This is a genomic window from Novosphingobium sp. (assembly GCF_965214355.1).
Lineage (GTDB): Bacteria > Pseudomonadota > Alphaproteobacteria > Sphingomonadales > Sphingomonadaceae > Novosphingobium.
In genome coordinates, this window is sequence record NZ_CBDCBI010000001.1 from 57,672 (window position 1) to 115,342 (window position 57,671).

Here is a 57,671-nt window from a genome sequence, read left to right on the forward strand (position 1 = left end):
TCGGCAGTACGCCGACATATTCGGACGGCGCCCGCGCGCTTTGCGTCATGGGCTCTGTCAGGAACTTCGATGGCACGTTTGACCAAGATTCTCGCGGCAGCCGGGATGGCGCTGGCCGCGTGCGGCGGGCTGGGACTCGGGCAGGGGCTCGCGCTGGGCGCAACGCCCGCCCATGCCGACGCTGCGTCGCCGCCTGCATTGCCCTCGCGAGCGCCATGGCCGCTGGCCATGCCCGTGCCGGCCAGGATCGTGCTCTGGCCTGCTGGCGCGCCCAACACGCCGGCCAAACGCCGCAGCGAAGCGGTGCAGGCGCAGGATTACTGGCTGAAAAATATCCACGAACCATCGCTGACCGTCTATCCTGCCGACCCCCGTCATAATTCGGGCGCCGCGATCATCGTGATCCCCGGCGGCGGGCATCGCCTGCTGGTATGGACGACGGAAGGCATCGATGTCGCCCCCCGGCTCAACCAGATGGGCGTCAACGTGTTCGTGCTGCAATACCGGCTCGCGCGCGAACCTGGGTCACCCTATTCGATCGAGGGCGATGCCGCTGCCGATGCGCGCCGGGCCATCCGGACGGTGCGCGCCAATGCGGCGCGGCTTGGCATCGATCCCCACCGCTTGGGCGTCATGGGCTTTTCGGCCGGTGGCGAACTGGTGGCGCTGGTGGCCGACAATCCGGAACCCGCGCGCACATGGCCGCTGGACGCCATCGACCGCCTCGATGCGCGTCCGGATTTCCAGGTCGCGATCTTTCCCGGGCCGCTCGGCATTCCGGGTACCGCTGCGCGCGAGGCGCCGCCCGCGTTCATCGCGGCAGGGTCGCTGGACCAATGCTGTGCCAAACCGGCGTTGCAACTGTACGAGCAATTGCAGGGGTTGGGCGTGCCGGCCGAACTGCACCTTTATGCGCAGGCCGATCACGCGTTCAATCTGGGCGAACGGTCAAGCCTGCTGTCGATCATTCACTGGCCCGACCGGTTGGCCGACTGGCTGGCCGATGGGGGGTGGCTGGATGGCAAGGGCGGTCCGCTGCAGACCGAGGTGCGCCCGCGTCCCTGACGGGGTCGCGGTGGTGCGCTTATCTGTCCAGCGCCGCCTCGCCCCAGGCGACAGGATCGGGATAGCGCGGATCGGCCGCGCCGCGTGCAACCAGTTCGATGATCGCCACGCCGGTCACGTCGGCATCGATGGCCACCGGCACCGCGCCATAGGGCACAGGCTCGGTCTGCGTTAGCAGACGCCCGTCGCCATAGACCGCAAAGCGCACCGGCATGCGGCGATCGCGGGCGGAATCGTCGATCCCGACCTGGGCCGAAAACCGGCGATACCCAGCGTTTTTGACCTCGATCCGCGAATTGGCGAGAACACCGATGCCGTTGGCCAACGATACGCCGTGCAGTTTCAGAGCCTGGCCATAGGGCGTTGCATCCGCTCTTGCGCCACCCCAGCCGCCATAGGCGGGATGTTCGCCATCGCCGCGCGTACTGCGCCAGGGCAGAACTCCGCGATGGACCAGGGGATCCGCTTCGGGTTCGACAATGCCGTCGACCGCGGGGTTGACCCGCCCGGTCTGTTCGGAAAGATACAGGCCCTGCGCCCGCGCGGCCACGCCCCGCACCCGGAACACGCGCGTTTCGTGCCCGGCCAGATGCAGCGGCTGCTCTTCGCGAAAACGACTGATCGTCCCGCTCCACAAATCGGTCAGCGCGATGTCGGTATCCGGGCGCAATTTCATGTGCCGCGCGGTCAGCACCGCATCGGCCGGCGCGGCGGTGCGATTGACAATCGCGACGGCCTTGTCGCCATCGGCCAGGGTCTTGACCAGGATCTGCACGGTATCGCTGTCAAAGGCCAGCACCGCCTGGTTCCCCGCCGGATCCTGATCGAGCGCGATGATCGCGCGATTGCCGAGAATGTCGAGCAGGGCCGGGGTCAGCTTGCGCAGATCATACCCGATCATCAGCGGCGCGCTCAGCATCGCCCACAAGGTCAGGTGCGTGCGAGCCTCCACCGGGTGATCGGCAGCGAAGGCGCCGGTGCCGATATACAGCATGTCCGGATCATTCCACGACCCGGGGTGCGCATACAGTTCGCGGCGCACCGCGGAATCGAAATTGTGCAGCATCCGCTCCCAGTCGGGCGAGATATCCTGGCTGGTGCGCGACATCTGGCCCACGAACCGCGCCCAGCTGCGCACATCTGCGCCGCCCCACAGGCATAGCGAAAACACGTAGTCGTGTGCCGGGCGCGTCCGTGCCATCGCCACCGCCACCGCTTCGTACAGCTTGCGGACGCCGGCAATATCGGTGTCGGGCAGGGTGTCGTAATCGATCAGCGGCCCCAGCGCGCGATAGTCGCCCGATGCCACGTGGGGATTGGCCGGCGTCATGGCGCGGATGCCGCAACCATCCACTTTCAGCAGATCAAATCCCCACGCGCCCATGAACAAAGCGATATCCTGGTCGACATGGCCGTACAGTCCCACTTCGCGCTCGTCGATGCGCCCTTGCGGCTGGTTGGCAAAGTTCGACGTGTACGCCTGGCCGCAGGTGTTGCGGCCGATGTCGGAATAAATGCCGGCCTTCAGCCCCATGGCATGCAACCGGTCGGTCAGCGGCCGAAAGCTGGTCGCGCCATCGGGCGTTGCTGCCGACGGAAAATTGGCGGCGCGGATGATCAGGCGGCCATCGGGCATGCGCCGTTTCAGCCACCAGCCATCGTCGATATCGACATAGCGATAGCCTTTGGCAGCCAGGCCGGTCGTGACCAGCGCCGTCGCCGATGCCAGCAATTTGGTCTCGTCGATATCGCTGTTGAACGCGTTCCAGCTGTTCCAGCCCATCGGGGGCACCGGGGCGCTGCCGCGCGCATCGATGCTCCATTGCCCGGTTGGCGCCAGCGGATCGGTCTGGCCGATCGCGGCGCCGGCGGTCGTGGCCAGCATCGCGGCACCCATCAAAGTTCCGAGGCGGTTCATCCCTGTGCTCCCAGCCGGCGCGCCATGTGACAAGATGCTGCGCGCGATCACGCCCGGCATATTGCCCGGCGGTGCGCGGACAATTCGTTTGATAGCGCTACCTATTTGAATTAGCTATGCACCAAGTTGGTCGAAACCAGCGTCGCCCGGACACCACGGGCCGGGAAGAGTGAGGGGCATCGCGATGCCGGCACACCGCACGGTCGGGATATGTCCTGTGAGATGGCAAGCAGCGCGCCTGACGCTGATCGTTGAAGGAAGATTTCGGATGCGTCCTGCGTTTTTCGCCCTGCCGCCACGCGCTCTGGCCTGGTCGCTGGTTCTGGCGCTGGCATGGCCGGGCACGGTCGCGTCCGTGCAGGCCAAGCCCGTCCTCAACCCGCGCGAACAGGCCGATCAACTGGCCACGGCGGTTGTTGCGCGCATGACGACGGATGAAAAGATTGCGCAACTGGTCAATGTTGCGCCGGCAATCCCGCGTCTGGGCATTCCGGCCTACAACTGGTGGACAGAATCGCTGCATGGCGCGATCGGCGCGATCGCCACGACCAATTTTCCGGAACCCATCGGGCTGGCCGCAACGTTCGATGCGCCGCTGGTGCACGATGTCGCCGGGACGATCAGCATCGAAAACCGCGCCCTGCATACCCTGGGCCGGCAGACCGGGCATCTTGGCGTGATCGGCACCGGGCTCGACACGTGGTCGCCGAATATCAATATCTTTCGCGATCCCCGCTGGGGCCGCGGGCAGGAGACCTATGGCGAGGATCCGTTCCTGACGGCGCATCTGGGCGTTGCCTTTGTGACCGGGATGCAGGGGCCCGATCCCGATCTGCCGCTGGTCATTGCCACGCCCAAGCATTTTGCGGTGCACTCGGGACCCGAATCGACGCGCCACGGGGCCAATGTGTTCGTCACGCCTCACGATCTTGAGGACACATACCTGCCTGCGTTTCGTGCGGCCATTGTCGAGGGCAGGGCCGGCTCGATCATGTGCGCGTACAATCGCATCGATGGCCAACCCGCGTGCGGCAGCGAGCCCTTGCTGACCGACCATTTGCGCAACGCCTGGGGATTTACCGGCTATGTCGTATCCGATTGCGATGCGGTCGTCGATATTGCCGACCATCACAAATATGCCCCGGACCCGGCAGCGGCCGTCGCGGTCGCGTTGAAAGCCGGGGTGGACAATGAATGCAACACCCAGACGATGTCGGCGGCGACCGGCCTTGGCGCGCGGTATGCCGAAGCGCTGCAGCGCGGATTGATCACGACCAACGACCTCGATCGGGCGCTGGCCCGGCTGTTCTCGGCACGGTTTCGCACAGGCGATCTGCCCGGCCTTGCCGAGCGGCGCGATCCTCCGGTACCGGTCAGCGCGATCGGCACGCCGGAGCATCAGGCGCTGGCCCTGCGCGCGGCGATCGAAAGCGTTGTCATGCTGAAAAACGATGGCACGCTGCCGCTTCGTCCCGGGGCCAAAGTCGTCGTGATCGGTCCGCTGGGCGATGCCACGCGTGTGTTGCGCGGCAATTATTCGTCGGCGCAATCGGGCAAGCCGGTTTCCGTCATCGATGGCCTGCGCCAGGTGATGCCCGCCGCGCAGATCAGCCTGGTGCCATTCGGCGCATCGATCACCGATGGCGACCTGGTTCCCGACGGGCTGTTTCAGACACCTGATGGCAAGCCGGGGCTGCAGGCGGCGTATTTCAACGCCGTGGGCACGACCGCGGCATTCGGCCAGCGGACATTTGCGGCAACCCCGGTTGCGCGGCGGATCGAGCCCAATCTGATTGCGCACACCGAAGGGCTGCCCCAGATCGGCGACATCTACAAAGTGCAATGGTCAGGATATTTCGTCGCACCGGAATCCGGGACCTATCGCTTGGGCGTGACCGGAGTCAAAGGCACGCTTGACCACGATGGCACGCCGATCCTGGTCGCCAAACAGTATTCGCAATGGTCAGAGCCGGTGAAGCTGAGCCAGGTCACATTGCGCAAGGGCGAACGCTATGCCCTGCATTTCGAATCCGAAAGCAAGCTTGCAGCCGCACCCGGCCTGATCTGGAAACGCATCGCGCCCGATGCCGATGCCGCGCTGGCGGCAGGTATTGCCGATGCCGATGTGATCGTGGCGGCAGTCGGGCTGACCTCCGATCTCGAAGGCGAAGAAATGCCGGTAAAGATCGACGGGTTTACAGGCGGCGACAAAACCTCGCTGGACCTGCCGGCGGACCAGCGCGCGATGCTGGAAAGAGCGCGCGCATCGGGCAAACCGGTCGTGGTCGTGGCGCTCAACGGCAGCGCGATCGACCTGACCTGGGCACGCGACCACGCCGCCGCCATTGTCGAGGCCTGGTATCCGGGGCAGGCGGGCGGCCTTGCGCTCGCCAAGGTCCTGACAGGCCAGGAAAATCCTGCCGGACGCCTGCCTTTGACGTTTTATCGCGACATTGCCGATCTGCCCGCGTTCGACGATTACCGGATGCAGGGGCGCACGTATCGCTATTTCACCGGAAAGCCGGTGTACGGATTTGGCTATGGGCTAAGCTATACGCACTTTGCCTATGGCAACCCGGTGGTGTCACCGGTTGACGGCGATGCGGCCAAAGGCATCCGGGTCAGTGCCGAAGTGCGCAACACCGGGCCGCGCGACGGCAACGAAGTGGTGCAGCTGTATTTGCGCGTGCCCCAGAAACCGGGGGCGCCCCGCCTAGCCCTGCGCGGGTTTCAACGCATTGCGCTCAAGGCCGGCGAAGCGCGTACGGTCACGCTCAGGCTTGACCCACGCGACCTGTCGGCGGTCACGCCGGGCGGGGCGCGGCAGGTATGGCCGGGGCACTATGTCCTCAGCCTGGGCGGGGGCCAGCCCGACAGCGGATTACCGACCGTATCGGCGCAATTCGACATCGATCACACGGTTGATCTACCGCGCTGAGCTAGAGCTGCTGCGTTAAATCCGGTGCGGATTTAACGCAGCGCACGCGCTCAGGTGTATCTGTCAGCGCGCGACCATCGGATCGATGGTCTGGATCGTGCCGTCCGGATTGAAGGTCAGCTGCGTGACTTTGACATTGCGCAGGTGGTTCTTGTTCGACAGTTGCGTGTCGGCATAAAACAGCCACCATTGATGATCCGCCTGGATGATCGAGTGATGCGTTGTCCAGCCTTGCACAGGCTTCAGGATATGCCCCGCATACGTGAACGGGCCATAGGGGCTCGTTCCGGTCGCATAATTGATGAAATGCGTGTCCCCGGTTGAATACGTGTAATAATATGTGCCGTTGCGCTTGAACATCCACGAGGCTTCAAAAAACCGCCGTTCGTGATCACCGCCCAGGATTGGCTTGTGATTCTGGTCCAGGATGACCGCATCGCGCGGCTTTTCGGCAAAACTTTTCAGATCCGCGCCCATCTGCACGACTTTCCCGGTCAGCGCGGGCGCGCTGTCGTCATGCAAGTCGGTGTCGGAGCCGGCGGGATCGAAATGGCCTTTGGCCCAGCGCTGCAATTGCCCGCCCCAGATGCCGCCGAAATACATGTAAGTCTTGCCATCGGTGTCGGTGAACACGGCCGGGTCCATCGAAAAGCTGCCCGGGATCGGTTTGGGCTCGGCAGTGAACGGCCCCATCGGATTTCTGGACGTGGCAACGCCGATGCGAAACGTGCCGAGGCCGTTCTTGTCGAGCGACCGGTCGCGCGCCGGAAAATAAAGATAATAGATGCCGTTGCGATAGGCCGCATCCGGTGCCCACATCTGTTTGGAGGCCCATGGCACATTCCTGACATCGAGCGCCACGCCGCCGACAGTAACCGGGGCGCCGACATGGTCGAGACGCAGAACGCGATAATCGCGCATCGCGTATTCGTTGCCCAGATCGTCATCGGGTGCGGCCGTCGGGACGTCGTGCGATGGATAGACATAAATCTTGCCGCCGAAAACATGCGCGGATGGATCGGCTGTGTACAAGCTGCGGACCAAAGGTTGATCCCGAAACGCGCTGTCCGGCGCGCCACCGCTTTTGCTTGTTTCTACCGCCGGAATCCGGGCCGGCTCCTGCGCCGACGCATGGACCGATCCGAGCGCCCCAAACACGCCGACCATGCGAATTGCAAACAACGCTGCTTTCATATCTGACATCCTGTGAATGACCCAAGCGCGCTTTTTTTAGCGCTGCCTGCGCCCTTGATTGCCACCAATTGTCCCCACTTGGTAGCGCTATCTACAAGGCGACACTGCACGTTGGCTTGATGGATTTACGACACGCCAATGACTGGCGGTCAGCATGACTGTGTCCGTTAACTCTGGACCCACGATGGCGATTCGGACAAGACTGCAAATCGATGGGAAAACGGACAGATCGGGACCGGCCGTGGCGCTGATCGGCTATGCGCGGTTCGAGCGCGACCTGATCGTAAAGGAAAACTCGTGCACCACGTCGATGTCGTTACGCTCGGGCTATTGCTATTTGTGGCCTGTCTCGTTGCTATCGTCACACGGCGGGTGGGATTGCCTTATGCAATAGGGCTCGTGGTTGCCGGCATAGCCCTTAGCCTGTTCGGCTACGAGAGCCGGCTCGTTCTGACCCCGGAAATCATCTTCACGTTCCTGCTGCCGCCTCTGATCTTCGAGGCTGCGTTGCATCTCGGCTGGGGCCAATTCAAACGCGAGACACCGTTGGTCCTGAGTATGGCGTTCGTCGGCACGCTGTTGTCGGCGGTTGTCGTCGCGGGAGGTATGCATTGGCTGATCGGCTGGGGCTGGCAGGCTTCGCTGCTGTTCGGATCGTTGATCGCCGCGACCGATCCAGTGTCGGTCATCGCCATGATGAAGGAGCAGAATGCGGAGAAACGGCTCCGTTTCCTGATGGAAGCGGAAAGCATCGTTAACGACGGTGCGGCTGCAGTCCTGTTCACACTCGTCGTGGCCTGGATCGCAGGAGGAGACATGAGTGCGGGCGGCGTTACCCTCTCGCTCGTGGTGACGGCGGGCGGCGGCGTCCTGTGCGGTCTACTCGTCGCAGGACTGGTTCTGATCATTGCCGGCGGATCGGACGATCATCTTGTCGAGATCACGCTGACGATGCTCGCGGCCTACGGATCCTTTCTGATCGCAGAGAAGCTGCACGTGTCGGGCGTGTTGGCAACGCTTGCCGCCGGCATGCTGGTCGGCAACTGGGGGCGCGGACGCAGGCTTAGCGATGCCGGCGGAGAAGCCATGATCCGCTTTTGGGCTTTCGCCGCTTTCCTCGCCAACTCGGTTGTATTCCTGCTGATCGGGAGCCGGGAGGCGACCCAACCGCTCGTCGGCTATCTGCTACCGGCCGCAGTTGGAACTGCCCTTGTGCTGGCTGGACGTGCAATTGCCGTCTATCCGATAACCTGGCTTTTTCGTCGTTCGGCGCTCGCGACGGATCGCCTTACCCAGCACATCTTGTTCTGGGGTGGGTTGCGAGGCGCTCTTGCCCTGGCACTCGCGCTCGCTGCTCCAACAGCGTTGCCGGAGCATGATGCGCTGATCGGCGTCGCCTTCGCTGTGGTCGCCTTTTCCATCTTCGTTCAAGGCTTGACCGTGCCAGCACTGCTTAGGCGATCCCGCGCGTCCCAGGACGATGTTGCATGACGGGCAAGCCTGTCGCCACCCGTAATTCGACAAGGACAAAATCACCGGTCGCAGCCGTTCGTGATCCGTTTACGCTTAGCGTCCACAAAACTCACTTTCGTGTAGTGAACCTTCGAATCCTCAAAGTGTGCACTTCCTGTTAGCGTCCGCCCGGGAACATCATTGTTCCTGCCATTTAGAAAAGACACAAATTCCGCCAGATAGAAATGTCACACGCCGGGGTCAGCAGGGGCTGCGCGGAACCCTCCAAATTGTGCAGCGTAGCCCCTGCTGATGCACTGGGCTGGCATGGATGCGCCTCGGACCCGCTGCTCTGCAGTGGGCCCGCTTAATCTGCGGAACCGTTTAGTTGGCGGACAGTCTCCTCGTGCTCTGCTAACGGAGGTGTTTGACTGGACCAAAGCGCGAGGGGTAAAATGGATCGCCAGGAACTTCACGATCGCTTGATTGCCGCAAACGTCGATCCGAGAGTATTCGACGTTCTCGGATCTGATCCGGATCCTTTCCCCGGAGACATCTTTGTTCTCCGCCATGTTCAAATACGTGACGCCGGCACACCGAATTATTGGACCACTTATTATTGTGAAAGAGGTGGGCGCTACTTTGCCAGCCGATTTGCGTCGGAAGATGAGGCGTGCAGGCATTTGTTTCTGCAGATTACCAAATCTCCCATAATCACGCCGTAATCATTGCCTGAAGTCGGCGTTACTCCTTTTCCGCGAGCGTGAGTTGGCGCAGGGGAGGGCGTCCACGCTTGCGTTTAGCCGGCGCTAATGCGTCAGGCTCCGGCACCGCAAACATATGTGCCCCCTGCGATCGGCGCTTGGGTTCGTTGTTGTTGCGCTTCCGCACCGGCAGTTGCTCCTGCATCAGCTTGGCCATCATCAGCGCGGCATCGAGATGCTTGTTTTCGACAATCGCTGCCTGGTTCACTTTCCAGATCTTGTCGAACACGCGATAGGGCAGCACATGATCGCCGTGCCTGATTTCCAGGCTGCCATCAGGATATTCGCACACATCCACACGCTTGCCCGCCAACGGCCGGGTGATCTCTGTCGGTTCGAGGATGAACAGCACCTTGTTGTAATGCAACGCCAAGGCCCGGGTTACCGCGCGCTCTTCGCGCCAGACCATCACGACGCGCATATCATCATCCGAGGCGAGGGGGCGGTGAAGGTCGCGCGCATCGAACGCGGGCTTGGCAAACCGCGCATTATGCTGCGCCATGTAGGCCGGCAGAAACGCGTTAGCCTCAGCGATCGTTGCAATACCTTCGAGCCGCATCGCCTTGACCAACCGGTCCTGCAAAGTCGCATTCGCGCGCTCGACCCGACCCTTGGCTTGCGGAGAATTGGCGCAGATAATCTCGATGTTCAGTGTTTCCATCGCACGACCAAAATGCGTCATGCCGTCACCTTTGGCAGACGCTGTGTTGTTGCGGAAAACCGAGTGTTTGTCTGAATATAGCGCCACAGGCTTGCCGTGACGTTCGATATATTCGCGCGTCGCATCCATGTAGGAAAACGTGCTCTCGCTCTCGACCATCTTCAGCTGCATCAGTTCGCTGGTTGCGTCGTCGATATAGACCAGCAAGGTGCATTGCGGCCCGCGATCCTCGAACCACCAGTGCTTCGAGCCATCGACCTGGATCAGTTCACCACGGCAATCACGCCGGTAGCGCGGTTGGTAAGGGCGAGGGCGCCGCGCCGCACGGTCTTGCCACAATCCGGCCCCCATCATCAACTGCCGCAAAGTCTCGCGCGCTATCGTGATCTTGTGCCGTTCGGCCAAATACTCGGTCGCCAAAGTCGGCCCGAAATCAGCATAATGCTCACGAACCAGCGTCATGATCCGCTCGCAAAAAGTATCGCTATGCCGCCTGTTGCTGGGCTTGCCGCGTTTGCGGGAAACAAGGCCTTCGGCACCATCCGCGCGCAAACGGATCAGCAATCGACCGACCTGACGACGCGACAACCCCAAAAGTGTCGCAGCGTCCTCAACTCGCAGTTCGCGCCGCGTAACCCGAAGCAGTGTGTCGTATCGCGAGAGCTCGCTCTGGCTCATTGCCACCACCGTCATAGACACATCCTTCAGACACTGAAGGATGACTATGCCACCACAGACCCGCGAGCGCCCATCAGCATGGGACATTTCTAAAATAGCGGGATGGGACATTTCTATCTGGCGCTTACAATTATCTGGTTCGATAATATTAATTATGTTAATAGCGACACCACGAGTGTCCATGTAATCTGTGTCCAGTGTGATGGGAATCGCTTGCGGTATCCGGTTTCCTTCAACAGTATCTGCGACCGTGTCCACTTCGTTCGCCACAACGCCTTGGCAGGCTGCACGCATCGAAATGCCCGGCGGTCGCAGGGCGTGGACGGTTGTGAATGACGATGGCGATGTCGTCGAAAGCCTTCGTAACTGGATCGTGCATCTCGAACAAACCAGCACTTCGCCGAACACGATCCGTGCGTATGTTCGCCACGTTGTCGACTTCGCGAACTTCATCGTCGCCAATGGCGCCGGCATCGGTGAAGCCACGGTAGCGTTGTATGACAGTTTCCTGGCCTGGCGGCTTGCGCGGCGAAAAGATGCATTGCCGAGCCCGCGGCTGATCCTGCTGAACAAGCAGAAAACGCGAATTCTGGCGCCATCGACGCGCAATCAGATCCAGCTCGCGGTCAAATCGTTTTATCGCTTCTACAATGGCACCGACGACTTCGCGGTCGACACCCGTGATGTTGCCAGGGCTTATGACGGGCACCGACTTTACAAGCCGTTCCTGGAACATATCAGCCAGCGCCGCACGACGCGGCGCAAGGACCGCTATCTGTCAGGCGATCCCGGCAAGGTTCAGCAGCAGGTGCTCAAGAAGCGATTGACGCCAGGCGAGGTGTTGCGGCTAATCGAGGCTTGCGGGCTCGCGCGCGACGCGTTCCTGATTGTGCTGCTCTACAACACCGGCCTCAGGATCGGTGAAGCGCTGGGCTTGCGCCACGTTGACATCGATCTTGCCGAAAGGGTCATCTGGGTCGTTCCGCGCGAAGACAATGCCAATGAGGCCCGCGCGAAATCCGGGCGCACGCGCGGTGTGCCGGTGCACGAATACGTGCTGAACATGTACGTCGATTACCTCACCAGCAACGAATATCTGCCGGCGTTCGAGGCCGGCGCGGAATATGTCTTTGCCAATGTCAAAGCCGGCGCCATCGGCCATGCCATGGGCCTGTCTTACGCGCAGAAGCTCGCGGGTATGCTGAGGCAGCGCACCCATATCGCCTTCAGCTGGCACATGTTCCGCCACAGCCATGCATCCGAAGCGATCGCGGCGGGATACAGCCTGCTCGAAGTGGCTGATCGCCTTGGGCATGCCAGCCCGCAGACGACCGCAGCGTTCTACCAGCACCTGTTCGCCTCGGAAATCCGCAGACTTTATCTCACAGGTCCCAACGAGGTGCATGAAAGACTTGGGAAACTTCGTGAGGCGGAACTGCTCGGGAAGGATTTGCGATGGGCATGACGCCGCTGGCGGTAGTCGGCGGCACACCGCACGATACCGATCGCTACAGCAACTGGCTTGAAGGGCGTCTTGCTGAAATATCCCCCCTCCTCGTCACCAATACCATCTGGTCGGACGCCGTAATGCGAGAGGTGTTCGGCCATCCCTGGTTGAGCCAGACATATGCAAGCCTGCCGCTTGGCGCTGCGGTTCCGGTCCTGACCAACGAGATCAAGACGTACCTGGCGGCATCCGTGCTCGACGATCGCAAGGCGGACGCCCACTGGTTCCAGCGCCGCATCCCGGTGATCCGCTATCTCGTCGAGGAAGGTGCGGACCTGCTTCGCCACTTTGAGGCGACCTGCCTTGCCGACATCCCTCACCCGGGCTTCGCGCCATCCGATAACGCGGGAGCGCGCAAATCGAACCAGCACAGCGATGCAGTGCTGGCGCTTTACGCCGCCTGGTATGGCACGAACTATGGGCAGCGCAGGCAAAGCCAGACCCGCCAGTGGATCCGGGATGGCGAAATCGTCACCACCCAGTACCGCTCACCGGAAATACAGCTGTTCGGCGATATCCATCGCTTCGCGATCATCAACCGGGCGCAGATGGCGCCGATGCATGACCGTGACATCATCCTGCTCAACGATCTCTACAGCGAAGACGACACGCGCTTCCGTGATCGGCAGCGGTTGAACGACACCTATATCAGCTTGCTGAACTTCGAGCCGTGGCTTCGCCCGCTGATGCGCGGCTTCCTGCTCGACAAGGTCGCGCATGGCGAATTGGCGCCGGCCACCATGGTGACGTTGATCTCGCGCTTGCGTCTGTTCGCGCGGTTCCTGTGCGAACAGGAAATTGCCGCCGCCGGACAAATCAACGAGCCGCTGATGGAGCGCTACCTGGCCTGGGGGAACACGCGGCACACCGCCGGCAAAAACTGGTACACCGATATCGTCCAACTCCTGCGCGCGGCGCCGGTATTGCTGCCGGGGCAGTGGCCTCGGATTGCGCTCGACAAGCGCGCGGCACGGCGCATCCGCTACAAGCAGGCGCCAGATGACCCCCGCAACCGGCTCTACGCTTCGCGTGAAGGCGCCAACCGGGCGGCGCCTCCCGAGGCCCTGGCCGCCATGGTGGCCAGGCTCGATGAACTGCCCGCGCCCATCCCTGCGATCTTCATGATCGGGATCACAACCGGGGCACGAGCGGAAGACCTGCATGCCCTGCTCTTCGACTGCCTGCGGCCCGATCCGCACGACAAGCGATTCATGCTGTTCACGTTCTGGCAGAACAAGGTCAGTCGCTGGAACACCAAGCCTTTGCTGGCAACCGATCCAGCGCACCGGACCATGATCGAGCTGATCGAAGCCCAGCAACATCGTATCCGGGCGCGGTATGGTCACGCCACCAAGTACCTGTTCCCGGTCTTTTATGGGAAACGGGAATCGTTCCTCGGCAACAACTGGACTTTGCAGGAGCTCAGAATGCTGAGCCTCAGGCACGGGATCGTCGATGGCGAAGGCAATCCGTTCGACTTCTCGTGGCATCCGCTGCGCCACCATCGCGGGACACAGATGGCAGCCGAAGGGCACGACATCCTGAGCATCATGTTCGAGCTCGGCCATGCTTCGCCCGACATGGCCTCGATGTACGTCAACAAGCGCCTCGACCTCAAAAAGAACACCTTGCTGCGCAAAGGCGGCGGGCAGTTCTTCACGATTGCCGGCAAGGTCGACGAGGCCGTCGGCGATCTCCTGCTGCGCAAGGAAACCATGCTGGCCACACGGGTTTGCGGCGGTGCCTGCACCCTGCCGGGCCAGCTTGGCGAATGGTGCGAGCATGCCCATGCCTGTCTGACCTGCCGGTTCTTCCGCGCCGATGGTGACGACCTCGAGCACTTCCGCGGCGAACGCGCCGGACTTTACGTCGCGATCGCAGGGCTCGAGCAGGAAGCCCAGAATTACGAGGAGGGCGGCCAAACCCGCTTGGCAGACATCGCTCGCAAGCGGTTGCAGCGGAACAAAGACGCTGTCCACAACACCGACACCATCGTCCGTTCCATCGAGGAGCACGGCCACTACAAGGGCGAAAAGCAGCGCTACAAGCCAGCCTCTGCTCGGGAAGACGCGAAATCATGACCATGGGACCCGATCTGCGGATCGCAACACTCAACGATGCCCGCAGCCGCCGCAGTGCAGAAAAGCGCGCCGCGGTCGAGGATGCCATCATGCGCCTGCGCGAAACGAAGCAGGTCGTGACGTTCGTGTCGGTGGCCCGCGAGGCCAAGGTCAGCCGCCAATACCTCTATAACAACTTCGTCGACGAGATCGGAGAGGAACGCGTCGAAACCCGTGCGGAAACCGAAGTAATTAACGGCAAGAAGGTCCCGCTGCGAACGCCCGAGGAATACCGGCACATCGAAGCCGCGCTTCGCAACAAGATCGATCGCCTTGAAACCGAGCTCCGCGACGCGCGCGCCGAAAAAGCCAAGGCGGACCGAACAGCCGAACGCGAGCGCGGCAAGGCTGAGCATTGGCACCAGCTCTACACAGTCGTCCTGACGCGCGTATCGGCGGGAAATGCGCCTGCTCCGCCGCCGCCGGCCGAAGATTAAACCGTCGCGCATCGATCGAGTTACGCTCAAGGGAGTTTGAAGTGAGCCGCCTGCGGCGTCTTGCACTTCCAACTCCCTTGGGCGTCCAAATTATGGGCGAAACACAGTTGACACACGTTCTGCTATCAACCGATTGAAATTACTATAAAAGACGCGACCTGGTGCTGATATATGTTAAATGACCGCGGGGTTTGGCGGCCCTGGAACTCGTTGTGCCGCCGGCAGCGTGCTGGCTCACAGGCGTCCCGTCGATCAGGATCACACGGTCCTCGTCAATAATCTTGCGAAAAGCTTCACTGGTGGTCGCCCAATCGAGCAGATCCACTTTCCACGGCAAGTCAGACTCGTCAAAGGCGTCTGCAAGGTCACTCAGCAGCGCCGCAGGCAACGGATGTTTACCGGCCAAGGCCAGATCGAGATCGGAATAGCGCTGCGCATTGCCCTTGGTTCGGCTACCGAACGCCCAGACAGCGATGCCCGTTGGCACATGCCTCGCGAGCGTCTCGAGCAGGATCGCCTCATGTTCCGGGCTCAGGTCCAGCAACCCCGTCATTCCGTGCCCGCGCGTTCGACAAGGCGGTCGCGCAAAAAACCGGCTTCGAAGATGAAATCAGGTATGCTTGCGACCACCTCCAAGGCTTTGGCCTCGTCATAGGTATGGGACGTGATGTTGCGCTTATCGCGATATAGCTTCCATTGCGCCCACTCGCCACGCAGCAGTCCCTGTTCAGAACCGGTACGGATCAGCGCAGGAAACGACATATGCTCGACAACCTCTGGGGTCGGGGCGGTTTGGGTCAGGTAGCGTTTCAACATTTTGTGGCTGAGATCATAGGTGAATTCAAAGCGCTGAACGAGGCCGTCGCGAATTTGCTGGTCCGACGTATCCTTCAGATAGCGGGCATAGCCCTCCTCCAATCGCGCGAGTGCAGATGCCAGCGGGGTTAGGTCAAGCGCCATAATGCCTCACGGTTTTGCCATCAAATTGCTTCAGAGAAGAACTCAGATACAGATATTTTGTGCGCCTGGCACCTCTCCTGTTCGCCGAGTTTTGCCTACGGGCCCGCGCCCTTGGCGCAGCTTACCGAGCTTGTAGTCTCGGCCTGACGGTTACGGTCAATAACGCGGCCTAGGGCCAGCCCTCAGCGATCTTCGAATTGGCTTTCGCCCAAGCTTCCTTCACGCTGACGCGCTCCGTAGAGCTCGGTTCCCCGCAAAGCGCCCCCTCCGTTTGTACACCCGGTCTCCCCCGACGGGCAGAGTTTTGGATCGCAACTGAAACCAACACCCAAAAAGGAGGCCATGGTTACACCCACATTCAAGATCACTTGTTAACGTTGCAAGCGTCGTGGCTTTGTATGATAGCGCCTTTTACAGGCAGCCTGACATGGCGGAGGCATTGGCAGTGCGTCGGCAGGCATCGCGGATAGTGGTTTGGGGTTGCAGATCGATGGGGCGAGCGGGTGGTGGCCTGATCCGCAATCTTGACCATCAGCGCAGTCATGGCGTTGGTTGATCAAACCAGTGACCGGCGCATCCGCGTGTTGGTATTCGGGATCATGGACGGGACCGATAAACGGCTCTTCATTGTCGGGGAGAGCGAGCCAATTTGGAAGCAGCTGATATGGACCCTGACCAACGTTTTGCCGGGCATGATGGCCATGGAAATTTGGAACGCGGAACTGGCAGCTTCGGGGAAAGCCTCGCTCTATGAGCGGATGGCCGGCATGCAATGATACAGGCGCTTGCCCAACTCTAGCAGTGTATATAATTGACCAAGAATAAGGTCAACATGCAGCGGCGTTGCCTCCGGCCCGCACCCCAGGCGTGACGCGCCCCTAGCCCAAAGTCGGCCACCGATAAGGGTCGCTAACGCGGCTTAAGGCCAGCCCTCAGCGATCTTCGAATTGGTTTTCGCCCAGCTTCCTTCGCGCATTGCGTTCGTGCAGCCGGTTCCCCGCGAAGCCCCCCTCCGTTTGCACACCCGGTCTCGCCGACGGGCAGAGTTTCAGATCGCGGCTGAACCCAACCCAAGGAGGTGTGGATAGGCGTCGAAGCGGGACCCAGCAGGAGTTCGCCTAAGCAATTGTTAATGCGAACGACCTGAGATTAGAAAGGGTCCCGACCGGCGCCGATCGGGACCCTGTCAAAAGTTATATTATTTAGGATTGTTAGGCGCTTGTACCGCGAATGGACGGGGTTCCGCTTCGACGCTTATCGACACCTTATTGATTCTGGGCGGCGCGCTAGGCGCATTGGCCGGGCTGATTCTGCCGGGCGGGTCCGGGTTCTGGGCGATGCTGGGCATGGCCGGAATCATGAGCGGTGCGATGCGCGCGCCTTTGACCGGGGCGCTGTTCGCAGCGGAACTTACCGGCCGGTTTGAAGCCCTGCCCCACACCCTGGCCGCCGCCGCCGGCGCCTATGCGATCAGCGTGCTGATCATGCGCCGGTCGATCCTCACCGAAAAAATCGCACGGCGCGGGCGCCATATCACGCAGGAATACAGCGTTGACCCGCTCGACCTGCATCAGGCGATGCAGATCATGACTGTCGATCCCGAAACCCTGCCCGGGAGCATGGCGGCCCGCGATGCGCTGGCGTTCATGGCCGGCCCGGCGCGTCATCGCAGTTATCCGGTGGTGGACGGCGATCAGCGGCTGATCGGGCTGTTTTCACGCGCCGATGCGCTGGGTCGAAGGTCCGATGATGTCGAACCCGATGCCACGCTGGCCGACATGGTGTCCGATGCATCGCAGCCGTGCGTCGCACCAGAAACTCTGGCCGGCGCAATTGCCGACATGATCCTCGCCACCGGCACGGGCCGTGTCCCGGTGATTGACCCGACGACGCGCAAAGTGGTTGGAATTGTCACCCGCCACGATCTGCTCAAGACACGCCAGGCCACCCGTGCAGATGAATCCCATCGGTCCGGGCGCTTTACTTTGGGGGGCGTGCCGCAACCATGACCTGGCACCGCGCACCGACTGCAGCGCCGCTGTCGGCCAAAGCCGATCCGATCAGCAGCAGCGCCGGGCCCGACCCCAGGGCGGCATCAGCCACGAGCCCGAGCAGGTCCAGCCGCGTGCGTACCACGCGTTCATCGGGCAGGCTGGCATTTTCGACCATGGCGACCGGCGTATCCGGGTTCAGGCCAGCCAGGATCAGGTTTTCGGCGACTTGCGCGGCAACGACCTTGCCCATGTAGATTGCCAGCGTCGCATCGGGGTCGGCCAGTTCCGACCAATTGAGCGTAAGCGCCTCGCCTGCCCGCGCATGTGCGGTCACCAATGTCAACCGCCGGGCCAGTCCGCGCAACGTCAGCGAGGTGCCAAGGCTTGCCGCGGCGGCGCTTGCCGCCGTGACCCCCGGACATATCCGCACAGCAATGCCCGCCGCGCGCGCGGCACCTAGTTCTTCACCGGCGCGCGCAAAAATCGCCGGATCGCCGCCTTTGAGCCGGACCACGCGCTCGCCTGCCAAGGCGGCCTCGACAATCATGCGGTCGATCGTGCGCTGATCGCGCGAGTGGCGCCCGGATCGCTTGCCCACGTGTTCAAGCCGCGCACCCGGGGCGGCGAAGTCGAGAATGCCCGGACCGACGAGGGCGTCGTAAAGGATGACGCTCGCCCGGCGGATCAGCCGTTCGGCCTTGCGCGTCAATAGCTCCGGGTCGCCCGGGCCGGCGCCGACCAGCCAGACCATACCTGCCGGAAAATCGTCGTCCATCACCGGGCGCTCCATCGCTCAGGCTGCGCGATCGGGCGCGCGCGCCGCGACCAAGGCATCGCGGCGCAAATACAGGCGACCGGCGTCGATCCGAATCGGGATTACTGGGACGCAACCTTGATCATCCCCCTGCGCCTCTCCGGTTTTCAGCGAGATATTCCACGAATGGAGCGGACAGGTGACCACCGAGCCATGGATGATCCCCTGGCTGAGCGGTCCGTGTTTGTGCGGGCACTTGTTGACCAGCGCGTGGAACTGGTTGTCGAGCGTATGGAAAATGGCGATTTCCTCGCCGCCTTGCACCGGCAGAGTGCGTGCGCTGCCCGGGCTGATCTGGGTAGTCGGGCCGATGTCGATCCAATCGCCGATCATCACACGGTCTCCATCAGTTTGAGCGTCGGGAAAGGGCGGAATTCTGCGATATGCTGGTGCAGATCGGCATCTTCGCCAGCGGCGCGGCGCGCCCAGGGATCGTCCTGCATGAACTCTTGCGAATAACGGAAACGCGCGGCCAGTTCGCCGATCGCCTTGGGATCGCCGAACAACCGCGTCTTGATCCGATCGAGCCCGATGCGTTCGAGCCACGGCGCGGTGCGTTCGAGATACCAGGCGTCTTCGCGGTAGAACTGGATGAACGCGGCACAGACATCGAGCACTTCGGCTTCGGTTGCGACTTTGCACAGGAAGTCGGTGGCGCGCACCTTGATCCCGCCATTGCCGCCGACCGACAATTCATACCCTGAATCGACACAAACCACGCCAAAGTCCTTGATCGTCGCCTCGGCACAATTGCGCGGGCAGCCCGAAACGGCGATCTTGAACTTGTGCGGCATCCAGCTTCCCCAGGTCAGCCGCTCCACCTGAATGCCCAGCCCGGTCGAATCCTGCGTGCCGAAGCGGCACCATTCGGACCCGACGCATGTCTTTACCGTGCGCAGCGACTTGCCATAGGCGTGGCCTGAAACCATTCCCGCAGCATTGAGATCGGACCATATCGCGGGCAGGTCTTCCTTTTTGACGCCGAAAATATCCAGCCGCTGGCCGCCGGTTACTTTGACCATCCTGCCATATTTTTCGGTGGCATCGGCAATCGCGCGCAGTTCGTCGGGATTGGTCATCCCGCCCCACATGCGCGGCACCACCGAATACGTGCCGTCCTTCTGGATATTGGCATGCAACCGCTCGTTGACGAAGCGACTGGCCTGATCGTCCTGGTATTCGCCCGGCCAGGTGCAGAGCAGGTAATAATTGATGGCCGGACGGCACGAGGCGCAGCCGTCGGGCGTTTTCCAGCCCAATTGCTGCATGACCGCAGGGATCGCGCGCAGTCCCTGGTCCACGATCTGTCGCCGCACGTCGCCATGGGTAAAACTGGTGCATTTGCACATCGTGCGCGGGCCCGCTTCTACGCTGTCGCCCAGCGACAGCCGCAACAGGCTTTCAACGAGGCCGGTGCACGATCCGCAACTGGCGCTGGCCTTGCACGTGCCACGCACGGCGTCTAGGCTGCACGCACCACCCGCGATCGCGGCCATGACGGTGCCTTTGGACACCCCGTTGCAGCCACAGATTTCCGACTGATCCGACAAGGCCGCCACTGCCGCGTCGGGATCGGCGAATGCATTGCCGCCCATCGCAAAGGCCTGACCGAAAATCAGCGCGTCGCGGATTTCGCGGACATCCTCGCCCCGTTTCAGCAGGTCGAAATACCAGTTGCCGTCACTGGTATCGCCATAGAGCACCGCGCCGACCAACCGGCCGTCCTGCACCACCACACGCTTGTAGAGGCCGCGCGCGGCATCGCGCATGACGATGTCTTCGCACCCGTCGCCGCCGGAAAAATCGCCCGCTGAAAACAGGTCGATGCCCGATACTTTCAGCCGGGTTGCAGTCGCCGCCCCGGCAAAACCGGATGGCGTGCCGGTGGCGGCATCGGCTAGGCTGCGGCACATGTCCCACAGCGGGGCGACCAGGCCATAACATGCGCCGCGATGCTGCACGCATTCGCCCACGGCCCAGATCGCCGGATCACTGGTGACCATATGGTCGTCCACGACGATGCCGCGCTCGGTTTCGATCCCCGCTGCGCGCGCCAGCGCGGTCGAGGGCCGGATGCCGACCGCCATGACTACGATCTCGGCGGGCAATTCGCGGCCGTCTTTCAGCCGGACCCCGGTAACCCTGCCGCCAGCGCCCAGGATTTCGGCGGTGTCAGCACCGGTCAAAATCGTCTGCCCGCGACGTTCGAGTTCGGTGCGAAGCAGATAACCGGCGGCTTCGTCCAACTGCCGTTCCATCAGCGTCGGCATCAGGTGGATCACGGTCACAGTCATGCCGCGCAAGCTCAACCCATGTGCCGCTTCGAGCCCGAGCAGTCCTCCGCCGATGACAACGGCGTGACCGCCGATATCTGCAGCAGCCAGCATCCGGTCGACATCATCGAGATCGCGAAACGTCACGACCCCTGACAGGTCCTTGCCCGGAACCGGAATGATGAATGGCTCGGACCCCGTCGCGATCAACAGGCGGTCATAAGGCTCGACCCGTCCCGAGGCGCTCGTGACGGTTCTGGCCGTCCGGTCGATGGCCGCAACAGGATCGCCCGACACCAGCGTAATGGCGTTGTCGGCATACCACGCGGCCGGATTGATCACGATCTCGTCAAAGCTCTTTTCGCCCGACAGCACCGGCGACAGCATGATCCGGTTGTAATTGACGCGCGGTTCGGCCCCGAAGATGGTTACCGTGAAAAGGCCGGGATCGCGGGCGAGTATGTCTTCAACCGCGCGGCACCCAGCCATGCCGTTGCCGATCACGACCAGCCGCCGGGCAGTGCCGCTCCGGATTGTCAGTTCGGACAATGCATTCACGTTTTCGCTCCTCGACCGGGCGCGCCAACGCGAAAATCCGCCACGAATCAGGCCCACCCGGGGCCCGGATCGAGGCGGCTTCGTTGCCACGCAATGTCAGATGGGTTTTTTCGGATCGCCCTAATGGTTTACCCGCCATTGGGTAAAAGGATCACCGATTTGTGATTTTGGTGTATACCCGGTTGGCAATTTCGCCAAGCGCTTTTGCACCTGCGAAGACAGTCCAATTATCGCCCGGGTCGGGACGAGCTTGCCGCATAAGCCTCGATTTCATAAGGATCGAAAACGCGGCCATCAAAAAAACGGTTGTCTGCCAGCACTATGGCCCCTTGTTGCGCACCGACTGCGGTCAGCCGGGCCAGGCTTCCCTCGACTTTGGAACTGGCTGCAGGCAGCGGCTCATCGGTGCCGAGCAGTGCCGAACGATAGACGTCGGGCCGAAATACCGCACCCGCACGCGCCACGTCGTCCATATCGATCGCGCCGCCGTCCCAGCGAATCATCTGGGTGTAAAGCCATTGCGCCTGGCTAACCCACGGGAAATTGGCCGCTTCGCGGTACTGGAACATGAAATCGGCGAAATGGAATGGCTGGCTGCCCCGGGTCAGGCACAAGCGATCGGTAATCGCGCGCAAGATCAGGCCGGCATGTCCGTCGAGATATTCGGGCCGGGCAAGGATCGCGGCGTTTTCGCGCGCCATGTCCTCGCCGACGAACTGCCGGGCGGCGCGGCGCATTGCGCGGATCAACGCCTCGACTTCGCTCCGGCGTTCGTCGAGCACGGGTTTGCGCATCGCCAGGACCTTTTCGACCCCGCGCCGCCAGATCTGCGCGGTGGCCAGCACGATCACCCCGGCGCCGCGTTCGACCGCCACGCTGTTCCACGGTTCGCCGACACAGATCGCGTCGACCTCTCCGGCCTCCAGCGCATCGGCGGCGAACGGCGGGGGCACGACCGTGATATCGACGTCGCGATCGGGTTCGATGCCGCAAGCCGCAAGCCAATAACGCAGCATGTAATTGTGGCTCGAATAGCGGTGAACCACCGCGAAGCGCAGCCGGTTTCCTTCGGCCAGGCGCGCGCCCGCCACCTTGCGCAGCGCATCGCCGACCTGTGCCGGATCGCCCAGTTGCCCCTGCGGCGCGACCAGCGCGGCGAGTTCAGGCCGCATGGTCAAGGCATTTCCGTTCAGCCCCAGAGCAAACGGCACAACCAGCGGCTGGGCCGGACGACCGCGTCCCAGCGTGGTGGCGATCGCCAGCGGCGCGATCATGTGCGCAGCGTGGGTATGCCCATAAAGCAACCGGTCGAGTACGGTGGCCCAACTGACATCGCGCACCAGCCGCAGCTTCAGCCCCTCTTCGGCGGCAAACCCGTGTTCGAACGCCAGAATCGGTAGCGCCGCATCGACCAGCGGCAGGAAACCGATAGAAAATTCCGAACTCATTCAATCGCCTCCGATCAATTTGTGCGCCGTAATCAAGGCGTCGGCGATATCGGCGATACGCTTGCCCTGATCCATCGCCGATTTGCGCATGGCTGCATAGGCGGCGGGTTCGGTCAGCCCGCGCGAACGCATGAGGATACGCTTTGCCGCATCGATCGAAGTGTGTTCGGCCAGCTTGCTGCGCGCGTCGGCCAGATCGTTTTGCAAACGTGAAAAAGCATGGAACCGGCGCACCGCCAGGTCGAGGATCGAGCGAATACGGTGCGGTGCAAAACCATCGACGACATAAGCCGAAACGCCGGCGTCGATGCTTGCCCCAATCGCTTCGTCGTCCGAATCATCGACGAACATCGCAATCGGGCGCGCCAGCGCCCGGCTGACCGCGAAATATTCCTCCAGGACGTCGCGGCTGGGATTTCCCAGGTCCATCAGCACGATATCGGGATTCAGCTCGGCAATCCGCGCGACCAGCCCGCGTCTTTCGGTGAAAACGAAGATCTCGCAATCGTCGAGCGCGGCCAGTCCTTCGTGGGTGACCGAGGCCCGCACCGCACTTTCATCGATGATCGCCACACGCATACGCGCGAGGGTGGCGGGTACGCAGATCCATGGCAATGCGCAATTTTGCGAATTATTTCGCACTTGCATCATTCGCGGGATCAGGGCAGTTTAATGGCTCGGAGCGAACGCAAAGGCGCGTCGCACCCGATCATCCCATCATCGACATCACGGCAACGGCGCCGCCCTTCTTTTCAAGGAGCAGGCCCTTTGCGCGTTTTATCCGAAGCCACAGCCGAACAGCACCAGGCAGTTCAAACTCTCATCCTTCCCCAAACTGCGGGCTCCGCGGGCGCGGTACCGGCAACGTCGGATGCGTCGTTTTGGCAGTCTGGCCATCGGCCTACGCTGATCATGGCGTTTCTCTATTTCGACATCGCTTTCATGGTGTGGAACCTGCTCGGGCCGCTGGCGCCGATCTTTGCTGCCGAACTGCATCTGAACCCTGCGCAGAAAGGGTTTGTCGTCGCAATACCGACTTTGGCGGGCGCCGTGCTGCGCCTGGTCAACGGGTTTCTGGCCGATCGTATCGGGCAGAAACGGACGGGGGTCATCAGCCAGGTGATCGTGATCGGCGGCTTGCTCGGCGCTTGGGGTATCGGCATTCACACGATGGCGGGCCTGCTGGCGGTGGGTCTGGTGCTCGGGTTTGCGGGCGCTTCGTTTGCGGTTGCCTTGCCGCTGGCCGGTCGCTGGTACGGCCCGCACCATCAGGGCAAGGCGATGGGCATTGCCGGCATGGGCAATTCCGGCACCGTTCTGGCCGCGCTGTTTGCCCCTTTGCTGGCGCGGGAATTTGGCTGGAACAATGTTCTGGCGCTAGCGACGATCCCTGCCGCTCTGGTGCTGGTCGCGTTCATTGCGTTTGCCAAGGACAGTCCCAATCAACCCGAAAAACAGCCGCTCGGCAAATATATTGCCGCCTATTTCAGCATGCTGGGCCAGGCCGATGCGTGGTGGTTCATCCTGTTCTATGGCGTGACTTTCGGCGGTTTTGTCGGCTTGGCCAGCTCTTTGCCAAGTTGGTATACGACAGAGTTGGCTTTGACCCCGATCCAGGCTGGTTATGCCACAGCGGCCTGCGTGTTCGTCGGATCGATGGTCCGGCCGATCGGCGGCGCCTTGGCCGACAGCATTGGCGGGATCCGCGCACTGAGCGCAGTCTATGCGCTGGCGGCGGTTCTGCTGGCGGTGATCAGCTTTTCCCCGGCGCATTTCGTCGTGATGTTCCCGCTGTTCCTGTGCGTGATGACTGCGCTGGGTGCCGGCAACGGCGCGGTATTCCAATTGGTGCCGCTGCGATTTCGCCATGAAATCGGAGTGATGACCGGGCTGGTCGGTTTTGGGGGCGGGCTCGGCGGTTTCTACCTCGCCTCTTCGCTCGGCGTGGCCAAGCAGTTGACCGGCTCCATGGGCCCCGGTTTCCTCGTGTTTGCGGCGCTTGCCCTTGTCGCACTGGCCGGTCTGAGCGCGGTCAAGACACGTTGGCGGACCACCTGGGGTGCCGCGCTCGTCGGCGTCCAGGTCTGATTTTGCGATATTGAGGGGGCTACCATGAACAGAAAAACTCGTCTTTTGGGCTTGGCGGCCTTGCCTTTGCTCTGTGGCGCATCTGCGGCAAATGCGGACACCGCTCCTGCATCCGGGCCGGTATTCGGCGCGCCGGTCGATATGGGCGCGGGGTTCAAATTCGACCCTATCGGCGACTTGCGGTTGCGCTGGGAGGATGTTTCGCAACCGGTCAGGAACCTGTCAGCCGATGCGGTAACCGCACGGCTGCGCGCAGGCGGCGAAATCAGCTATGCACCCAGCCACTTGTCGGCGCTGGTCGAAGGCGAAGGCAACCTCGCCATCGACACCGGGTACAACGCATTTCCCTATGCCCTGCCCGCCAGCAGCCAGTATCGTTCTACTCGCGCGGTGGTCGCCGATCCGCAGAATGTCGGACTGAACCGCGCGCAAGTGCAGTACAGGGACAAGCACGTTTCGCTAACCGTGGGGCGGCAGGTGATCGTTCTGGACGATCAGCGCTGGGTCGGGGCCTCGGCCTGGCGGCAGAACGAAACGACCTTTGACGCAGTGCGCGGAACGGCGGCGTTCGGACCTTTGGCACTGGATGCGACATATTCCGACAGCCAGCGCAGCGTTTATGGCACCGACGCCGGGCCGCGCGTGTCATACAATGGCCGGTTCGAGTTTCTGGGCGCTTCGCTCGGAAACACATATCTGGCGGTAAAAGGCTTTGCCTATCTGCTCGATTACGATCCGACAACGTTTTCCAATCTGGCGAAGACGCGTTCCCAGCTCGACAGTTCGCAGACTTATGGTGTGCGTGCGACATCGGGTCTACCGCTGGGCAAGACGGTCAAGCTCAACCTCGCCGCCAGCTATGCCCGGCAATCGAGTTTTCGCGACAATCCGCGTCACTATGCCGCCGATTATTGGGCCGCAGAGGCCTCGCTTTCGGCGTATGGCCTGACCGCAACCGCAGGTTATGAAGACATGGGCAGCGATGCCTCTGCGCAAGGCGGGCCCTGGTCCGTCCAGACGCCGATGGCCACGCTTCACGCGTTCGACGGCTGGGCCGATGTGTTCCTGACAACGCCAGCGCGGGGGTTGAAAGACCAGTATGGCGGCCTGGCTTATGCCTTTCCCAAAGCGATCGGTATCAAGGGCCTGACCGCGCGGGTCACGTATCACCAGTTCGATAGCGATATCCAGTCCGTCAACTATGGCCACGAATGGGACGGGTCGGCCGGTTTCCAGACCGGGCGCTTGAACTGGCTGGTCAAATACGCCGATTACAAAGCGGTTAGCACATCTGCTCTCGGTGCAGGCACGACCACCCGCAAATTCTGGCTCCAGAGCGAATTTCTGTTCTGACTTCATGACCGTTACCGGCTCCGATACGACCTTGGTCAAAAGCGCGTGCCCCTATTGCGGTGTCGGTTGCGGCATCGTGATGGAGGTACGCGGCGACCGCATTCTCAAAGTGTCGGGCGACAAGGATCATCCGGCGAATTTCGGGCGGCTATGCACCAAGGGCGCGTCTTGCCATGTGCCGGTCAGCGCCCAGGGCCGCGCAACACGAGCCTATGCGCGCCTTCCCGACAGCCGCGACCATGGGGCGATCCCGATGGACGACGCGATCGTGCGCGCCGCGCAAGGGTTACGCACGATCATCGATCGCGACGGCCCCGACGCGGTCGCGCTTTACGTATCGGGACAGATGTCGATCGAGGCGCAATACCTCGCCAACAAGTTGTGCAAGGGTTTCATCGGCACCAACAATATCGAAAGCAATTCGCGGTTGTGCATGGCCAGTGCGGCCAGTGGCTACAAGCTGTCGCTGGGGGCCGACGGGCCGCCCGGATCGTACCAGGATTTCGACCGCGCCGACCTGTTTTTCGTGATCGGCGCCAACATGGCCGATTGCCACCCGATCCTGTTCCTGCGGATGATGGACCGGGTCAAAGCGGGCGCCAAACTGATCGTCGTCGATCCGCGCCGTACCGCGACTGCAGAAAAGGCCGACCTGTTCCTGCAGATAAAACCCGGAACAGACCTCGCTCTGCTCAACGGGTTGCTGCATTTGCTGGTGCAGGCCGGCAAAGTCGATGACGCGTTCATCGCGCAATATACGCAAGGGTGGGAGGCGATGCCGGATTTCCTGGCCGACTATCCGCCCGCCGCAGTCGCGGATATCACCGGCGTGTCCGAGGCCGAACTGCGCCGGGCGGCAGAATGGATCGGCGCGGCGGCGGACTGGATGACCTGCTGGACGATGGGGCTGAACCAGAGCACGCACGGCACCTGGAACACCAATGCAGTGTGCAACCTGCACCTGGCGACCGGCGCGATCTGCCGCCCGGGCAGCGGGCCGTTTTCACTGACCGGGCAACCCAATGCGATGGGCGGTCGCGAAATGGGCTATATGGGATCCGGCCTGCCGGGCCAGCGCAGCACGCTGAATGCCGCCGATCGTGCCCATGTCGAGGCGCTGTGGGGCATAACCCCCGGCACAATCCGGGCAGATGCGGGCACCGGCACGATCGCCCTGTTTGAAGACATGGTCGCCGGCAAAGTCAAAGCCTGCTGGATCATCTGCACAAACCCGGTTGCCAGCGTCGCCAATCGCCAGACAGTGATTGCCGCGCTGGAGGCGGCCGAACTGGTGATCACACAGGATGTCTTTCTCGACACCGAAACCAATCGCTATGCCGACCTGATCCTGCCCGGCGCGATGTGGGCGGAAAGCGCCGGGGTCTCGGTCAATTCCGAACGCACCATGACCCTGATGGAACAAGCCGTTGCACCACCCGGCGAAGCCATGGGCGATTGGCAGATCATCGCACGCGTGGCTTGCGCGATGGGCTATGCGGATGCATTTACATATGAATCGGCTGCGGAAGTGTTCGATGAACTGGCACGGTTCTGGAACCCGCAGACCGGGTATGACATTCGCGGCATCAGCCACGACCGGCTGCGCGGTGCGTCCGCACAGTGGCCCTGCCCGCCCGATGCGCCGAGCGGCCGCAACCCGATCCGTTACGGCAACGATGGCATAAGCCAAACGCAGCGCATGGGCGACGACAGGATCGCGCCGCGGATCGCGTTTCCGACCGACAGCGGCAAGGCGATGTTCCTGCCACGTCCGCACATGAAACGGGCCGAATTGCCCGATGCACAGTACCCGCTGGTGCTCAACACCGGACGCCTTCAGCACCAGTGGCATACGCTGACCAAGACTGCCAAAGTTCCCACGCTCAATCGGCTGAACCCCGGACCCTTCGTCGAATTGCATCCCGAAGATGGCGCTGCCTTGGGCATCGGCGACGGCGACCGGGTCAAAGTGCGTTCGCGCCGGGGCCATGCGGTCCTGCCCGCCGTGATCAGCGATCGCGTGTTACCTGGCAGTTGTTTTGCACCGTTCCACTGGAACGATGCCTTTGGCGAAAACCTGTCGGTCAATGCGGTGACTTCGGATGTGGTCGATCCGGTTTCGCTACAGCCAGCATTCAAGTTCTGTGCCGTTGAACTGACCCGCGTGGCTGTGGCGGCGCCGGTCGCGCAGGCCACTGCCGAACCGTTTCAGGTCGAGGCTGTCGACGCCTTTACCCGGGCTCTAGGCCTGACCGGCGCGGGACCGCCCGCCCTGAACGAGGCGGAAGGTGCCTGGCTTTCGGGGTTCGTCGTCTCGCTGCGATCGGCCGACGCGCTGGGCGGCGTGCCCGTTGTGCCCGAAAATGCGCCATTTGACGCGCTGCGCCGCCACTACATTAACGGTTTGTTGGCGGGACTGTTCTCAAGAATGTCGCCATCCGCGCTGCCAGACGCTGAACCTGCCGACGACGTTTTGATTTTATGGGCATCGCAGACCGGCAATGCCGAAATGTTCGCGCAAACCTGCCTTCAGCGGATACGCGCCACGAATTGTCCGGCGCGGCTGATCGCAATGGACCAGGCCACCCCGGCCGATTTGAAGCTGGCGCGGCTCACGCTCGTGATCGCGAGCACGTTCGGCGACGGCGATGCGCCCGACAATGGCGCCGCGTTCTGGCATGCGCTTGAGGCAGCGGATGCGCAGGCGCTGGCCGGGGGGCGTTTCGCTGTCCTGGCACTGGGCGATTCCAGCTTCGCCCAGTTCTGTGGTTTCGGACGCAAGCTCGATGCCCGGCTGGAGGCTTTGGGCGCAAACCGGGTTGTCCCGCGCGTGGATTGCGAGCCCGATTACGAAACGCAAGGGTCAGTCTGGCTCGACGCGATAATCGCCGATCTGGCGGCACCCGGACCTGCCAGTGTCGTGCGTAGCGTTCCGCCATCGCCCCCGGCGGCAGGGTACACCCGCAAGGCGCCGTTGCATGCATCGCTGATACGCAACGTGCTGTTGAGTGGTGCCGGGGCGCAAAAGGAAGTGCGTCAATTCGGATTTACCCTCGCCGATACGGGCTTTGTGTATGAGGCGGGGGATTCGCTGGGAGTCATACCGGTCAATTGCCCGGCCCTGGTGGAGGAAATTCTCGGCTTGCTGGATTTGCGCGCCGATGCGGTCGCACTTGTTAGGAACGTAGGCGAATTTCCGTTGGCGACAGCGCTGATGCACCGTTGGGACATCGCCAGGCTGACGATCAGTTTTCTCGAACTGGTTGTTGCGCGCTGCCCCGGTGCCGCGTTTGCGCCCTTGCTCGACCCCGACCGCAAACCCGCATTCGACCGTTGGTTGTGGGGTCGCCAGATCGCCGATGTGTTGCGCGAAACCGGCGTGAAACTGACAATCGAGGACTTGTCGGCGGTGCTGCGCCCGCTGCAACCCCGGTTTTATTCCATCGCATCAAGCCCGAAAGCGCATCGCGACGAAGTCCACCTGACGGTATCGACCATACGCTACGATTGTCTCGGTCAACGCCGCAAAGGCGTCTGTTCGGCATTTCTGGCTGACCGCGCCCAAGCGCGATCCGCCGGCATCTTCTTGCAGAGCAACAGCCGGTTTCGGCCGCCCAGCGACCTGTCGCGGCCGGTCATTATGGTCGGCCCCGGCACCGGCATCGCCCCATTTCGGGGTTTCCTGCAAGAACGCCAGGCGACCGGCGCGCGCGGCGCAAACTGGCTGTTCTTTGGCGAACAGCACCAGGCCAGCGATTTCTATTACCGCGACGAAATCGAAACCTGGCGCAACGAAGGCCATCTCGATCGCCTCTCGCTCGCTTTCTCGCGCGATCAGGGCAACAAGATCTACGTCCAGCACCGCATGATCGAACAAGGCGCGGAACTGTGGCGCTGGCTGGCAGAGGGCGCCCTATTCTACGTCTGCGGCGATGCCCACCACATGGGCCGCGATGTCGACAAGGCCCTGCGCGAAATCGTGGCGCGCCACGGCGGGATGAAGCAGGACGACGCCAACGATTATGTTGCGCAGATGGCGCAGGAAAAACGCTATCTGCGCGACGTTTATTGAAATGAATTTCTGAACACATCGATACCGATTGGCAGTAGCCATTATGCCACACTGACAAAGCGCGGTCGTTAACCAATTTGATATTTGAAGACACGGCTGGGTTCGACAGATGGTGTCGTCTTTATCATTCACACCGTGGCAATGACCAGCGGAGAAATTCCCATTTTTGAGGATAGAAGCCAGCCTTCATACTATCGCTTCCAGCCCCTTCCGGCTCACTATCGACAGCAAACGCAAAGCTGGTCCGCCCGGGCGTTTGACCCCGCGTTCCATTCAGAAACCGGGTTTCTGGAGCTTTCCGATGTTTTCATTGCGGTTGTAAACTGCGTCCTGTGGGGCCCGCCGTGACGTCGGGATTTGGTGTTCACCGACCGTGCTGAGTGCTGAGAATTTATCGCCGGATTGTTTGGCAATGACGTTTTGAAGCATGGCTGAATTGCTGGTCACGATTTCCATGTCATATTTGATGCGTGTCACCATGACGTGAAACAGGCGCGACGTTGAGAGATTGCGTTCATTGGGATTCAGACCCCGATGCCTTTGTCGCCGGTCATGCCCTGTGCTTTGTGCATGTTAATGGCGTAGCCATGTTAACGGCGTAGCTGAGCGAGACGCTTTTCATGATCCGGTCAGTGGGCTGGACAATTCCCACCCGGCCGCGCGCATTTTCGATTGTGATCCCTTCGGGACCAACGGCGAGTACTTTTGCCTTTTCCGACTTGAAGATGTCGCGCTCCTTGTCGCGTTCGCCCCACCGGATCTGGTCACCTTCATGGAGGCGTATCTGATCTTTTTCGAAGAGCTTGAGCTGATCGCGACGCTCGTTTGGATCGATCAGGTCGGGCCGGATGTAGCGGTTTTTGCCATCTGGGCCCATGAGCCAGACACGGCCGCCGTTTTCCACGCTGACGACCCGGTAATCCCCCTTGCGGAGTTTGCCGACGGCGTTGTCGCGCAACACCCGCAGGGTCATCCCGTTCTCATAGTTGTGTGCGTAGCGCAGCTCCTCTCGGGCAAGGTTCACCGGCACCAGGGTATCCTGAGGTGTGGGTAGGTGCCCCGTGGAGCTACAAACCTCTGAAAGAGAGCCAGAATACCCCTCTTCAGGACATCCCGATCGGCGCCGATCGGGGCGTCCTCCAAATTCAAATCTATTTTTTGACAAATATTTAGCCCGCTTCAAGCGGGGTTCCGCTTCGACGCCTATCAACACTTAAGCACACTTGGTTACGGCACGAAATCCCATGGGCCCAGCGCCAGCAGTAATAGGGCGGCCCAGCAGGTAACCCTGCAGTCGATCGCATCCGAAGCCTGTCAGGATGGCGGCCTGCTCTTCTGTTTCTACCTTTTCAGCCGTTACCCTTGCGCCGACTGCTGAACATAATTGCAGCACGCCATGGAGCAGACGAGCAGCATCAACGGAATGGGCGATGTTGTCGACAAGCTCTCCGTCGATCTTGATCCGATCAAAGGTAATCTCTTTCAGATACGCGATCGATGCATAACCCGCCCCAAAATCGTCGAGAGCGAGGCGAATACCTGCGATCCCTTTTCCGGAGTGATCTACGTGTTCCGGGCCAAGCGCGCAGACCGGATCAAGCTGGTCTGGTGGGACGGCACCGGCCTGTGTCTGATGGCCAAGAAACTTGAGCAGGGCGGCTTCAAGTGGCCGGGCATTCAGGATGGTGTGATGCGGCTGACGGCAGCGCAATTGGGCGCGCTTCTGGAAGGGCTGGACGGCGCCGGGTGCATGGCGGACGCAAGCCCATCGCCCCGCAAATTGCCGGTTGACGGGGCTTTCTCCTGCTGATTCAATGCGTCCATGCTCATGGAAGCGGACCTTCCCGAAGACGTTGAAGCGCTGCGTGCGTTCGCACTCGAGCAGTCCCGCAAGCTCGCCGAAGTGACGGCGGCCAAGGGCGAGGCGGACGCCGAGATCGAGCGGCTGCAGTCGATTGTCGATGCCTTCATGCGCCACCGGTTCGGTGCGCGTTCCGAACAACTTGACCCTGATCAGTTGCAGCTTGGCCTTGAAGATGTTGAGACCGCGCTGGGTCAGGCTCGTGCGGCACGCGACGCGGCAATCGGCCAGTCCAGGTCTGACCGACCACGCAAGGTCAACCGTGGCTCGCTGCCTGCGCATCTCGAGCGGATCGAGCAGGTTGTCGATATCGAGGACAAGACTTGCCCTTGCTGCGGCGGGGCGCTCCATCAGATCGGTGAGGACGTTGCCGAACGCCTTGATGTGGTGCCGATCACCTTCCGGGTGCTGGTCACGCGCCGGCCTCGCTACGGCTGCCGCGCATGTGAGGGTGCAGTCGTGCAAGCTCCGGCACCGGCGCGGATCGTCGAGGGCGGCATTCCGACCGAAGCACTGATCGCACAGGTCCTGGTCGCAAAATACGCCGATCACCTGCCATTGTACCGGCAAGCCCAGATCTACGCGCGGCAAGGTATCCAGCTTGATCGCTCAACGTTGGCGGATTGGGTTGGCAGAGCAGCATGGTACCTGCGCCCTTTGCGCGACCACATCCTGGAACGATTGCGACGATCCGAGCGATTGTTCGCCGACGAAACAACAGCGCCGGTGCTCGATCCCGGGCATGGCCGGACCAAGACGGGGCAACTGTGGGCCTATGCGCGCGACGATCGCCCATGGGGCGGCGATACCCTGCCAATGGTCGCTTATGTCTATGCCGCCGACCGCAAGGGGGAACGGGCGGAAGCGCATCTCGGCAATTTTGCGGGTATCCTGCAGGTCGATGGCTATGGCGGCTACACCGCGCTGGCCAAGCGCCGACAGCAGATCGTTCTCGCGTTCTGCTGGGCGCACGTCAGGCGCAAGTTTTACGAGCTGGCGGACAATTCCCCGGTCGCCGTCGAAGTGCTGCAGCGGATCGCAGCGCTCTACAAGATCGAGGACGAGGTGCGTGGCGCCCCTGCAGAACAGCGCCAGCAAATCCGGCATGAGCGTAGCCGCGTCATTGTCGACGATCTGCGGATATTTCTGAAGGCCAAAAACCGCCAGGTCAGCGCAAAGGCCAAGCTTGGCGAAGCCATCCGCTATGCGCTGACCCGCTGGGATGGACTGTCACGGTTCCTTGATGACGGCCGCGTCGATCTCGATTGCAATGCCGTCGAGCGCAGCATCAGGCCACTCGCCCTGAATCGCAAAAATGCGTTGTTCGCTGGGTCTGACGAAGGCGGCGACAACTGGGCGGTGATCGCCACGCTTATCGAAAACTGCAAGCTGCCCGGCATCAATCCGAATACATGGCTGACGCAGACGCTCGAAAAACTGGCCAACGGTCATCCGGCGAACAGCGTCGGCGAACTCATGCCGTGGATCGCCGTGGCCTGAGAACATCGCTTACTCTAAACCATCGGAATGGTGGTTCCCTTTTGGGGTCTGACTCAAATTCCGTGCAAATAGCGATCATGCTGGTGCCATGACCCTTGCCTTGAGCAAGTCGAGCTTGGCGCGGCCGTACATCTGGCGCTTGATCGACTTAAGGCGGTTAACGGTGCCTTCGACTTGTCCGCTCGACCATGGGCTCGAGATAGCGGCTGCCACGGCGTCTTTGTCCGCTTCGACGCCAGCGGCGAAGGCGGCGAGCTTGCTGCTGGCAGCCGTGGCAATCCACGGATCGAGGCGGCCCTCGTCCTTGGAGCGCATCATAGCGTGGAAACGGTCAAGGACGTCGCGGGCCGCGACCAGCGCGGGTACAGCTGTCTCGATCACCGCGTTGATCATCGCCGTCTGCGCCGAGCCTGTCTCCCGTTCGCTCGTCATGTTGCGGGCGATTGTACGCGCGCTCATCGAGGCGCCAGCGGCATGGCCGAGTTTTTCGTCACGGCGCCGGCGGGTGGTCCATTCGCTGACCACGCGTAGCGAGCCGGCAAAGCCCGATGCCTTCAACCGCCGCCATAGCTCCGCGCCGACCCGGCACCCCGCGTTCCACTCAGCCTCAAGCGCAAGCGACCAGGGATCAAGCGAGCTTTGGCGATTACGAAATGTGTCGTGACGTTGACCACGCAGGATCTTGTGGATGGTCTGGCGCGAAACGCCGGTGGTGCGCGCCATGGCCCTGATCGGCACGCCTTGGCCGGCCAGAGCCAGGATCTGTCGGTTGAGGGTCTCCCGGATTTGGGCGCCATCCCACTGTAGGCGTTCGGCCCGTGTGAGGGTCGCGGGATCGACCGGTCCCGACGGCGCCAGCGCCCTGCGCAGGCAGGGCATTTCGGAACGCACCGCGGCCAGGAATGCCGCAGACGCGTTCTCGAACAGGTGCCAGCGATCCGCCACTTGCCGGGCTTGGGGCGCCGCTTCGTTGGCCGCAGCGACATAGCCCGGCCCGCGATCCCGGCATATGATCTCGACCTGCGGATTCTCCCGAAGCCACGCGATCACAGTCTCGCGTTGCCGGTCGGGCAACAGGTCGATGACCTGGCGGCGTTCCAGATCGACGACGATGCTGCCGTAGCTGTGCCCGCGGCGCCAGGCGAAGTCATCGATGCCGATCACCCGGGCGGGCGGCAGCGGTTCTGCCATCGGGTCGCCCCGTCGTAGGGCACGCAGCATCGTGTCCCGCGACCACGGTACCGCCAGTCGCGCCATCATCCGCGCGCCCGGCCTGCCGCCGAGAGCGACAGCGACCGCGCGTAGCAACGTATCACAGCGGCCGATCCGCCGACCGTACCGGCGGCCGAAGGTCGGCGCCAGCGGCTCGCTGAATGTTTGCCGCAAGCAAGGCCCATGGACGCACCTGAAGCGCCGCACCGACAGCCGAATCTGAACCATGGATCCGCTGACCGGCAAATCCGAAAGCGTGCGATCGTATCGGCTGTGGCAAGATGCCGACGTGGTGCCGCAATCCGGACAGGTTGCGTCCGATGCAGCCATCCGGCCCGACATCCTTACAACACCATCTACGACTGCCCGCTCATCTACGATCAACCCTGGCAGCGACAGGCTGTCGTCCCATTCCCGTGCACGCATCGCTTCGCACTCCTGTCTGTCCACCAGCAGGAACTGGCACTCTGACGGCCGATCTTGTCAAATCTGCACGGAATTTGAGTCAGACCCCCTTTTGGACGCCGATCACCCCGCTAGCCGGGTCCTTTTTGCACGCCGATCCACAGCCTCAACCTCGTCGTCAACGCGATCATCCTGTGGAACACCGTATATCTCAGCCGCGCCGTCCGCTTCGTGCATGACCAGGGAACCAGAATCCCCGATGCGCTTCTCGCCCAGGTCGCACCGCTGCCCTGGAGCCATATCGCGCTCACCGGCGACTACCTGTGGAACGAGATTGACCACCCCCTCGAACGCTACCGCCCAATCCGCGCTAATCGCTTCGATCCCAAGAACTTCATTTTTCCTTAGCGTACACGGCTGAAGAAACTCCCACGGAACCTCATGATAGCCCTGTTTAAAAACGAGAAGCCGCGAACCTTTGCCAGCCCGTTCGTCGATGGCCGGATTGCCGCTGACGGCTTGCACACACATAGCTCGTCATGCCGAGGTTTGCTTCCAGCCTGGCGAACGCGGAAAACTCGGTGCCCCGGTCGAACGTTATGTAAATGAAACGTCGAATTGCTTGGGAGCGTCAGCGCGACCGCAACCAACCGCCGCACGCCAGAGCCGGCAGACCAATGGTCACTTGTTCGCCTGCTCGCTTTCCGGCAATTCAGCGTCGGGCCCGTAATACAGGTCTGCGCATTCTGCGCGCAGGCACCCGCCTTCGATCACGATGTCGTCGCGATAGGCGTTGGCGATAAAATCCAGCGTATCGGTGTGGCGGGCTTCGAAATACATTTCATGCACATCGGCCTTGCCAGCGCCGTAAACCACGCGCCCCACTTTCGACCAGATGATCGCCATCGTGCACATTCCGCATGGCTGAAGCGTCGAATACAGCGTTGCGCCGCGCAGTTCGGCTTCATCCAGGGTTTCGCATGCGCGGCGGATCGCCATCATTTCGGCATGCGCGGTAGAGTCGGGTAATGTGTCGGTCTGGTTGGCTTCGCCGGCAATCTCGCGCCCATCCATGACAATGACCGCGCCCAGCAGGGAATCAGCAGGGTCCGTGCCATTCGAACGGGCAATTTCAATCGCCCGTCGCATCCACTTTCTGTCTTGATCGTCCATTCGTGCTTCCTTTGGAACATTTGCCGGCATTCTTGAATGCATATCGGTGGTCGGCCGTGATGTTCCGCCACGCTGCCTGGTTGGTTTACGACGGTCGCTTTGCCTCCAGTGAGAGCTGTGGCTTGGTCATCCGACCGCAGCCTCCAGACCGTCGGCCCGTTCTCCCAACATCTTCAGCGACGTCAGATGATCGAGGAAATTCCGGATTTCGGTCCGCCGCCGGATTTCGTCGGAAAATTCGCCATCCACGCCCAGCAGCCATCGCAGCGACAGCGAGTCCGGTGTGCGGTGCAAAGCGGCCAAGTGGTCTGCCCGTTCAAAAACCTGCGCGACATCTTCGGCAAGGCCGGCCTCGACAAGATCTTCCGCCTGATCGCGCAGCGCGACCGCGATTTCACCAATCGCAAGCTCCGGGTGATATTGAACGCCCCAGAACACGCCGTTTTCGCACCGGATCTCGGCCGCCTGCACTTGCGTCACGCTGTTTCCGGCCAGCAGGATTGTCCCCTTTGGCAATGTCGCCACTTCATCACCATGGATTGCCGGCGCGTCCCAGCTGGCCGGCCGCCCGGCCAGCAAAGGATGATTGCGGCCCAAATCCGTGGCGGTAATCCGGCGCGAAATGCCGGCCTCCATCTGCTTGGCCATCTTGCGCACCGTGCCACCGGCGGCCGCAACTGCCACCTGAAGCCCAGCGCACGAGCCGAACGACGGTGTGCCTGACCGAAAGACATTGCGCATGAACGCAAGTTGGCGGCGCACCTCGGGCTGATCGTCATAGACGTGCAAAGGTGAGCCGGTCAGGAACACGGCGTCGAATTCGGCCAGCCTGGGCGCTTCGAAAATCTGCGCGTCCTCATCGGACGGCGCAACGATCGTCACCGTGCATCCCGGTTGCATTTGCGCAAGCGTGGCGGCGTAAGTCTCGCCCGAGCTTTTGCCAGCGCGCGCGCGCCGCGCCTGGCGCTCGTCGGGGGTCTCGCTTTCCGCAATCAGAAAATGGGGCAACGCAAATCCTTCAACTTGGTGGAGCGTACCAAACGCTATCGACCTTCCCGGGTTTCTTCGTTGCCCGAAAGATTCGGCAAGATGATCACGCATGACACTTTACCCTTGGGTAAAGTGTCACAGCCGACAAAAGCGTGTTTGTTGATCAAGGGGGATTCACAGGAATCCCGTTTTGTGCTCTGTTCGCTCCTGTTATGATCCAACCTGCTTTCTTGCGTTCTATCCCCGTTGTGCCGCGCTATGCGGCGAACGAGACGGCTGCGCTGCTGGAGCGTCTGGCCGATATCAGCACACGCCCGCGTTACGCATTCATGGTGCTGGGCCTTGTCGCGCAAGCGGCAGGGCCCGACGGTGTTGCCGGCCCCTATGTGATGACCGGCCAGGGCCCCCTGCCCTTGCGCGACTGGCTGTGCGACGGCCTGGGCCCGATGGGCCGGCGAGATCCGCGCCGCGTCGCGCTGGCCGGGCGCGTGCGCGAAAGCCTACGCAACGAAGGCCGCCTGCACGAAGCCGGCGAGTCTGGCGAGCGTCTGGTCGAGGCAGAATTGCGCGACCGGGTGCGGATCTCGGGCAAGACCAATCTGAGCCGGGCAATTTCCGAACTGGTCGCGGGCGGGTTGGTCACGCGCCACTACAAGGGGTTTGCTGTCGATCACATCAATCGCGGTGGCCAGCGGATGGCGGTCTACAGCCTCACAGGGCAGGCACGATGCCTTTTGCCCCGGAACCTGCCTTCGCCAAAATCACATAAGCCGCCGCAACTATCGCTGGGCTTTTGATACGTTTGGACCCGCCAAGGGCGAGCCGGCGGAGGGACGCCGGCTCGCCTCACGGATCAGATGTCGCTTGCCGCCACATTGACCGCTGATTGTGCAAGTTCACTCATCAGGTCATCGCCGCGATGCATGTCCTTGACCGCCGTTTCGAGTTTGGTGCTGTCATCATCCAGCTCGAGCGCCTTGGCAAACGCCGCCACTGTTCCGAACCCGGTGATGCCGTAATGAGTCATGCGCTGAAATTGTGCGATGATCGCAGCATCGCGGACCGGACCCTTTTCCGGCGCTTCGTCGACAGAATGCTTGAGCGCTTCGGCCACGAGGCCTTCCATGCCCTTGCAATGCTCTTTCTTGACCTTGGCATCCTGATTTTCGATCAGTTCCTTGAGAATGTCGGTGTGCGCCGCGATCCCCTCCTGCGATTTCTCCAGCAGATCCGTAAGCTTTTCATCGGTCGCATGCTTGACGATTTTCTTCAGCGCTTTGGCCATCTGGTCGTTTGCCGACCACAAGTCTTTCAGCTCATCGACATACAGTTCCTGCAGCGTGGTAATCTCGGACATGATTTCTCTCCATGGAATATGCGCTGATAGCGCCGTCATGCGCAGATCGGTCGCCCTGTGACGCATGAGACCAACGCCCGGCTGTCGTGAATGGCGCCATGAGGCGCACAAAAAATCGACGAAATCCAACTGAAACCGAAAAATTTCCGCAAGCGCGAATTGTTCGCAACAATTCGTCCGGCCTTACGTTTCTGCAAACTCGCAGGCTGAATGCGCGTTTCAATCAAGCGGGCAAAGCCTCGCGCAATACATCTGGCGGAACAGAGCGGATGACACCGGCATTATGATCTGCACGGCATCATCATTTTTGCCTTCCCGGTGTCTCGTGACGGACAACCAGGGTTATTCCTTGAAAGAGATCCATGCGCATCGCGGTCGTCGCTCATCTTCGCTATCCGATCGCGCCACCTTTCATGGGCGGGATGGAAGCGCATTGCCATGGGCTGACCCGCGCTCTTGTTGCACGCGGCCATGACGTCACCCTGTTCGCCAGCGGCGACAGCGATCCTGCGCTGCCCGTGCGCGCCTTGGCGCCGCGCCATCATGAGGCGGTTCTGCCCTGGGCGCTGTGGATGGATGCGCCGGAGCTATCGGAAATCCAGGACATCGCCTTTGAACAGGCTACCGCAATCATCGCGCAAGAGGGTTTTGATGTCGTCCATAACAACACGATGCATCCCACGCTGCTCGACTGGGCGTCACGCGCGGGTCAGCCGATGGTCACCTCGCTGCATATCCCGCCATTTGACGGCTTGGCGGATTCGGTTGCGCGCAATACCGCGCCATGGTTGCGCGAAACGCTGACATCGCACGCGCATCTGGCCAACTGGTGGCCGACCACCCCGCCATCCGCAACGGTGGTTTACAACGGGATCGATACGACGTTGTGGCCCTTTATTGCGCAAGGCAACGGTCGCGCGGTGTGGTGTGGACGGGTGACGCCCAACAAGGGCACTGCGGTCGCCATCGATGCCGCCAAAGCGCAAGGGTTCGCGCTCGATATCGTTGGTCCGATCGATTGCATGGATTATTTCGAGGGGGAAGTGGCGCCGCGCCTTGACGCCGATCACGTTTATCATGGCGCGTTGGCGGGGCAGGCGCTGGCGCAAAAGATAGGTTCGGCCTCGGTGTTGATCGCAACACCGATGTGGGAAGAGCCGTTTGGACTGGTCAATGTCGAAGCGATGGCCTGCGGCGTGCCGATCGCCGCGCTCGATCGCGGTGCCATGCGCGAAGTCATCGGCGATTGCGGCGTGATCGTGCAGGACAGTGCCGATCTGGCAGGCGCAATCGCGATCGCCGCCGGTTTGCCCCGAACGGCCTGCCGTCAACGCGTCGAACGCCTGTTTTCCCTCGGTTCGATGATCGACGGGTACGAGGCCGCTTATGCGGCGGCGATCGCGGCCCGCCGGTTCAATTCGTCGAACACCCAGGCGGCGCTCGCATAAGGCTGATGCGCTTGCTGTCGGGTCAGCGCCAGGTCGGCTTCGGTTACCTCGCGCACCCGCACCAGTCCGCCCTCGTCCATCCGGACCAGGCCCATCATCTCAAAACACTGCAACCAGTGTTCCATCGTATAATGGCCCCACTTTTGCGAAAAGCGAATGGTGTTGGCGATCACGCTGTCGATGGCGTGTACCGGCGGCATGTGGTGCGGGTGATACTGGTGATAGACCAGGGCACCCCGGCACCATTTGATCGGGATGCCGCTGGTCGCCACGACCCGGCCAAAATCTGTATCCTCGCCGCCATACCCCACATATGTTTCATCAAAGCCGCCGATACTCAGGAACGCAGCGCGCTGCATCGCAAAGTTGAGCGACCAGAAACAGCGATAATCACTGCATTCGCCCAGCGGTTCGTCGGGCGGCCCTGCCCGGTCCGAATGCCGGACCGCAACGTCGGCAAACCGCCGGTAATCGACGCCGTGTTCGGTCGCATGCGCAGGCAGGTACAACACCTCGCCCATCAGCAGGGCCTCTCCGCAATCGAGCAGGCCACTGTAATCCGACACCAGTTCGGGTGCCGGAATGCAATCGATGTCGAGAAAGGCGAGTTTGTCGCTCGTGGCCGCGCGCGCGGCGGCGTTGCGGGCGGCCGACAGCGCAAGCGTGTTGCCACCGAGCAGGACCTGCCGGATCGGAAAGTCGGCCGCAGGCAGATCGTATTCATCGGACTGCATCACGCCGATCACCAGCTCATCGGGCCGGACAGTCTGCATCTGCAGGCCTTTCACCACGTTGACCAGGTGATCGGAGCGGCCGTGGCCAATGGTACAAACGGACAAGGTCATTGGACAGCATCTCTGACAGGGGTTGAGAATTCGCACGAAACATGTGTCGCCAGCGTTTCCAGCCAGCGGGCGCAACCCTGCGCTGCCGTGGCATCGACCAGGGCGCGTTGGTCTGCCGGATCGATCAGCGCAGCCCGGCGCCAGGCATCCGTCCACGCTGCGGCATGTGCCGGCCAGTGATCGAGCGCCACCGCCGCGCCGGCCTTGCCCAGCGCCCGCGCCTTGAACACCTGCTCGTCGAAATAGCGCCACTCGGGAATGACGATCCACGGCCGGCCGGCTGCGGCGATCATATGGACCGTCGTATCGCCCGCCGATGAAACGATGCGGTCGGCCGCGGCGATATAATTCGCCGGATCGTCCACCCAGCCAAGGTGCCGAAGATTGCCCGGCGCGGTTTCGTGCCACTGGTGCTCGATTTGCCCGATCGTCAACCACAACGCGTCCGGCTCGGCGCGCGCGCCGATCGTCAGCGGCGGGGCGGGTGTCCCGGTTCCACCGCCCCCCGAAACGACGAGCACGATATCCGCGTCGTGCGCCAGCCCCAGCGTGTCGCGTGCCTCCGCCCGATCCGGCATCGTGCTGGGCACCCCCAGGCCCGGCGCATAATGCGTCTTGTCCAGCATCCACGCGGGCCGATCGGTCTGCTCCAGCGCGGCGGCATAGGGAGCCAGGATGCCGAGCGCCGATTCATAGGCCGCGACATGGCCGGGATCGCTGCGTTCGCCGTGTTGCAACACGACCACGCACGGTACCGATGCGATACGCGCCAGTTGCGCGAGTTCGGCGGAAACGTCGGTGATGAACAGCGCCGGATCAGCTGTCGCGAACCACTGCGTGATCGTGGCCACTGCGCTGGTAATGCTGGGCCACCCCAGCGGCGCGCAATGCAGCGTGGATGGCGTGCGTGTGGCCGCGAGTGCGGGCCGGTCGATGTGTCCCGCAGGTGGCTCGAACAACGACGGGATCGCCTGAATGCGGACATTGGCGGCAAGCGGCGGAAAGATATCGGTGCGGGCACAAAACAGCGTCACGTCGCATGATGCGTCCAACGCGTTGACAACGGCGGCAGCGCGCTCGGCATGTCCACGGCCCTGGTGGTGCACGAAATAGCCGATCGCATGGCTCATGCCGCGGTGCGCCGTGCGTAAGCGTACATCCCTTCGACAATACCCCCGGCATGCGAACGATGCGCGACATAGACCGCGCTCGAGTCGCGCAACGCGTGCAGGTCTTCGCTATGATTGGCCACCAGGATCGCATTGCGGCACGCGGCAAGCATATCGATATCGTTGCCGCTGTCGCCGGCGGCAAAGACCTGGTCGCGCGCGATACCCATGCGCCGCGCCGCCCACACCATCGCCGCGCCCTTGCCTGCGCGTTCCGGCAGAATATCGAGCAGCCGGCCATGGCTGTAGATCACGCGCACCGGCAAATCGGCGACTGCGTCGCGGATCGCTGCGACGATCGAACGCTCGTCGACAAACCAGCTTTGCTTGTAGCGCCGCTGTTCAACCGGTGCCTGGGGTTCAGCACCGCAGATGCCACGCACACGCGCGGCAATCTCGGCGGGCTGCCAACCTTGGGCAATATGCCCGGCAAAAGCTGTATCGGCCACCAGATGCCCGCCATCGCGCCAATAGATCTCCGACCCGACAGACGTGATGAGCACGGCGGGGTCAGGCAGGTGCCACTCCCGCAACAGGCGCACCGCTTCCTGCAGCGACCGGCCGGTGGCGACGCCGAATGCCAGCGCAGGTTCGGCGGCGAGATATTGCGCCAGTTCGCGCGCACCGGGGCGAGATCCGGTAACGGTATTGTCGATATCACACAGCAACAGGCGCGTTGGCTTTGCCGGCGCCCCGACGGATGCAGCAGGCAAAATCGTGCGGGCAACCGTGACAAATTGCTCCGCATAGGCATCCCAACTCAGCGCCGCGCTGTTGCGACGCCCGTTTTGCGATGCCTTTGCCCATGTCTTGCGGTCTTTCAGCAGACGGTTGATCGCGGCGGCGAAGCCTGCCGGATCGCGGGGGTCGGCAACCTGGCCATGGTCAAGGCTGCCAACGATGTCCGCCGCACCGCCATGGCACGTGGCGACCACCGGCAGACCGTGCAGCGCTGCTTCGGTCAGTGTCAGGCCATAAGGCTCGGTCAGCGCAGGATTGACGAACACGCCGCGGGTTTGCCGGGCCAGCGTGTAAAGTCCGCTCACATCGGCCTGGCCATGCCGCTTGGGCAATGCCAGGCTCCCGTAAAGATCGTGACGATCGAGACGCTCCAGCAGCGCGCCGATGACTTGGCGCTGCTCGGGCTCGCCACTGTGCGGGCCATCGCGCAGGCCCGCCACGATCACCAGATTGGCGCGCGCGCGCAATAGCGCGTCAGCGGCATACAGATCGATCAGCCCGGCCAGGTTTTTCTTTGCCACTGGACGCGCAATCGCCAGGATCATCGGCTTGGCCGGGTCGCGCAGGAACGGCGCGACCAGGCCTTTGGCCCCGGCAACGTTGCCCTGGTCCCATCCGTCGAGCGCTGCGCCCGGCGGTATGCAATGGATGCGCGCGGCGCAGGCGGCCGGATAAAGCATCAACTGCCGTTCCGCTTCATCGCGTGACGATGCGATTATCGCATTGGCTGCGCCGATTATGCGATTTTCTTCGGCGACCCGCGCCGACATGTCGATGCCGTCGTCGTTGGCAAGCGCCTTGTCGATGGCCAGCGAATGCGCGGTATAGATAAACGGAATGCCCAGCCGGTCGCGGATATCCAGTGCGATCGCACCGGCGTCGGCGAAATGCGCATGGATCAGGTCCGGCTTGCGCTTCAGTCCGGCAATATAACGGAGTAGCGCGGCCTGGAACGCGGGCCGATCGGCAATGGCCGCTTCCTTCGCCAGATATTGCCGGTTGCCGGTATCAATGCGGCGGATATGCAACCCGGGCGCGACGGATTCAACCGGTACGGCATAGGCTGCGCCCAGCGCTGGATCATCGATCAGACGGGTGACGATCTCGATCTCGTCGACGTGGCGCGAGCGGACAAGCGCGGTGGCAGCCCCCAGCACATACGTGATGTGGCCACCGGTATCCTCGGTCAATCCAAATTCGACCGGCGGACCTTTGATGCAGCCCCCCAAGGCGAGCGATAAAATAAGCATGAACAGGATATGAAGCTGCGCAGGTTATGTTCCCGGGTTGCCCAAGATCCTTCTTGGCGAAACCTGCGGAAACTTGCGCAAAAGGACCTGTCACATTAAAAATGGTCGGTGATCGTAATACGCCCGAATATTCGGGAACAATTTGCCAGACTACGTTTCGCTATAATCTGGCGCTTGGATGTATGAAATCTATGACGCCTCGTCAGAAAGCAAATTTTCGGCGGCAGTAGCCTATAATTGTACCGGGCATCTTTCGGCACTTGATATTCTACGCGTCTCAGCCCGGGGAACATGTTTTCTTCTGACCGGTTTCTCACGCACAAGGACCATGCATTCTCCCGTTGTTCAATGCATCATGGTGCGACGAAGGAATGACCGCCGTGGATGGTGCGCATCTTGCCCCTGATTTGCCGGTTTTGACGGTTGACGAAATTACCGCCGGGCGGCCGTTTGTCATGCTGGTGCCGCATCCCGATGACGATCTGCTCGGAGCGGCGATGCTGATGCGTCAGGCGCAGCAGCGCGGGATTGCCTGCGGCGTCGTGTTTCTCACCAGCGGACAGGCATCGCACCACCATCCCGACTGGCCGCCCGAAAAGCTGGCGCAGACGCGCCGTGCCGAAGCACTTGATGGCCTGACGATCCTCCTCGATGCTCCACCCAGCGTGCTGTTCTGCGATTTGCCCGATGGCGCAGTTGCCAGCCACTGGGATGCAACGACGCTCGCGTGCATCGCGGCGTTTTGCCAGTCGAACGGAGCGCATACGCTGATCACGACCGATCCGGGGGATGCGCATGTGGATCACAAGGCGGCATTCGGCATTGCCAGCATGCTCTGGCAGCAGGGCGCGATCGCGGCCTTGTGGACGATGCCGGTCGGCAGCCGGATCGACGGGCACAGTCCGGGCGACATGTTCCGCCAGCTGCCATTCGATAACGACAAAGATAGCGACTGCAAGCTGCGGGCAATGGATGCGCATAGAACCCAGCGTGGCCACGTGATCGCGCCCGAACACGGCTTTACCCTGACCGACGAGATGATCGAACCGTTCTTGCAAGCGGAGTTTTTCTGGCCGGTCGCGGGCGTCGATGCAATCCTGGAAGCGCCCAACGACCCGGGTGAATTCGACGCGCTGTTTTCGCAAAGCGCAGATCCCTGGGCGTATGACCAGGCGCCATACGAACAGGTGCGGTTTGCGCGCACGATCGCCGCGCTGGACGGGCGGCAGTTCGAGCGGGGGCTGGAAATTGCCTGCGCGGCAGGTGTGCTGACCGAACGGCTGGCACGATGCTGCGACGCCCTGGTTGCAGTCGATGCGTCGCGCGCCGCGATCGGTCATGCCCGCCGCCGGCTTCAGCCATGGCCCAACGTCGACATCCGGCTCGCACGCATGCCCGATCAGTTTCCGGAAGGGTCGTTTGACCTGATCATGCTGAGCGATTTCCTGTACTACCTTGGCCTGCGCGGCCTGGTTGCCCTGGTCGAGACATGCCTGGCGCGCGCAAACCCCGGGGCGGTGATTGTGTTGGTCAATTATCTCGGGCCGATGGCTATCGCGATCGACGGCGAAAAAGCGGCCGAGGCTGCTATCGCGGCCGCCGCATTGCTGGGCTGGCACCCGACGCGCCAGGAACGCAACGACACGATGCGGATCGACCGGCTCGAGGCCGCGCGATGACACATCATGCCTGGGCAATCGCCATTCCGGCGCATGACGAAGCGGACCGTATCGGCGCATGCCTGACAGCCATCGCCGGCCAGCGCGATATCGAGCCGGAGGATGGCACCGTGCTTGTGCTGGCGAACAATTGCAGCGACGGCACGGCACGGATCGCGCGAGGCTTTGCCCATGTATACGTGATCGAGCATTGGTTCGACCCGGGCGCAGGCAGCGCCGGGGCGGCGCGGCGACTGGCCATGGCGCAAGCGCGCGAACTGGTGCGCGACGATGGTGTCCTGCTGACGACCGATGCAGACACTGTCCCCGATCCCGACTGGGTTGCAACCATGCTTGCCGCTTTTTCCGATAACCGGGTCGATCTGGTGGCCGGGCGCGTCAGCGCCAATTGGGACGAGATGCAGCACCATCCGGCTATGGCGCTGGAGATCGGCGCGCTGGAATGGCGGTACTGCAATCTGCTGCCCCTGATCGAGGATGCGATCGATCCGTTGCCGCATAACCCGGCGCCGCGGCACGCGCAGCAATGTGGCGCAAATATCGGCATCCGCGCCGGCATGTTCGATGCGATCGGCGGAGTGCCCGATGTCGCGGTGGGCGAAGATCGCGCCTTGATTGATGCGGTGCTGTCTCGCGATGGCGGTGTCCGCCATGCCACCGCGCCGCATGTCGTCGCATCGGCGCGTGTCGATGGCCGCGCGCAGGGTGGCATGGCGACCGCGCTGCGTGACCGGATCGCGGGCACATATCTGTGCGACGAACTGGTCATCCCCGCAGCGTTGCTCGAACGCCGCCTGGTATTGCGCCGACAAGCCCGCTGTGCCTTTGCGAAAGGCGAATTTGCGGCATGGGCGGGATCGCATGGCGTGCCCGCAAGCGCGGAGCATGTCTTTGGCGCCGCCTGGGCCAAATTTCTGGCACGGAATTCGGAATTGGCCGCCCAACCGCTGCGGCCTTGCGACTTGCCCGATGAAATTGCGCGGATCGAGCACCTGCTCGCCACGCACGATGTGCGCGATGTCGCCTGATCCCCGCTCGCCCGAATTGTTGCGCGAAGTCGCGGCCGGCGCCGAGGCGCTCGATCGCGGCGTGCGCGGTCCAAAACCTGAAGTCGCCCTGCTGCGCACACACGGCTGGTTGCAGGCCGCCCTGCCGATCGCCTTTGGCGGTCAGGACTGGGCGCAAAGTGCCGCCGGGGCCAACGACGGCTTTACCGCGCTGTTCAGCCTGGCCTCGGTGTCGCTGCCGGCAACGCGGATTTATGAAGGGCACGTAAATTCCGTGCGCCTGATCGCGCGCAATGGCACGCCAGCGCAGCGCGAGCGGATTTTCGCCGATGTTCGCAGCGGCGCGCTGCTTGGCATCTGGGGCGCGCAAGGTGATCGCCCGGCCATCGTCCGCGATCATGCGCTGTACGGCACAAAGACGTTTGCATCGGGCCTCGGCGAAGTGGCCTGTGCGATCGTTACTGCGAGCGACGCGCAGGGGGGATTTCGGATGGTCCTGGCGAAGGCCGACGATCCCGATCGTGCGCGCGGCGATGCATGGGATGTAGCCGCTATGGTCGGCACGTGTTCGGGCGAATTCATCACCGACGGTTTGCCCGCCGGCGACGACTGGCTGCTCGGTCCGCCCGGCGCTTTGTTCATGGAGCCGGATTTCAATGGCGGGGTCTGGCGTCTTTGCGCGGCCTATGCCGGAGCCATGTCGGCCATTGCCCGTGGTACGCTGGATCAGATGCGGCAACGCGCAAGTGCCGACGACGCCGCGATGCGTGTGCGTCTGGGGCATGTAGCGCATCATGCGCATACCGCCTTGCTATGGGCATGGCAGGCGTGTCGTGCGGCGGAATTACCAGGCGGCACCACGAACGATGCCATCGCCACGTCGCTGTTTGCGCGCGAAGCGATCGAGCAGGTCGCGGTCGCGCAACTGGCGCTTGCCGAACGGATGGTAGGCACGAGCCTGCACCGCCGCGGATCGGCACTGGGCCGGCAAATGCGCGATCTGCGCTTTTTCCTGCGCCAGGCCGCGCTTGATGGCAAGCTCGATGCGGCAACGTCGATTTGGCAGGATGATCCGTTATTTTTGCTCGATGCGGTCGTCAGCCACCCGCGCCGAGCCTAGAGCGTGATGACCTGGCTAACCATTTCTCAGCCCAGAGCGGCAAACCAGTCGGCATAAGGTGTGTTGCGCGCCATATGCCGGTTGTAATCGGGTGCACCATCATCCCACCAGACCGGGCCGCGTTCGCCAAGCGCCCGTTTCACGGTGTCGACCGACATGCGGGCCTCGTCTTCGGCCGCGCTGTCATGCGCTTTCCTGGCAAGCGCGACCGCACGACGCGCCACCATGAGATCATGGACCAGCTTTTCGCGTTCGGCTGGGTTGAGCGCGGGGTTCGACAATCGCCACAGCCGTCCGCGCACGACGAAGTAGCGCGCGTCAGGCGTCACGGGATACGTCATGCCGCGATCGCCGGGCACCACGGGTTTCCCGGTCATTCGTGCAATTTTCGGCGCAAACGCAGCAGGGCAAGTGTGACGCAGGCAACGACCAGTGGCACGGCCAGGGCCATGGCCAGATCGTGCCTCAAACCCGGTATCACGCCGAGCATATAGCCGACCAAGGCGACCAGATAATAGCTGATCGCGACCACGGACAAACCTTCGACGGCCTGCTGCAAACGCAGTTGCAGGTGTGTGCGCCGGTCCATGGAAGACAACAGATCCCGGTTTTGCGTAGCCAGCGCAATATCGACGCGCGTCCGCAGCAATTCACTGGTCCATGCCGCGCGTTGCGAAATATCTTCGAGCCGCGTCGAAAAACTGTCGCATGTGCGTACTGCCGGCAACAGCCGCCGCTCGGTGAAGTCGAACAGCGTCTGATGGCCGCGGACGCCGCCGATCTTGAGCGAGGCCAGCCGGTCCATGCTGATCTGCGCGTACGCCCGCGTGGCGCTCATCCGGTAGCGTGTTTCGGCAACCAGTCGGGCAAGTTCTGCAGACAGGTACGTCAGTTCGTCCAACAGCTGGTCGTCCTTGGTCGTACGCTCCGATACCGCCTGAGTCAGGTCCGCCAGGCGGCCCTCCAGCCCGGTGACCACCGGCGTCAGGCGTTGCGCCAGCGGCAGGCCCAGCAGGGCCATATTGCGATAGTTGCCCAGTTCCTGCAAACGCAGGACCAGCTGCGCCGGTTCATCGCCGGCCATGTCCCGGTCAAGCACCAGCAGCCGGCCATAGCCATCCGGGTTCAGGCGGAAATCGGAAAGCATCCGGGCCGCACCGTCGGCAACGTCGCAGATCACGGTTGCTTCGGCATCGAACCAGACTGCCTGCTCTTCGGGCGTCGGGTCGGCAGCATCGCGCGCGACGCAGGCGATCTGGGTGGCGCGGATGATGTCGCCGGGCATGCCGTTCATGACCCTGGCCAGCAATGGTTCGAAATGATCCGGATCGAACCGGGCATCGAAAGCCCCCGGCAGCAGCAGGGTATATGTTGCGAACTCGGTGTGCCGTTCCCACACCAGGGTCACCGGATCAAACCCCAGAACGGCGTATTTTGCCGCGACGGGAACGAGCAATTGCGCCGATTGCGCCAACAGCTCGATATGGTCGCGCGCCGCATCGCCCCCGTTTTCGCCCAACAGGGTCACGATCTGCATCAGCCGGCAGGGCGCGGCAAACCGGGGCAACCGGCGGACATGCATTTCTTCGGAGAGCGCCGCGCGAGACGCGTGGCTCCGGATCACGGCCAAAGACACCGGCCGAGATCAGGACATGCGGCACCGCCGATCCCGTCGGTGCCGCATGCGGTCATTTTTGGGCTTCCACCGGCGCCTTGTCATAAGGCGCCGCACCGCTTTGCAGGAGCGCGGTCTGTATGGTCGGGCCTCGCAGTGCCGGGGCCTGGGCAATCATGCTGACCCCGCCGAGCGGTTTGTTCTGGCCCTGGTGGCAGGTGGTGCAATTGGCTTTGTAGGGATCGCCCTGCGGCCCCTTGCGATAGCCGGGAAACACCGCTTGCAGCGAGTTGATGTACTCGTCGTTGATGTTGCGGACCATGCGTATGCCGTAATACGCGGTGACCCGCTGCGGCCGGCTCAGGTTCCAGGCGCGGAACGACTGGGTGTTGTGGCAGAATGTACAATTGACCCCAAGAGCAGTGCTCATGTGCATCATCAGCCCATACGTCTTTTCGGTATCCTTGACCGAAGCATGCGACGTTGGCGATGGCAGAGCCGTATCGCCCGCAACCCGGATCTGGTTCGAGCCATGCAGATACTGCGTAAAGGGATCATAGGGCAGCGAGGCATAACCGACATTGGCGTCGGGCGTGTTCTGGCCGAATTTGTTGCCACGGATGGACCCGGGATTCGGCGCGCCTTCCGCCATCGCCCATTTGTATTCGGGAACGGCGTTGCCCCGGTGGCAGGTATAGCAGGTTACCCCGGTCTGCTTGACATGGTCCGACCAACGCGAATTGATCGTCTGGGTCATCTGCAGCATGCGGCGCGCCACGACTTTGGTGTATTTCTCGTCCGACGCCATGTTTTCGGGGTTGTGGCAATAGTTGCAACCCTGCGCCGGCGGCGCCACCCACTGGCTGATCTCGGCCATCAGGTGGTTGAACCGTTCGGTACTGACCCCGCCAAGCACATGCACGTTCTTGTATGTCTGCGCCGCAGTCGGCCCGCCGTCGGGCGGCAGCGGGTACGGTTCGGGCGGGATGATGGCGGCCGGCTTGAGGTGCGCGACATCATAGATCTGATCGAGCCCGGCGCCACGATAGCCGGTCTGCTGGGACTGTTTGGGCCCCAGTTCGCACCCGCCGACCAGGAGGACACTCAATCCCGCCATGGAACGCAGGGCGATTGCGCTGATACGTCGGCTCATTTCGGCGCTCCCGGCAAAAGTGCAGGATCGATGACACCAGTGCCGGGATAGCTGGGCGCATAGCCGTGCATCACGGCCCACAGATACCAGTTGTCGACGACCGTACCCGTCAGCAGGATGCCGATGCCGCCGGTCAGCGGCGTGAGCACCGCAAACCACCATGCCCAGCGATGGATCGATTCCATTGTCGCGTTGAATCCCATGGTCCAGCGCCAGAACAGCGCCGCGCGTTCGGCGGCTGTACCGCGATCGGTGATCTGTTCGATCTCGCGCTCGCCACCATAGCGTCCGACCGCCAGGATCGTCGCGCCGTGCATGGCGAACAGCAAGGTCGATCCATAAAGGAACACGATCGAAAGGCAGTGAAACGGATTGTAGAACAGATTGCCGTAGCGGATCGAGAACGCCGCGGTCCAATCAAGATGCGGGAAAATACCGAACGGGACGGCTTCGGCCCAGCTGCCCATCAGCATCGGGCGAATGAACCCCAGCGTGATGATCAGGAAGATGCCGGCACCAAAGGCCCAGGCAACATGGTCGCCCATCCCCAGCGCCCTGCCGCGGCGGAACGTACGCAGCCACCACAGGATCAGCGCGCTCGTCATGAAAAACCCGGCCATCTGCCACCACCCGCCCTGCGCCAGCGGGACGAACAGGGTAAAGCCCCACTCCGGTCCCGGCGGCTCGAGCGCGAGCCAGGGCAGCTGCCGCACGAACTGGATCGGATTCCAGTTCACGCTGGCCCACATGTTCAGGCCGATGATCTCGAAACTGAGGAATGCGCACACCAGCGAAGCGATGCCCAGTTTGCCGAGATAAATCGGCCCGATCTGCGCTGCGCCGATTTTGCCGGCCCAGTAATTGTATGTGCTGAGTTCACTGCGCGCAAAGCTTCCCGCGGGCAACGGGGGTCCTGCTTCCAGCGGACCGCGCAATTGCACCTGGGTGAACATGTTTTGATAGCGTGCCATCGACTAGCTCCCCCCTTCAAGACCAAATCGGCAGATTGAGCCACCAGGTCCACCATTCCGGCCAGCCTCTGGTCCACAACGGTCCCGAAATAATGATGCACACCGCGCTCCAGAACCCGGCGGACAACGCCAGAAACAGACCCAGACGGTGAATGCCCAGCGTACCGACCGAATACCCGATCGTGTCGCGGAAAAATGCGTCTTCATATTCCGGCGATTTGACAGCCTCGCCCTTTTGCGGGTTCACCGAGGACAGCACCAGCGCGCCGTGAAAGGCCAGCGCACCGCCGGTTACGAAGAAAAAGCTGACGGCGATCATGTGCGCCGGATTGTAATGAAAGTGCAGATATTGGTAGCCGGTGTTCGAAACCCAGTCGAGATGGCTGAAAATGCCATAGGGAAAGCCAAATCCCCACGCGCCAAGCAGGAACGGCCGGATCACCTCCAGGCTGACATAGGCAAAGATCGCAAAGCCATAAGCGAACGGAACGTGATAGCCCATGCCCAGCTTGCGGCAGATCTCAACCTCGCGCAGCGCCCAGGAGACAAAGGCTCCGATCGCGCAAACCGTGATGACTTGCCAAAATCCACCCTCTCGCAACGGCGCAAACGACAAGCCGTACGCGATATCGGGCGGTGCGATGCTGATCAGCCACGGGTTCCAGGTCGGGCCGAGCGATGCTGCGTAAAATATCAGGGCTGTGCCGAGCGATGCGGTAATCGCAGTCATTACGCCGAAAAAACCGACGTAAAACGGGCCGACCCAGAAGTCGAACATATCGCCTCCGATCAGCGTCCCTCCGCGGACCCGGTATTTTCGCTCGAAGCTCAGCAGCGCCATGGCTATTCCCCCAACCCGCAGCAGCCGCGGCGGATTGTCTTTTTTAGATATGATTGCGCGTTTCCGAGTGGGTGGGAACCGGCACGGGGCCAGCCCACACGCACTCGAAATCGCATTGGCAACGCGTGGTCAGGGCGCCTTGGTGCCTGGCACTGCCGCCCCGGCAGCAAGCGGAGCCGTGCGCGGGCCATCAAGCCAGTTGAACTTGTTGGTGCTGAGCAGGATGAAATGAATCATCAGTGCGAGCACAAACAAAAAGATGAACAGTGCGACCAGCGCACGGCGCGGGTCGAAAATCAGCCAAATCCGCCACATGTCGTGGACTCCCCTTACTTACTGCCGAAATTGGTGGTTGACCGGAGTCAAAGCCAAGGACGCCAGTTCCACACGAGCACGTGGGCAATGATTGCCACCGTGGTAAAAATCAGGAAGCTGATCATGAACAGCTTGTGGAATTCCTTGGCCTCTTCAGGCGTCAGGTATGTCCCCGGTCCCATCCGGTCGTTTGGATCACTCATGGCTTGCATCTCCTTTGTTCCCGACGAGGATGGAGCATTGAACGCGCTCCCCGGCGGTATCCGCACAGGCAAAGGTGCCGGCAGGGATTGGTGTACGCGCGCGGCCCCGATCGGGACGGGCGGGAATGACGGTCGCGATCACGATGCCTGACTTTCGGTCAGGGCTATCGCCAGGCGTTCGGGGGTAACGCACGGTTCGCCGGCGCGGCGCGCGGCGCGTTCGGCGGCATCGCGAATGCGCTTGGCCATCGAAATCCGCACCAGCACCGGCGCGCGCTCCACAGCTGCGTCAAACGCGGCCTTGGCATCGTCGGCCCATGCCACTTCACGCTCGAACCGTGCCGGCGTCGGGTCGGCCTTGTCGAGCTGGCCAGCCAGCGGCAGGATATGAAACAGCGCGTCGAACAGCGCGTTGCAGACTTCCTGGACAAGATAAGTCGCGCCGGAATAGCCCATGAACGGCGTGCCGGTATGACGGCGGATCACCGCGCCGGGAAAGCTGGCCGGAATGAATACGCCATCCGGGCCGGCGCGCGTGCCCGCTTCGGCCATGTACATCCGTTCGTTGAAGCTGCCGAACAGGACAAGCGGCGGATTGGTCGCGATCATGTCCCTGATCGCCTGGTTATCCGATTTCGTGCCGGCGCAGCGCGACACCGCAAAGTTGCACGGCAATCCCATATCGTCTTCGAGGAATTTGCGGATGCCGCGCGCATATGTGTCCGTGGCCACGATGCCGAAGCTGGCCGTGCCGAAGAAATCCTGCGTGACAGAGCGCCACAGATCCCACAGCGGCTTTATCGTCGTATGCTTCTCGCGCGCGATAAACGGTTCGGGATCGAGCCCGGTCAGTTCGCCAAGCGTGCGCAAGAAGCGCGTGGTGCTCTCGAGCCCGATCGGCGCCTGCAGATAAGGGCGTTCCAGTGCCTCGCACAGCCCGCGACCGAATTCGCGGTACAGGCAGACATTGACCGACGCGAGCGCGAGTTTGCGGACGTCGGCGAGATGGCTGCCAAGCGGAAACACCATGCCGACTTCGGCACCGATGCCTTCGATCAGGCGGCGGATTTCGGCCAGATCGGATGGCATGTTGAACGTGCCGTACATCGGTCCGATGATATTGACGCGGGGCTTTTCCCCGTCGCGCAACGGGCGCAGCGCCGGAACTTTCTTGGGCCCGAACTGGGTCCAGAGCCAAGTCAGCGCGCGATCACCGGCCTGCCACTGGTCCTCGTCGATCGTGCGCGGCAGAAACCGCTGGATGTTGGTGCCTTCGGGCGTCACGCCGCCACCGATCATTTCGGCGATGGAGCCCGTCACGACGACCGCAGGCAGATCGGGATCGAGCGTCGCCCAGGCCCGCTTCATCGCGCCCTCGGTGCCGTCGCGGCCCAGTTCCTGTTCGCCAAGGCCCGTGACGACAATCGGCAGTTCGTGCGGTGGCAATGCGTCGGTGTAATGCAACACCGATGTGACCGGCAGATTTTCACAACCGACCGGCCCGTCGATGATGACCTGCAGGCCCTTGATCGCGGTGAACGCATACACTACGCCCCAATATCCGCCCGCGCGATCATGATCGATGATGAGGGTCATGTGCCGACATGCTCCTCTGCCTTGGCCGCAGCGATGCGCCTTGCGGCATATTTCGCCTTGAATTCCGGGCGATCGACCGGGGTGTCTTCCCACACGCCCGCCGTCGGACCGGTGCCGACGCCTTCGAAGAACGCCGTCATCTTGTCAAAGCGATGCTGGTTGCCAAGCGCGGCATTGACCACGGTCGCCAGGCTGCCGGCGCCGGCCACGCCCATCAGCGGCCGCGCCGAAATCAGATTGGTGAAATAAAGCCCCGGGATCGCCTTTTGCTTGGCATGCTGGACAACCGGCGTCGTGCCGATCGCCAGATCGGGACCGAATTCCTCGACCGCGGCAATATCCTGTTCCAGGCTGGCGCGATATTGTACGCGCGCGCCGTGCGCTTCCAGCCATTCGCGATCCGCCTCGGACCAGATCGTGCGCGGGCACGCCGTGCCGACGTACGGCACATCGGCGCCGCTTTCGATCAGCAACCGGGCGACCAGCAGTTCCGAACCCTCATAGCCCGATACGGTAATCCGCCCGGCAATCGGCCGGGCAGCGAGCGCGCCGCGGATGGCCGGAATGAACCGGTTTTTCGCCGCGTCGATTTTCGCCTGCGCCACGCCGCATGCCGCACCGATCGCATCGAGCCACGCCGCGGTACCATCGGCACCGACCGGCGCAGATCCCACGACGCTTCGCCCGGCCGCCTCGAATTCGCGGATGCTGGCGGTGTAGAACGGATGGATTGCACCGACGACCGCGCAGTCGAGCGCCGCATACAGTTCGCGCCATTCGCGCGTCGGCACGACCGGCCCGGCCGCAAGACCCAGCGGCTCCAGCATCAGCCCGATGCCCGGCGGATCGGCGGGAAACATTTCACCCAGCAAAGTCACGGTAGGCCGATCGGCCCGATTGGCAGGCGCGGCGACCGGCCCGACTTCGGCTTCCTTGCGCGCATAAGCCAGCATGGCACCCGCCAGCACATCCTTGGCTTCGGCATGGGTCGGCACGCCGAACCCTGGAACATCGATGCCGATCACCCGCACGCCATTGATCTGGCTGGGCAACAGTTGCAGCGGCACACCCGACGCGGTCGGCACGCACAGATTGGTCACGACGATCGTGTCGTAAAGCGCAGGATCGGCCAGACCTTCGACCGCTTCCTTGATATCCTCGAACAATTTACCGGTAACGAGCGTTTCCGAAGAGAATGGCACGTAGCCGACGCTGCGCCTGGCGCCATAAAAGTGCGCGGTAAACGTCAGGCCATAAACGCAACACGCCGAGCCCGACAGCACCGTTGCCGTCCGCCGCATTCTGAGGCCGACGCGCAAGGATCCGAATGCCGGGCACATCGATTGCGGCTGGTCGTGCGGACCTTTGGGATAATCCGCCGCATAGCGATCGAGAACGTCGGACTTGCCGGCGGCAAGCGCGGCATCGCGCAGTGTCGATTGCGATCCACACCCGCCGGCATCGGCGACGGCGAGATCGATCACATCGCGTTCGCGCGCCTGTAACGTATCGGGTTGGGTGGCGGCGTGCATACCGTCAGACCGCGTCGTAGACGACTTCGAGGGACGGTTTGACGACGTATTCCTTGCCGCGCATGTCGGCCTGGGTCGCGGGGCGCAGCGTAAAGTCCGCGCCCGTCACATCGGCGCTGAATAGATTGAGCAGCCCATCCTGATCTAGCGGCGCCGGCCGCAACGGCGGCGCCTCTGCAACATTGATCGCCAGTTCCTCGAACAGCGATGCCCATTGCCCACCGGGTTTGCCGATGATCTGGTAATTCGCGCTCTTTCTGCGGATGTCCTCGTTGGCGGGAATGGCCGTCAACACCGGAATGCCGACCGCCTTGGCAAAAGCATTGGCTTCGCCAGTGCCGTCGTCCTTGTTCAGGATCATGCCGGCAACGCCGACATTGCCGCCCATCTTGCGGAAATACTCGACCGCCTTGCAGACATTGTTGGCCACATACAGCGATTGCAGATCGTTCGACGCGACGACGATCACTTTCTGGCACATGTCGCGCGCGATCGGCAGGCCAAAGCCGCCACAGACCACATCGCCCAGGAAATCGAGCAGGACGTAGTCAAAGCCCCATTCGTGGAAACCCAGTTTTTCGAGGGTTTCGAAGCCGTGAATGATCCCGCGCCCGCCGCAACCGCGACCGACTTCAGGGCCGCCCAGTTCCATCGCAAACACGCCGTCGCGCTGAAAGCAGACATCCTCGATCCCGATCTCTTCGCCGGCGAGTTTCTTTCTCGAACTGGTTTCGATGATCGTGGGCGTCGACTTGCCGCCGAACAGCAGGCTGGTCGTGTCGCTTTTCGGATCGCAGCCGATCAGCAGCACGCGCTTTCCCTGCTGCGCCATCATGTAGCTCAGATTGGCCAGGGCGAACGATTTCCCGCTGCCGCCCTTGCCGTAGATCGCGATGATCTGCGTCTGTTTGGTTACCGGTCCGGTCGGTACCGGATCGGGCTCGAACGACGCTTCTTCACGCAGGAGGCCTGGATCGAACATGCTCATATCGTTTTCCAATCCAAGACCATTTTCAGGCATTCGGGGTCGGTGAATGCCTGGGGATAGGCGTCGAGCGCCTGAGATGCCGGGCGCTCGTGCGTGATCAACCCGCCCAGGTTCAGCGATCCGGCATCGAGCAGCGCGATCACCGCGGCGACATCGGCCGGCGTAAATTCAGCAGAGATCCGCATCCGCGCCTCGCGCATGAACGCTTGCGGAAATGCAAAGGACAGCCGGTCGTAAAATCCCGCCAGCACCACTTCGCCGCCCTTGCGCAGGCGCGCAAATGCCAAGTCCAGCGCATCTGTTGCGCCGCTCGCGTCGCAGATTACGGCGTAATCGCGCCGATCGTCGGCAGCAGGGTCGATGACCGGATAGTCGAAATTATCGCGGCGCGCAGGATTGGTGTCCC

The 57,671-nt window shown here is 62.3% G+C and carries 49 protein-coding genes and 1 pseudogene (1 of these 50 only partly in view); 19 read left to right on the forward strand and 31 right to left on the reverse strand.

Annotation, left to right across the window (positions count from 1 at the left end; translation table 11 throughout):
• The first annotated feature begins 69 nt into the window (after positions 1–69).
• Positions 70–1,065, forward strand: a complete 996-nt coding sequence (locus ACOOE2_RS00240) for an alpha/beta hydrolase (RefSeq protein WP_420381016.1) — start codon at positions 70–72, stop codon at positions 1,063–1,065.
• 19 nt (positions 1,066–1,084) lie between these two features.
• Here the strand turns inward: ACOOE2_RS00240 and ACOOE2_RS00245 are convergent, their stop codons facing one another.
• A complete protein-coding gene (locus tag ACOOE2_RS00245; protein WP_420381017.1) occupies positions 1,085–2,983 on the reverse strand; it encodes an NPCBM/NEW2 domain-containing protein in 1,899 nt (632 codons plus the stop codon).
• 268 nt (positions 2,984–3,251) lie between these two features.
• On the opposite strand from ACOOE2_RS00245, the gene ACOOE2_RS00250 reads away from it, so the two are divergent.
• Positions 3,252–5,921 (forward strand): glycoside hydrolase family 3 C-terminal domain-containing protein, encoded by a 2,670-nt coding sequence (locus ACOOE2_RS00250; protein WP_420381018.1) that lies wholly within the window; start codon positions 3,252–3,254, stop codon positions 5,919–5,921.
• A gap of 63 nt (positions 5,922–5,984) precedes the next feature.
• Here the strand turns inward: ACOOE2_RS00250 and ACOOE2_RS00255 are convergent, their stop codons facing one another.
• Positions 5,985–7,115, reverse strand: a complete 1,131-nt coding sequence (locus ACOOE2_RS00255) for a glycoside hydrolase family 43 protein (RefSeq protein ID WP_420381019.1) — start codon at positions 7,113–7,115, stop codon at positions 5,985–5,987.
• Positions 7,116–7,412: 297 nt separating this feature from the next.
• On the opposite strand from ACOOE2_RS00255, the gene ACOOE2_RS00260 reads away from it, so the two are divergent.
• Positions 7,413–8,606 (forward strand): cation:proton antiporter, encoded by a 1,194-nt coding sequence (locus ACOOE2_RS00260; RefSeq protein WP_420381020.1) that lies wholly within the window; start codon positions 7,413–7,415, stop codon positions 8,604–8,606.
• Between the two features lie 705 nt (positions 8,607–9,311).
• Here ACOOE2_RS00260 and ACOOE2_RS00265 read toward each other — a convergent pair.
• Complete coding sequence (locus ACOOE2_RS00265) at positions 9,312–10,685, reverse strand: ISNCY family transposase (RefSeq protein WP_420381021.1); 1,374 nt, start codon at positions 10,683–10,685, stop codon at positions 9,312–9,314.
• Positions 10,686–10,860: 175 nt separating this feature from the next.
• On the opposite strand from ACOOE2_RS00265, the gene ACOOE2_RS00270 reads away from it, so the two are divergent.
• Genes ACOOE2_RS00270 through ACOOE2_RS00280 form a run of 3 tightly spaced genes read left to right on the forward strand, consistent with a single transcriptional unit; the run spans position 10,861 to position 14,734 of the window.
• Complete coding sequence (locus ACOOE2_RS00270) at positions 10,861–12,135, forward strand: tyrosine-type recombinase/integrase (protein ID WP_420381022.1); 1,275 nt, start codon at positions 10,861–10,863, stop codon at positions 12,133–12,135.
• Positions 12,126–14,258, forward strand: coding sequence for a tyrosine-type recombinase/integrase (locus ACOOE2_RS00275; protein WP_420381023.1), 2,133 nt, complete (start codon positions 12,126–12,128; stop codon positions 14,256–14,258). The genes ACOOE2_RS00270 and ACOOE2_RS00275 overlap by 10 nt, the downstream gene beginning before the upstream one ends.
• Positions 14,255–14,734, forward strand: a complete 480-nt coding sequence (locus ACOOE2_RS00280) for a hypothetical protein (RefSeq protein ID WP_420381024.1) — start codon at positions 14,255–14,257, stop codon at positions 14,732–14,734. The genes ACOOE2_RS00275 and ACOOE2_RS00280 overlap by 4 nt, the downstream gene beginning before the upstream one ends.
• A 142-nt stretch (positions 14,735–14,876) precedes the next feature.
• Here ACOOE2_RS00280 and ACOOE2_RS00285 read toward each other — a convergent pair whose 3' ends face one another.
• A complete protein-coding gene (locus tag ACOOE2_RS00285; RefSeq protein ID WP_420381025.1) occupies positions 14,877–15,287 on the reverse strand; it encodes a nucleotidyltransferase family protein in 411 nt (136 codons plus the stop codon).
• Entirely contained in the window at positions 15,284–15,694 is a 411-nt protein-coding gene (locus tag ACOOE2_RS00290; RefSeq protein WP_420381026.1) for a nucleotidyltransferase substrate binding protein, read from the reverse strand. The genes ACOOE2_RS00285 and ACOOE2_RS00290 overlap by 4 nt, the downstream gene beginning before the upstream one ends.
• Positions 15,695–16,218: 524 nt before the next feature.
• On the opposite strand from ACOOE2_RS00290, the gene ACOOE2_RS00295 reads away from it, so the two are divergent.
• Both ACOOE2_RS00295 and ACOOE2_RS00300 read left to right on the forward strand, forming a co-directional pair.
• Complete coding sequence (locus ACOOE2_RS00295) at positions 16,219–16,470, forward strand: hypothetical protein (RefSeq protein ID WP_420381027.1); 252 nt, start codon at positions 16,219–16,221, stop codon at positions 16,468–16,470.
• A gap of 492 nt (positions 16,471–16,962) precedes the next feature.
• On the forward strand, positions 16,963–17,703 hold the full coding sequence (locus ACOOE2_RS00300; protein WP_420381028.1) for a CBS domain-containing protein: 741 nt from the start codon (positions 16,963–16,965) through the stop codon (positions 17,701–17,703).
• Here the strand turns inward: ACOOE2_RS00300 and cobA are convergent.
• From cobA to ACOOE2_RS00325, 5 genes are all read right to left on the reverse strand, one after another.
• The gene (gene cobA / locus ACOOE2_RS00305) at positions 17,675–18,463 is read right to left on the reverse strand and encodes a uroporphyrinogen-III C-methyltransferase (protein WP_420381029.1); all 789 of its coding nucleotides are present in this window, start codon (positions 18,461–18,463) and stop codon (positions 17,675–17,677) included. The genes ACOOE2_RS00300 and cobA overlap by 29 nt on opposite strands.
• An 18-nt stretch (positions 18,464–18,481) precedes the next feature.
• Positions 18,482–18,835: a nitrite reductase small subunit NirD gene (gene nirD / locus ACOOE2_RS00310; protein WP_420381030.1), complete on the reverse strand. Its 354-nt coding sequence runs from the start codon at positions 18,833–18,835 to the stop codon at positions 18,482–18,484.
• A complete protein-coding gene (gene nirB, locus ACOOE2_RS00315; protein WP_420381031.1) occupies positions 18,835–21,333 on the reverse strand; it encodes a nitrite reductase large subunit NirB in 2,499 nt (832 codons plus the stop codon). The genes nirD and nirB overlap by 1 nt, the downstream gene beginning before the upstream one ends.
• A gap of 227 nt (positions 21,334–21,560) precedes the next feature.
• The gene (locus ACOOE2_RS00320) at positions 21,561–22,781 is read right to left on the reverse strand and encodes an ABC transporter substrate-binding protein (RefSeq protein WP_420381032.1); all 1,221 of its coding nucleotides are present in this window, start codon (positions 22,779–22,781) and stop codon (positions 21,561–21,563) included.
• A complete protein-coding gene (locus ACOOE2_RS00325) occupies positions 22,782–23,360 on the reverse strand; it encodes an ANTAR domain-containing response regulator (protein ID WP_420381033.1) in 579 nt (192 codons plus the stop codon).
• A 333-nt stretch (positions 23,361–23,693) separates the two neighbouring features.
• Here ACOOE2_RS00325 and ACOOE2_RS00330 point away from each other — a divergent pair, with 333 nt between their 5' ends.
• Genes ACOOE2_RS00330 through ACOOE2_RS00340 form a run of 3 tightly spaced genes read left to right on the forward strand, consistent with a single transcriptional unit; the run spans position 23,694 to position 30,294 of the window.
• The gene (locus ACOOE2_RS00330) at positions 23,694–24,869 is read left to right on the forward strand and encodes an MFS transporter (RefSeq protein ID WP_420381034.1); all 1,176 of its coding nucleotides are present in this window, start codon (positions 23,694–23,696) and stop codon (positions 24,867–24,869) included.
• 60 nt (positions 24,870–24,929) lie between these two features.
• A complete protein-coding gene (locus ACOOE2_RS00335; RefSeq protein WP_420381035.1) occupies positions 24,930–26,222 on the forward strand; it encodes an alginate export family protein in 1,293 nt (430 codons plus the stop codon).
• Between the two features lie 4 nt (positions 26,223–26,226).
• A complete protein-coding gene (locus ACOOE2_RS00340) occupies positions 26,227–30,294 on the forward strand; it encodes a molybdopterin-dependent oxidoreductase (protein WP_420381036.1) in 4,068 nt (1,355 codons plus the stop codon).
• Between the two features lie 273 nt (positions 30,295–30,567).
• Here ACOOE2_RS00340 and ACOOE2_RS00345 read toward each other — a convergent pair whose 3' ends face one another.
• The 3 genes from ACOOE2_RS00345 to ACOOE2_RS00355 all read right to left on the reverse strand — a co-directional run bounded on the left by ACOOE2_RS00345 (position 30,568) and on the right by ACOOE2_RS00355 (position 31,789).
• On the reverse strand, positions 30,568–30,750 hold the full coding sequence (locus tag ACOOE2_RS00345) for a hypothetical protein (RefSeq protein ID WP_420381037.1): 183 nt from the start codon (positions 30,748–30,750) through the stop codon (positions 30,568–30,570).
• Between the two features lie 94 nt (positions 30,751–30,844).
• Complete coding sequence (locus ACOOE2_RS00350; protein ID WP_420381038.1) at positions 30,845–31,324, reverse strand: hypothetical protein; 480 nt, start codon at positions 31,322–31,324, stop codon at positions 30,845–30,847.
• Between the two features lie 183 nt (positions 31,325–31,507).
• Positions 31,508–31,789 carry an EAL domain-containing protein gene (locus tag ACOOE2_RS00355; RefSeq protein WP_420381076.1) on the reverse strand — a complete coding sequence of 94 codons (282 nt, stop codon included), beginning with the start codon at positions 31,787–31,789 and terminating at the stop codon, positions 31,508–31,510.
• On the opposite strand from ACOOE2_RS00355, the gene tnpB reads away from it, so the two are divergent.
• Together tnpB and tnpC are read left to right on the forward strand one after the other, a co-directional pair.
• The gene (gene tnpB, locus ACOOE2_RS00360; RefSeq protein WP_420381039.1) at positions 31,691–32,104 is read left to right on the forward strand and encodes an IS66 family insertion sequence element accessory protein TnpB; all 414 of its coding nucleotides are present in this window, start codon (positions 31,691–31,693) and stop codon (positions 32,102–32,104) included. The two genes, ACOOE2_RS00355 and tnpB, sit on opposite strands and share 99 nt — an antisense overlap.
• 12 nt (positions 32,105–32,116) lie before the next feature.
• On the forward strand, positions 32,117–33,655 hold the full coding sequence (tnpC, locus tag ACOOE2_RS00365; protein WP_420381040.1) for an IS66 family transposase: 1,539 nt from the start codon (positions 32,117–32,119) through the stop codon (positions 33,653–33,655).
• A gap of 75 nt (positions 33,656–33,730) precedes the next feature.
• On the opposite strand, the gene ACOOE2_RS00370 is transcribed toward tnpC, so the two are convergent.
• Positions 33,731–35,293: an ISL3 family transposase gene (locus tag ACOOE2_RS00370; protein ID WP_420381041.1), complete on the reverse strand. Its 1,563-nt coding sequence runs from the start codon at positions 35,291–35,293 to the stop codon at positions 33,731–33,733.
• A 144-nt stretch (positions 35,294–35,437) separates the two neighbouring features.
• Here ACOOE2_RS00370 and ACOOE2_RS00375 point away from each other — a divergent pair.
• A pseudogene (locus ACOOE2_RS00375) lies at positions 35,438–35,680 on the forward strand (Tn3 family transposase); the annotation flags it as partial.
• Positions 35,681–35,953: 273 nt separating this feature from the next.
• On the opposite strand, the gene ACOOE2_RS00380 reads toward ACOOE2_RS00375, so the two are convergent.
• Positions 35,954–36,445 carry a nucleoside deaminase gene (locus tag ACOOE2_RS00380; protein ID WP_420381042.1) on the reverse strand — a complete coding sequence of 164 codons (492 nt, stop codon included), beginning with the start codon at positions 36,443–36,445 and terminating at the stop codon, positions 35,954–35,956.
• A 126-nt stretch (positions 36,446–36,571) separates the two neighbouring features.
• On the reverse strand, positions 36,572–37,453 hold the full coding sequence (locus tag ACOOE2_RS00385; protein ID WP_420381043.1) for a type 1 glutamine amidotransferase: 882 nt from the start codon (positions 37,451–37,453) through the stop codon (positions 36,572–36,574).
• 194 nt (positions 37,454–37,647) lie between these two features.
• Between ACOOE2_RS00385 and ACOOE2_RS00390 the strand changes: the two genes are divergently transcribed.
• Positions 37,648–38,232 (forward strand): hypothetical protein, encoded by a 585-nt coding sequence (locus ACOOE2_RS00390; RefSeq protein ID WP_420381044.1) that lies wholly within the window; start codon positions 37,648–37,650, stop codon positions 38,230–38,232.
• Between the two features lie 56 nt (positions 38,233–38,288).
• Here the strand turns inward: ACOOE2_RS00390 and ACOOE2_RS00395 are convergent, their stop codons facing one another.
• On the reverse strand, positions 38,289–38,921 hold the full coding sequence (locus tag ACOOE2_RS00395) for a ferritin-like domain-containing protein (protein WP_420381045.1): 633 nt from the start codon (positions 38,919–38,921) through the stop codon (positions 38,289–38,291).
• A gap of 233 nt (positions 38,922–39,154) precedes the next feature.
• Here ACOOE2_RS00395 and ACOOE2_RS00400 point away from each other — a divergent pair, with 233 nt between their 5' ends.
• Positions 39,155–40,240 carry a glycosyltransferase gene (locus ACOOE2_RS00400; RefSeq protein ID WP_420381046.1) on the forward strand — a complete coding sequence of 362 codons (1,086 nt, stop codon included), beginning with the start codon at positions 39,155–39,157 and terminating at the stop codon, positions 40,238–40,240.
• On the opposite strand, the gene ACOOE2_RS00405 is transcribed toward ACOOE2_RS00400, so the two are convergent.
• The 3 genes from ACOOE2_RS00405 to ACOOE2_RS00415 are packed head-to-tail and all read right to left on the reverse strand — an operon-like array spanning position 40,177 to position 44,185.
• Positions 40,177–41,085 (reverse strand): galactosyltransferase-related protein, encoded by a 909-nt coding sequence (locus ACOOE2_RS00405; protein WP_420381047.1) that lies wholly within the window; start codon positions 41,083–41,085, stop codon positions 40,177–40,179. The two genes, ACOOE2_RS00400 and ACOOE2_RS00405, sit on opposite strands and share 64 nt — an antisense overlap.
• Positions 41,082–42,215 carry a glycosyltransferase gene (locus ACOOE2_RS00410; RefSeq protein ID WP_420381048.1) on the reverse strand — a complete coding sequence of 378 codons (1,134 nt, stop codon included), beginning with the start codon at positions 42,213–42,215 and terminating at the stop codon, positions 41,082–41,084. The genes ACOOE2_RS00405 and ACOOE2_RS00410 overlap by 4 nt, the downstream gene beginning before the upstream one ends.
• Complete coding sequence (locus ACOOE2_RS00415) at positions 42,212–44,185, reverse strand: HAD-IIB family hydrolase (RefSeq protein WP_420381049.1); 1,974 nt, start codon at positions 44,183–44,185, stop codon at positions 42,212–42,214. Before ACOOE2_RS00415 ends, ACOOE2_RS00410 begins: the two co-directional genes overlap by 4 nt.
• A 431-nt stretch (positions 44,186–44,616) precedes the next feature.
• Here ACOOE2_RS00415 and ACOOE2_RS00420 point away from each other — a divergent pair, with 431 nt between their 5' ends.
• The 3 genes from ACOOE2_RS00420 to ACOOE2_RS00430 are packed head-to-tail and all read left to right on the forward strand — an operon-like array spanning position 44,617 to position 48,051.
• On the forward strand, positions 44,617–45,924 hold the full coding sequence (locus tag ACOOE2_RS00420; RefSeq protein ID WP_420381050.1) for a bifunctional PIG-L family deacetylase/class I SAM-dependent methyltransferase: 1,308 nt from the start codon (positions 44,617–44,619) through the stop codon (positions 45,922–45,924).
• Positions 45,921–46,952 (forward strand): glycosyltransferase family 2 protein, encoded by a 1,032-nt coding sequence (locus ACOOE2_RS00425; RefSeq protein ID WP_420381051.1) that lies wholly within the window; start codon positions 45,921–45,923, stop codon positions 46,950–46,952. The genes ACOOE2_RS00420 and ACOOE2_RS00425 overlap by 4 nt, the downstream gene beginning before the upstream one ends.
• The gene (locus tag ACOOE2_RS00430; RefSeq protein WP_420381052.1) at positions 46,942–48,051 is read left to right on the forward strand and encodes a hypothetical protein; all 1,110 of its coding nucleotides are present in this window, start codon (positions 46,942–46,944) and stop codon (positions 48,049–48,051) included. Before ACOOE2_RS00425 ends, ACOOE2_RS00430 begins: the two co-directional genes overlap by 11 nt.
• Before the next feature lie 26 nt (positions 48,052–48,077).
• Here the strand turns inward: ACOOE2_RS00430 and ACOOE2_RS00435 are convergent, their stop codons facing one another.
• The 11 genes from ACOOE2_RS00435 to bchC form a co-directional block, all read right to left on the reverse strand.
• On the reverse strand, positions 48,078–48,428 hold the full coding sequence (locus tag ACOOE2_RS00435; RefSeq protein WP_420381053.1) for a hypothetical protein: 351 nt from the start codon (positions 48,426–48,428) through the stop codon (positions 48,078–48,080).
• Complete coding sequence (locus ACOOE2_RS00440; RefSeq protein WP_420381054.1) at positions 48,425–49,687, reverse strand: DUF3422 domain-containing protein; 1,263 nt, start codon at positions 49,685–49,687, stop codon at positions 48,425–48,427. Before ACOOE2_RS00440 ends, ACOOE2_RS00435 begins: the two co-directional genes overlap by 4 nt.
• A gap of 52 nt (positions 49,688–49,739) precedes the next feature.
• Positions 49,740–50,819 (reverse strand): photosynthetic reaction center cytochrome PufC, encoded by a 1,080-nt coding sequence (gene pufC / locus ACOOE2_RS00445; RefSeq protein WP_420381055.1) that lies wholly within the window; start codon positions 50,817–50,819, stop codon positions 49,740–49,742.
• Positions 50,816–51,790 carry a photosynthetic reaction center subunit M gene (gene pufM / locus ACOOE2_RS00450; protein WP_420381056.1) on the reverse strand — a complete coding sequence of 325 codons (975 nt, stop codon included), beginning with the start codon at positions 51,788–51,790 and terminating at the stop codon, positions 50,816–50,818. Before pufM ends, pufC begins: the two co-directional genes overlap by 4 nt.
• Before the next feature lie 16 nt (positions 51,791–51,806).
• Positions 51,807–52,631 (reverse strand): photosynthetic reaction center subunit L, encoded by an 825-nt coding sequence (gene pufL / locus ACOOE2_RS00455; RefSeq protein WP_420381057.1) that lies wholly within the window; start codon positions 52,629–52,631, stop codon positions 51,807–51,809.
• Positions 52,632–52,760: 129 nt separating this feature from the next.
• Entirely contained in the window at positions 52,761–52,946 is a 186-nt protein-coding gene (pufA, locus tag ACOOE2_RS00460; RefSeq protein WP_420381058.1) for a light-harvesting antenna LH1, alpha subunit, read from the reverse strand.
• Positions 52,947–52,993: 47 nt separating this feature from the next.
• Positions 52,994–53,149 (reverse strand): light-harvesting antenna LH1, beta subunit, encoded by a 156-nt coding sequence (pufB, locus tag ACOOE2_RS00465; protein ID WP_420381059.1) that lies wholly within the window; start codon positions 53,147–53,149, stop codon positions 52,994–52,996.
• Between the two features lie 138 nt (positions 53,150–53,287).
• Positions 53,288–54,745, reverse strand: a complete 1,458-nt coding sequence (bchZ, locus tag ACOOE2_RS00470) for a chlorophyllide a reductase subunit Z (RefSeq protein ID WP_420381060.1) — start codon at positions 54,743–54,745, stop codon at positions 53,288–53,290.
• Positions 54,742–56,277, reverse strand: coding sequence for a chlorophyllide a reductase subunit Y (gene bchY / locus ACOOE2_RS00475; RefSeq protein WP_420381061.1), 1,536 nt, complete (start codon positions 56,275–56,277; stop codon positions 54,742–54,744). Before bchY ends, bchZ begins: the two co-directional genes overlap by 4 nt.
• A gap of 4 nt (positions 56,278–56,281) precedes the next feature.
• Positions 56,282–57,265 (reverse strand): chlorophyllide a reductase iron protein subunit X, encoded by a 984-nt coding sequence (locus ACOOE2_RS00480; RefSeq protein WP_420381062.1) that lies wholly within the window; start codon positions 57,263–57,265, stop codon positions 56,282–56,284.
• On the reverse strand, positions 57,262–57,671 hold the end of the coding sequence (bchC, locus tag ACOOE2_RS00485) for a chlorophyll synthesis pathway protein BchC (RefSeq protein WP_420381063.1). The gene runs 517 nt beyond the window's last position; 410 of the gene's 927 nt are visible here — the last part of the coding sequence; its start codon lies beyond the right edge, outside the window; it ends in the stop codon at positions 57,262–57,264. The genes ACOOE2_RS00480 and bchC overlap by 4 nt, the downstream gene beginning before the upstream one ends.

Excerpts from the sequence above, each read along its gene's own strand:
- ACOOE2_RS00240 (WP_420381016.1), top strand. The coding sequence starts at position 70 with ATGGCACGTTTGACCAAGATTCTCGCGGCAGCCGGGATGGCGCTGGCC.
- ACOOE2_RS00245 (WP_420381017.1), bottom strand. The coding sequence starts at position 2,983 with ATGAACCGCCTCGGAACTTTGATGGGTGCCGCGATGCTGGCCACGACC.
- ACOOE2_RS00250 (WP_420381018.1), top strand. The coding sequence starts at position 3,252 with ATGCGTCCTGCGTTTTTCGCCCTGCCGCCACGCGCTCTGGCCTGGTCG.
- ACOOE2_RS00255 (WP_420381019.1), bottom strand. The coding sequence starts at position 7,115 with ATGAAAGCAGCGTTGTTTGCAATTCGCATGGTCGGCGTGTTTGGGGCG.
- ACOOE2_RS00265 (WP_420381021.1), bottom strand. The coding sequence starts at position 10,685 with ATGACGGTGGTGGCAATGAGCCAGAGCGAGCTCTCGCGATACGACACA.
- ACOOE2_RS00275 (WP_420381023.1), top strand. The coding sequence starts at position 12,126 with ATGGGCATGACGCCGCTGGCGGTAGTCGGCGGCACACCGCACGATACC.
- ACOOE2_RS00280 (WP_420381024.1), top strand. The coding sequence starts at position 14,255 with ATGACCATGGGACCCGATCTGCGGATCGCAACACTCAACGATGCCCGC.
- ACOOE2_RS00285 (WP_420381025.1), bottom strand. The coding sequence starts at position 15,287 with ATGACGGGGTTGCTGGACCTGAGCCCGGAACATGAGGCGATCCTGCTC.
- ACOOE2_RS00290 (WP_420381026.1), bottom strand. The coding sequence starts at position 15,694 with ATGGCGCTTGACCTAACCCCGCTGGCATCTGCACTCGCGCGATTGGAG.
- cobA (WP_420381029.1), bottom strand. The coding sequence starts at position 18,463 with ATGGACGACGATTTTCCGGCAGGTATGGTCTGGCTGGTCGGCGCCGGC.
- nirD (WP_420381030.1), bottom strand. The coding sequence starts at position 18,835 with ATGATCGGCGATTGGATCGACATCGGCCCGACTACCCAGATCAGCCCG.
- ACOOE2_RS00320 (WP_420381032.1), bottom strand. The coding sequence starts at position 22,781 with ATGAGTTCGGAATTTTCTATCGGTTTCCTGCCGCTGGTCGATGCGGCG.
- ACOOE2_RS00325 (WP_420381033.1), bottom strand. The coding sequence starts at position 23,360 with ATGCGTGTGGCGATCATCGATGAAAGTGCGGTGCGGGCCTCGGTCACC.
- ACOOE2_RS00330 (WP_420381034.1), top strand. The coding sequence starts at position 23,694 with ATGGCGTTTCTCTATTTCGACATCGCTTTCATGGTGTGGAACCTGCTC.
- ACOOE2_RS00340 (WP_420381036.1), top strand. The coding sequence starts at position 26,227 with ATGACCGTTACCGGCTCCGATACGACCTTGGTCAAAAGCGCGTGCCCC.
- ACOOE2_RS00345 (WP_420381037.1), bottom strand. The coding sequence starts at position 30,750 with ATGGAAATCGTGACCAGCAATTCAGCCATGCTTCAAAACGTCATTGCC.
- tnpB (WP_420381039.1), top strand. The coding sequence starts at position 31,691 with ATGGAGCAGACGAGCAGCATCAACGGAATGGGCGATGTTGTCGACAAG.
- tnpC (WP_420381040.1), top strand. The coding sequence starts at position 32,117 with ATGCTCATGGAAGCGGACCTTCCCGAAGACGTTGAAGCGCTGCGTGCG.
- ACOOE2_RS00370 (WP_420381041.1), bottom strand. The coding sequence starts at position 35,293 with ATGCGTGCACGGGAATGGGACGACAGCCTGTCGCTGCCAGGGTTGATC.
- ACOOE2_RS00380 (WP_420381042.1), bottom strand. The coding sequence starts at position 36,445 with ATGGACGATCAAGACAGAAAGTGGATGCGACGGGCGATTGAAATTGCC.
- ACOOE2_RS00390 (WP_420381044.1), top strand. The coding sequence starts at position 37,648 with ATGATCCAACCTGCTTTCTTGCGTTCTATCCCCGTTGTGCCGCGCTAT.
- ACOOE2_RS00400 (WP_420381046.1), top strand. The coding sequence starts at position 39,155 with ATGCGCATCGCGGTCGTCGCTCATCTTCGCTATCCGATCGCGCCACCT.
- ACOOE2_RS00405 (WP_420381047.1), bottom strand. The coding sequence starts at position 41,085 with ATGACCTTGTCCGTTTGTACCATTGGCCACGGCCGCTCCGATCACCTG.
- ACOOE2_RS00410 (WP_420381048.1), bottom strand. The coding sequence starts at position 42,215 with ATGAGCCATGCGATCGGCTATTTCGTGCACCACCAGGGCCGTGGACAT.
- ACOOE2_RS00420 (WP_420381050.1), top strand. The coding sequence starts at position 44,617 with ATGACCGCCGTGGATGGTGCGCATCTTGCCCCTGATTTGCCGGTTTTG.
- ACOOE2_RS00425 (WP_420381051.1), top strand. The coding sequence starts at position 45,921 with ATGACACATCATGCCTGGGCAATCGCCATTCCGGCGCATGACGAAGCG.
- ACOOE2_RS00430 (WP_420381052.1), top strand. The coding sequence starts at position 46,942 with ATGTCGCCTGATCCCCGCTCGCCCGAATTGTTGCGCGAAGTCGCGGCC.
- ACOOE2_RS00435 (WP_420381053.1), bottom strand. The coding sequence starts at position 48,428 with ATGACCGGGAAACCCGTGGTGCCCGGCGATCGCGGCATGACGTATCCC.
- pufC (WP_420381055.1), bottom strand. The coding sequence starts at position 50,819 with ATGAGCCGACGTATCAGCGCAATCGCCCTGCGTTCCATGGCGGGATTG.
- pufM (WP_420381056.1), bottom strand. The coding sequence starts at position 51,790 with ATGGCACGCTATCAAAACATGTTCACCCAGGTGCAATTGCGCGGTCCG.
- pufL (WP_420381057.1), bottom strand. The coding sequence starts at position 52,631 with ATGGCGCTGCTGAGCTTCGAGCGAAAATACCGGGTCCGCGGAGGGACG.
- pufA (WP_420381058.1), bottom strand. The coding sequence starts at position 52,946 with ATGTGGCGGATTTGGCTGATTTTCGACCCGCGCCGTGCGCTGGTCGCA.
- pufB (WP_420381059.1), bottom strand. The coding sequence starts at position 53,149 with ATGAGTGATCCAAACGACCGGATGGGACCGGGGACATACCTGACGCCT.
- bchZ (WP_420381060.1), bottom strand. The coding sequence starts at position 54,745 with ATGACCCTCATCATCGATCATGATCGCGCGGGCGGATATTGGGGCGTA.
- bchY (WP_420381061.1), bottom strand. The coding sequence starts at position 56,277 with ATGCACGCCGCCACCCAACCCGATACGTTACAGGCGCGCGAACGCGAT.
- ACOOE2_RS00480 (WP_420381062.1), bottom strand. The coding sequence starts at position 57,265 with ATGAGCATGTTCGATCCAGGCCTCCTGCGTGAAGAAGCGTCGTTCGAG.